Annotated in this window: 56 protein-coding genes and 4 tRNA genes (1 of these 60 running past the window's edge); 26 read left to right on the plus strand and 34 right to left on the minus strand. The window is 69.6% G+C overall.

The genetic code is table 11. The annotated features are described in order from the left end of the window. Both MHY49_RS02245 and MHY49_RS02250 read right to left on the minus strand, forming a co-directional pair. Positions 1–401: hypothetical protein (locus MHY49_RS02245; RefSeq protein WP_239202250.1), on the minus strand; the 401-nt coding region annotated here is incomplete at its 3' end. An 88-nt stretch (positions 402–489) separates the two neighbouring features. Further along, a complete protein-coding gene (locus MHY49_RS02250) occupies positions 490–1,362 on the minus strand; it encodes a 3-hydroxyacyl-CoA dehydrogenase family protein (RefSeq protein ID WP_239202252.1) in 873 nt (290 codons plus the stop codon). 91 nt (positions 1,363–1,453) lie between these two features. Here MHY49_RS02250 and MHY49_RS02255 point away from each other — a divergent pair, with 91 nt between their 5' ends. Both MHY49_RS02255 and MHY49_RS02260 read left to right on the plus strand, forming a co-directional pair. Further along, on the plus strand, positions 1,454–2,107 hold the full coding sequence (locus MHY49_RS02255) for a TetR/AcrR family transcriptional regulator (protein ID WP_239202254.1): 654 nt from the start codon (positions 1,454–1,456) through the stop codon (positions 2,105–2,107). Next, positions 2,104–3,054, plus strand: a complete 951-nt coding sequence (locus MHY49_RS02260; protein ID WP_239202256.1) for a glutaminyl-peptide cyclotransferase — start codon at positions 2,104–2,106, stop codon at positions 3,052–3,054. The genes MHY49_RS02255 and MHY49_RS02260 overlap by 4 nt, the downstream gene beginning before the upstream one ends. A 73-nt stretch (positions 3,055–3,127) precedes the next feature. On the opposite strand, the gene MHY49_RS02265 is transcribed toward MHY49_RS02260, so the two are convergent. The 3 genes from MHY49_RS02265 to MHY49_RS02275 all read right to left on the minus strand — a co-directional run bounded on the left by MHY49_RS02265 (position 3,128) and on the right by MHY49_RS02275 (position 4,101). Next, positions 3,128–3,200 (minus strand) — tRNA-OTHER (locus tag MHY49_RS02265). A 156-nt stretch (positions 3,201–3,356) separates the two neighbouring features. After that, the gene (locus MHY49_RS02270) at positions 3,357–3,710 is read right to left on the minus strand and encodes an arsenate reductase ArsC (protein WP_239202258.1); all 354 of its coding nucleotides are present in this window, start codon (positions 3,708–3,710) and stop codon (positions 3,357–3,359) included. 25 nt (positions 3,711–3,735) lie between these two features. Next, the gene (locus tag MHY49_RS02275) at positions 3,736–4,101 is read right to left on the minus strand and encodes a helix-turn-helix transcriptional regulator (RefSeq protein ID WP_239202260.1); all 366 of its coding nucleotides are present in this window, start codon (positions 4,099–4,101) and stop codon (positions 3,736–3,738) included. Between the two features lie 81 nt (positions 4,102–4,182). Here MHY49_RS02275 and arsB point away from each other — a divergent pair, with 81 nt between their 5' ends. Next, on the plus strand, positions 4,183–5,274 hold the full coding sequence (gene arsB, locus MHY49_RS02280; RefSeq protein ID WP_304502661.1) for an ACR3 family arsenite efflux transporter: 1,092 nt from the start codon (positions 4,183–4,185) through the stop codon (positions 5,272–5,274). A gap of 23 nt (positions 5,275–5,297) precedes the next feature. Beyond that, the gene (locus MHY49_RS02285; protein ID WP_239202262.1) at positions 5,298–5,726 is read left to right on the plus strand and encodes a low molecular weight phosphatase family protein; all 429 of its coding nucleotides are present in this window, start codon (positions 5,298–5,300) and stop codon (positions 5,724–5,726) included. Positions 5,727–6,004: 278 nt separating this feature from the next. Here the strand turns inward: MHY49_RS02285 and MHY49_RS02290 are convergent. Both MHY49_RS02290 and MHY49_RS02295 read right to left on the minus strand, forming a co-directional pair. Continuing rightward, a tRNA-Ser gene (locus MHY49_RS02290) sits at positions 6,005–6,077 on the minus strand. 131 nt (positions 6,078–6,208) lie between these two features. After that, positions 6,209–7,444: an AAA family ATPase gene (locus MHY49_RS02295; protein ID WP_239202264.1), complete on the minus strand. Its 1,236-nt coding sequence runs from the start codon at positions 7,442–7,444 to the stop codon at positions 6,209–6,211. Positions 7,445–7,640: 196 nt separating this feature from the next. Here MHY49_RS02295 and MHY49_RS02300 point away from each other — a divergent pair, with 196 nt between their 5' ends. Further along, the gene (locus MHY49_RS02300; RefSeq protein WP_239202266.1) at positions 7,641–8,057 is read left to right on the plus strand and encodes a hypothetical protein; all 417 of its coding nucleotides are present in this window, start codon (positions 7,641–7,643) and stop codon (positions 8,055–8,057) included. A 44-nt stretch (positions 8,058–8,101) separates the two neighbouring features. Here the strand turns inward: MHY49_RS02300 and MHY49_RS02305 are convergent, their stop codons facing one another. Next, positions 8,102–8,839 (minus strand): hypothetical protein, encoded by a 738-nt coding sequence (locus MHY49_RS02305; RefSeq protein ID WP_239202268.1) that lies wholly within the window; start codon positions 8,837–8,839, stop codon positions 8,102–8,104. 101 nt (positions 8,840–8,940) lie between these two features. Between MHY49_RS02305 and MHY49_RS02310 the strand changes: the two genes are divergently transcribed. From MHY49_RS02310 to MHY49_RS02335, 6 genes are all read left to right on the plus strand, one after another. Next, positions 8,941–9,360: a plasmid replication, integration and excision activator gene (locus tag MHY49_RS02310; RefSeq protein ID WP_193866740.1), complete on the plus strand. Its 420-nt coding sequence runs from the start codon at positions 8,941–8,943 to the stop codon at positions 9,358–9,360. 107 nt (positions 9,361–9,467) lie between these two features. Then, positions 9,468–10,907, plus strand: coding sequence for an FtsK/SpoIIIE domain-containing protein (locus tag MHY49_RS02315; protein ID WP_239202270.1), 1,440 nt, complete (start codon positions 9,468–9,470; stop codon positions 10,905–10,907). 53 nt (positions 10,908–10,960) lie between these two features. Continuing rightward, on the plus strand, positions 10,961–12,379 hold the full coding sequence (locus MHY49_RS02320; RefSeq protein WP_239202272.1) for a replication initiator: 1,419 nt from the start codon (positions 10,961–10,963) through the stop codon (positions 12,377–12,379). Continuing rightward, positions 12,354–12,539 carry a helix-turn-helix domain-containing protein gene (locus MHY49_RS02325; protein WP_239202274.1) on the plus strand — a complete coding sequence of 62 codons (186 nt, stop codon included), beginning with the start codon at positions 12,354–12,356 and terminating at the stop codon, positions 12,537–12,539. Before MHY49_RS02320 ends, MHY49_RS02325 begins: the two co-directional genes overlap by 26 nt. After that, positions 12,536–13,660: a tyrosine-type recombinase/integrase gene (locus MHY49_RS02330; RefSeq protein WP_239202276.1), complete on the plus strand. Its 1,125-nt coding sequence runs from the start codon at positions 12,536–12,538 to the stop codon at positions 13,658–13,660. Before MHY49_RS02325 ends, MHY49_RS02330 begins: the two co-directional genes overlap by 4 nt. A 203-nt stretch (positions 13,661–13,863) precedes the next feature. Next, positions 13,864–14,130 carry a hypothetical protein gene (locus tag MHY49_RS02335; RefSeq protein WP_239202278.1) on the plus strand — a complete coding sequence of 89 codons (267 nt, stop codon included), beginning with the start codon at positions 13,864–13,866 and terminating at the stop codon, positions 14,128–14,130. Positions 14,131–14,331: 201 nt separating this feature from the next. On the opposite strand, the gene MHY49_RS02340 is transcribed toward MHY49_RS02335, so the two are convergent. The 7 genes from MHY49_RS02340 to MHY49_RS02370 all read right to left on the minus strand — a co-directional run bounded on the left by MHY49_RS02340 (position 14,332) and on the right by MHY49_RS02370 (position 18,426). Then, on the minus strand, positions 14,332–14,856 hold the full coding sequence (locus MHY49_RS02340) for an ATP-binding protein (protein ID WP_239202279.1): 525 nt from the start codon (positions 14,854–14,856) through the stop codon (positions 14,332–14,334). A gap of 86 nt (positions 14,857–14,942) precedes the next feature. Beyond that, the gene (locus tag MHY49_RS02345; RefSeq protein WP_239202280.1) at positions 14,943–15,368 is read right to left on the minus strand and encodes an HIT family protein; all 426 of its coding nucleotides are present in this window, start codon (positions 15,366–15,368) and stop codon (positions 14,943–14,945) included. Between the two features lie 111 nt (positions 15,369–15,479). After that, positions 15,480–16,007, minus strand: a complete 528-nt coding sequence (locus MHY49_RS02350; RefSeq protein WP_239202281.1) for a GNAT family N-acetyltransferase — start codon at positions 16,005–16,007, stop codon at positions 15,480–15,482. 254 nt (positions 16,008–16,261) lie between these two features. After that, positions 16,262–16,334, minus strand: a tRNA-Lys gene (locus MHY49_RS02355). A gap of 121 nt (positions 16,335–16,455) precedes the next feature. Further along, complete coding sequence (locus MHY49_RS02360; protein WP_239202282.1) at positions 16,456–17,088, minus strand: hypothetical protein; 633 nt, start codon at positions 17,086–17,088, stop codon at positions 16,456–16,458. A 95-nt stretch (positions 17,089–17,183) separates the two neighbouring features. After that, entirely contained in the window at positions 17,184–17,789 is a 606-nt protein-coding gene (locus MHY49_RS02365) for a hypothetical protein (RefSeq protein WP_239202283.1), read from the minus strand. A 94-nt stretch (positions 17,790–17,883) separates the two neighbouring features. Beyond that, a complete protein-coding gene (locus tag MHY49_RS02370; protein WP_200502693.1) occupies positions 17,884–18,426 on the minus strand; it encodes a universal stress protein in 543 nt (180 codons plus the stop codon). A 215-nt stretch (positions 18,427–18,641) separates the two neighbouring features. On the opposite strand from MHY49_RS02370, the gene MHY49_RS02375 reads away from it, so the two are divergent. From MHY49_RS02375 to MHY49_RS02390, 4 genes are all read left to right on the plus strand, one after another. After that, positions 18,642–19,394 carry a YigZ family protein gene (locus MHY49_RS02375; RefSeq protein ID WP_239202284.1) on the plus strand — a complete coding sequence of 251 codons (753 nt, stop codon included), beginning with the start codon at positions 18,642–18,644 and terminating at the stop codon, positions 19,392–19,394. Between the two features lie 182 nt (positions 19,395–19,576). Next, positions 19,577–20,917 (plus strand): inorganic phosphate transporter, encoded by a 1,341-nt coding sequence (locus MHY49_RS02380; RefSeq protein WP_239202285.1) that lies wholly within the window; start codon positions 19,577–19,579, stop codon positions 20,915–20,917. Position 20,918: 1 nt separating this feature from the next. Beyond that, complete coding sequence (locus tag MHY49_RS02385; RefSeq protein ID WP_239202286.1) at positions 20,919–21,203, plus strand: hypothetical protein; 285 nt, start codon at positions 20,919–20,921, stop codon at positions 21,201–21,203. 32 nt (positions 21,204–21,235) lie between these two features. Next, positions 21,236–22,099: a DUF3349 domain-containing protein gene (locus MHY49_RS02390; protein ID WP_239202287.1), complete on the plus strand. Its 864-nt coding sequence runs from the start codon at positions 21,236–21,238 to the stop codon at positions 22,097–22,099. A 152-nt stretch (positions 22,100–22,251) separates the two neighbouring features. Here the strand turns inward: MHY49_RS02390 and MHY49_RS02395 are convergent, their stop codons facing one another. Then, positions 22,252–22,536, minus strand: a complete 285-nt coding sequence (locus MHY49_RS02395) for a GlsB/YeaQ/YmgE family stress response membrane protein (RefSeq protein WP_239202288.1) — start codon at positions 22,534–22,536, stop codon at positions 22,252–22,254. A 172-nt stretch (positions 22,537–22,708) separates the two neighbouring features. On the opposite strand from MHY49_RS02395, the gene MHY49_RS02400 reads away from it, so the two are divergent. Both MHY49_RS02400 and MHY49_RS02405 read left to right on the plus strand, forming a co-directional pair. Next, positions 22,709–26,614 (plus strand): Pls/PosA family non-ribosomal peptide synthetase, encoded by a 3,906-nt coding sequence (locus MHY49_RS02400; RefSeq protein WP_370645949.1) that lies wholly within the window; start codon positions 22,709–22,711, stop codon positions 26,612–26,614. 28 nt (positions 26,615–26,642) lie between these two features. Beyond that, the gene (locus tag MHY49_RS02405) at positions 26,643–27,974 is read left to right on the plus strand and encodes a M1 family metallopeptidase (RefSeq protein WP_239202291.1); all 1,332 of its coding nucleotides are present in this window, start codon (positions 26,643–26,645) and stop codon (positions 27,972–27,974) included. Positions 27,975–28,078: 104 nt separating this feature from the next. On the opposite strand, the gene MHY49_RS02410 is transcribed toward MHY49_RS02405, so the two are convergent. From MHY49_RS02410 to nrdF, 3 genes are all read right to left on the minus strand, one after another. Further along, positions 28,079–28,603, minus strand: coding sequence for a 4'-phosphopantetheinyl transferase superfamily protein (locus MHY49_RS02410; RefSeq protein ID WP_239202293.1), 525 nt, complete (start codon positions 28,601–28,603; stop codon positions 28,079–28,081). Positions 28,604–28,626: 23 nt separating this feature from the next. Then, complete coding sequence (locus MHY49_RS02415) at positions 28,627–28,950, minus strand: hypothetical protein (protein WP_239202295.1); 324 nt, start codon at positions 28,948–28,950, stop codon at positions 28,627–28,629. A gap of 137 nt (positions 28,951–29,087) precedes the next feature. Beyond that, the gene (gene nrdF, locus MHY49_RS02420) at positions 29,088–30,059 is read right to left on the minus strand and encodes a class 1b ribonucleoside-diphosphate reductase subunit beta (RefSeq protein ID WP_228359050.1); all 972 of its coding nucleotides are present in this window, start codon (positions 30,057–30,059) and stop codon (positions 29,088–29,090) included. A gap of 234 nt (positions 30,060–30,293) precedes the next feature. Here nrdF and MHY49_RS02425 point away from each other — a divergent pair, with 234 nt between their 5' ends. From MHY49_RS02425 to MHY49_RS02440, 4 genes are all read left to right on the plus strand, one after another. Further along, positions 30,294–31,649 (plus strand): sensor histidine kinase, encoded by a 1,356-nt coding sequence (locus tag MHY49_RS02425; RefSeq protein WP_239202297.1) that lies wholly within the window; start codon positions 30,294–30,296, stop codon positions 31,647–31,649. Next, positions 31,637–32,287: a response regulator transcription factor gene (locus MHY49_RS02430; RefSeq protein WP_239202299.1), complete on the plus strand. Its 651-nt coding sequence runs from the start codon at positions 31,637–31,639 to the stop codon at positions 32,285–32,287. Before MHY49_RS02425 ends, MHY49_RS02430 begins: the two co-directional genes overlap by 13 nt. 109 nt (positions 32,288–32,396) lie before the next feature. Next, positions 32,397–32,768, plus strand: a complete 372-nt coding sequence (locus MHY49_RS02435; protein ID WP_239202301.1) for a PadR family transcriptional regulator — start codon at positions 32,397–32,399, stop codon at positions 32,766–32,768. Then, positions 32,765–33,769 (plus strand): permease prefix domain 1-containing protein, encoded by a 1,005-nt coding sequence (locus MHY49_RS02440; protein WP_239202314.1) that lies wholly within the window; start codon positions 32,765–32,767, stop codon positions 33,767–33,769. Before MHY49_RS02435 ends, MHY49_RS02440 begins: the two co-directional genes overlap by 4 nt. 12 nt (positions 33,770–33,781) lie before the next feature. Here the strand turns inward: MHY49_RS02440 and MHY49_RS02445 are convergent, their stop codons facing one another. The 5 genes from MHY49_RS02445 to MHY49_RS02465 all read right to left on the minus strand — a co-directional run bounded on the left by MHY49_RS02445 (position 33,782) and on the right by MHY49_RS02465 (position 39,461). Beyond that, entirely contained in the window at positions 33,782–35,368 is a 1,587-nt protein-coding gene (locus MHY49_RS02445) for a cation acetate symporter (protein WP_239202316.1), read from the minus strand. After that, on the minus strand, positions 35,365–35,793 hold the full coding sequence (locus tag MHY49_RS02450; RefSeq protein WP_239202318.1) for a DUF485 domain-containing protein: 429 nt from the start codon (positions 35,791–35,793) through the stop codon (positions 35,365–35,367). The genes MHY49_RS02445 and MHY49_RS02450 overlap by 4 nt, the downstream gene beginning before the upstream one ends. Positions 35,794–35,914: 121 nt before the next feature. Next, complete coding sequence (locus tag MHY49_RS02455; RefSeq protein WP_239202320.1) at positions 35,915–37,318, minus strand: MFS transporter; 1,404 nt, start codon at positions 37,316–37,318, stop codon at positions 35,915–35,917. Between the two features lie 124 nt (positions 37,319–37,442). Then, positions 37,443–38,297: an IclR family transcriptional regulator gene (locus MHY49_RS19285; protein WP_239202322.1), complete on the minus strand. Its 855-nt coding sequence runs from the start codon at positions 38,295–38,297 to the stop codon at positions 37,443–37,445. Positions 38,298–38,378: 81 nt separating this feature from the next. After that, the gene (locus MHY49_RS02465) at positions 38,379–39,461 is read right to left on the minus strand and encodes a D-2-hydroxyacid dehydrogenase (protein ID WP_239202324.1); all 1,083 of its coding nucleotides are present in this window, start codon (positions 39,459–39,461) and stop codon (positions 38,379–38,381) included. Between the two features lie 99 nt (positions 39,462–39,560). Here MHY49_RS02465 and MHY49_RS02470 point away from each other — a divergent pair, with 99 nt between their 5' ends. Continuing rightward, positions 39,561–40,559 (plus strand): NAD(P)-dependent oxidoreductase, encoded by a 999-nt coding sequence (locus MHY49_RS02470; protein WP_255719184.1) that lies wholly within the window; start codon positions 39,561–39,563, stop codon positions 40,557–40,559. 128 nt (positions 40,560–40,687) lie between these two features. Here the strand turns inward: MHY49_RS02470 and nrdE are convergent, their stop codons facing one another. The 4 genes from nrdE to MHY49_RS02490 form a co-directional block, all read right to left on the minus strand. After that, positions 40,688–42,820: a class 1b ribonucleoside-diphosphate reductase subunit alpha gene (gene nrdE, locus MHY49_RS02475; protein ID WP_239202326.1), complete on the minus strand. Its 2,133-nt coding sequence runs from the start codon at positions 42,818–42,820 to the stop codon at positions 40,688–40,690. A gap of 5 nt (positions 42,821–42,825) precedes the next feature. After that, a complete protein-coding gene (gene nrdI, locus MHY49_RS02480) occupies positions 42,826–43,224 on the minus strand; it encodes a class Ib ribonucleoside-diphosphate reductase assembly flavoprotein NrdI (protein ID WP_228359060.1) in 399 nt (132 codons plus the stop codon). A gap of 29 nt (positions 43,225–43,253) precedes the next feature. Beyond that, positions 43,254–43,511, minus strand: a complete 258-nt coding sequence (nrdH, locus tag MHY49_RS02485; protein ID WP_239202328.1) for a glutaredoxin-like protein NrdH — start codon at positions 43,509–43,511, stop codon at positions 43,254–43,256. 760 nt (positions 43,512–44,271) lie between these two features. After that, positions 44,272–45,963 (minus strand): Gfo/Idh/MocA family oxidoreductase, encoded by a 1,692-nt coding sequence (locus MHY49_RS02490; protein WP_239202330.1) that lies wholly within the window; start codon positions 45,961–45,963, stop codon positions 44,272–44,274. Positions 45,964–46,209: 246 nt separating this feature from the next. On the opposite strand from MHY49_RS02490, the gene MHY49_RS02495 reads away from it, so the two are divergent. After that, positions 46,210–46,896: a lysophospholipid acyltransferase family protein gene (locus MHY49_RS02495; RefSeq protein ID WP_239202332.1), complete on the plus strand. Its 687-nt coding sequence runs from the start codon at positions 46,210–46,212 to the stop codon at positions 46,894–46,896. A 33-nt stretch (positions 46,897–46,929) separates the two neighbouring features. Then, on the plus strand, positions 46,930–47,313 hold the full coding sequence (locus MHY49_RS02500; protein WP_200502735.1) for a universal stress protein: 384 nt from the start codon (positions 46,930–46,932) through the stop codon (positions 47,311–47,313). A 143-nt stretch (positions 47,314–47,456) separates the two neighbouring features. Here the strand turns inward: MHY49_RS02500 and MHY49_RS02505 are convergent, their stop codons facing one another. From MHY49_RS02505 to MHY49_RS02515, 3 genes are all read right to left on the minus strand, one after another. Next, positions 47,457–48,968 (minus strand): catalase, encoded by a 1,512-nt coding sequence (locus MHY49_RS02505; RefSeq protein WP_239202334.1) that lies wholly within the window; start codon positions 48,966–48,968, stop codon positions 47,457–47,459. A 148-nt stretch (positions 48,969–49,116) separates the two neighbouring features. After that, positions 49,117–49,581 (minus strand): Fur family transcriptional regulator, encoded by a 465-nt coding sequence (locus tag MHY49_RS02510; protein WP_239202336.1) that lies wholly within the window; start codon positions 49,579–49,581, stop codon positions 49,117–49,119. Between the two features lie 163 nt (positions 49,582–49,744). Beyond that, a complete protein-coding gene (locus MHY49_RS02515; protein WP_239202338.1) occupies positions 49,745–50,011 on the minus strand; it encodes a hypothetical protein in 267 nt (88 codons plus the stop codon). A 141-nt stretch (positions 50,012–50,152) separates the two neighbouring features. On the opposite strand from MHY49_RS02515, the gene MHY49_RS02520 reads away from it, so the two are divergent. Continuing rightward, positions 50,153–51,391: a histidine kinase gene (locus MHY49_RS02520; RefSeq protein ID WP_239202340.1), complete on the plus strand. Its 1,239-nt coding sequence runs from the start codon at positions 50,153–50,155 to the stop codon at positions 51,389–51,391. A 49-nt stretch (positions 51,392–51,440) separates the two neighbouring features. Then, positions 51,441–52,253: a response regulator transcription factor gene (locus MHY49_RS02525; protein ID WP_239202341.1), complete on the plus strand. Its 813-nt coding sequence runs from the start codon at positions 51,441–51,443 to the stop codon at positions 52,251–52,253. Positions 52,254–52,352: 99 nt separating this feature from the next. On the opposite strand, the gene MHY49_RS02530 is transcribed toward MHY49_RS02525, so the two are convergent. From MHY49_RS02530 to MHY49_RS02540, 3 genes are all read right to left on the minus strand, one after another. Next, a tRNA-Thr gene (locus MHY49_RS02530) sits at positions 52,353–52,425 on the minus strand. A 109-nt stretch (positions 52,426–52,534) separates the two neighbouring features. After that, positions 52,535–54,208, minus strand: a complete 1,674-nt coding sequence (locus MHY49_RS02535; RefSeq protein WP_239202342.1) for an alpha/beta hydrolase — start codon at positions 54,206–54,208, stop codon at positions 52,535–52,537. A 94-nt stretch (positions 54,209–54,302) separates the two neighbouring features. Further along, positions 54,303–54,899, minus strand: partial view of a hypothetical protein gene (locus tag MHY49_RS02540; protein ID WP_239202343.1) — the 3' portion only. The gene runs 201 nt beyond the window's last position; only the last 597 of its 798 coding nucleotides appear in the window; the start codon falls outside the window, past its right edge; the stop codon is at positions 54,303–54,305.

Here is a 54,899-nt window from a genome sequence, read left to right on the forward strand (position 1 = left end):
CCCCCCCCCCCTTCTTCGTCCACCACGAAACAAGAGGTCATTTCGGCGAGGCCGCTCTCGTCACGGTCGTCGACCTCGCACTGCGAGATCACCTCCTCCATGGCGCGACGGTCCACCTGGCGCGCTCTGCCCGAAGGATCCGTGGGGGTGAACGACGATCCGTCGACGTACCCCAGAAGCGCCTTGCCTACCAGCTCAGGCCGCAGACTCCGAAGCGCCGATTCGATGCCCTCGACATCCGTGAGTTGCCCCGGGGTAAGCCCGCGCAGGAGTTCGACCGCTTCCGACTGTCCGGCGACCAGGAGCGCGCCTCCGATGTCGAGGATGACAACTGCAGTGGAATCTGGCCACTCCACGTAGGACACCCCGCCCGCACGCAGCGTCCCGGGCTGCGCTCCCATCCGCTCCTCCCAGACGTGCTCGACCGTCCGACGTGTGCTGGTGCGAAGGGAAGTGGGCATGATGCACCGTACCTACCTCCGGCCGCGGTCAGACCTCGTAGCGGAAGAATCCCTCGCCGCTCTTGCGTCCCAGCAGGCCGGCGTCGACCGCGGACTTCACCAGGTCGCGCGAGACGGTGGGCAGCCACGGACGCTCCCGCAGGTAGTGATCCTCGATGTCCAGCACGACGTCCAGGCCCACCTGGTCCATCATCTCGAAGGGTCCGGCCGCCATCCCGGTGTTCGCCCGCATGATGGCGTCGACGTCGGCAGGGGTGCTGACGCCCTCCGCCACCACGGCGAGCGACTCGCGCTTGATGGCGGCCCAGATGCGATTGAAGATGAACCCGGTGCTCTCGCGGGCGGCGATGAAGGGGAGCAGGCCGAAGGCCGGGAGCTCGCGGGCGAGCAGCTCCAGCGCGGCGGGATCGGTGTGGCCGTCGCTCATCAGTTCGACCGCCATGCTGCGCGGCGGCATCGCGAAGTGCATGTTCAGTACGCGCTCCGGGTGCTCGACCTCGGTGATGACCTCGCGGGAGGCGAAGGAGGAGGAGTTCGTCGCGAGCAGGGCGTCCGGGTCGGCGATCCGATCGAGCGTCGCGAACAGTGGGCGCTTGATCTCGAGCCGCTCCGGCACCGCCTCGACGACGAGCCACGCGCCGGGGACCGCGTCCTCGACATCGGAGAAGGCCAGGGCGTCGCCGGGCTCTTCGCCGTGCGGCGCGTCGAGAGCTGCCCGGAGCGAGGGGGCCGTGGACGTCACGTACTCGACGGCGGCGCGGCCCTGCTCGGGCGCGGGGTCGACCACGCGGACGGGGGCTCCTCCGCTCGCGAAGACGGCGGCGATCCGACGGCCCAGGGTGCCGCCCCCGACCACGGCGACGGCGCGCTCGGCGATACTGCTCGGCACTTCGAAACCCATGCGGTGTCCATCCTCCGGTGTTGCGTACATTCTGAATCCAATACAGTATGAATCCTCAGCTGCCCCGGAGGACCGCGAGAAGGAGGAGACCTTGAGCACGAGCGTCAGACGCCGGTCCCGCACCCGCGAGCGCCTGCTCGACGCGCTCGAGGAGCTGCTGCAGGAGACGGGGACCCTCTCCCCGAAGATCGACGAGATCTGCTCCCGCGCAGGCTTCACGCGCGGCGCCTTCTACTCGAACTTCTCGACGATTGAGGAGATCCTCTTCGCGGTCTACGAGCGCCGGACGGCACAGGTGCTCGCAGGACTCGCGACCACGCGGGAGCCCGGAGGGCATACCGACGAGGACGACGCACCCTCGGACCTCGCCGCGACGATGGAGACCTTCCTGCGCGCGGTCCCGGCGGATCCGCAGTGGTACGCCCTGCGCGCCGCTTTCGCGGCCCGCGCACCGCACGACTCCGGGGTCGCTGCCGCCCTGCACGAGCACGCCGAGGAACTGCGCCGGGGCCTCACCCCGATGGTGACGGTCCTGGCCGATTCCGCCGGGCTCGACCTGCCCGGCGACGGGTCCGACGCCACCCGCGCGGTCATCGCCGCTCACATCGGCGCGGTGCTGCAGGGGCCGTTCGTGACGGACCCCGAGCAGCTGCGCCGCGACACCGTCCTCGCCGTGCTCCGCGGACTCTCGCCTGCCGCGGGCACGACCACCGCACCCCCATCTATCGAGGAGGACCCCGCATGACCGACACCAGGACCGACAACACTTCGAATGCGGCGGGCCCGACGCTGCTCGCACTGAGCGCCGCCACGGGCGGCGTGCACCGCATCGACCCGACCACGGGCCGGGTGAGCACTCTTGTCAGCGGCCTCGAGGACGTGCCCGACGGCATCGCCGTGGACCCCGTCGCCGGCGAGATCGTGGTGACGCTCATGGGGCGGCCGGAACCGGCCCCGCGCGAGGGCGCCGAGCCACTGTTCACAGCGCACGACGGGTCGATCATCACGATCCCGCTCGAGGGCGGCGAGGTGAAGACGCTCGTGCCCCGTGGGTCGTTCACGACCGGAAAGCAGTTGGTCCGTGAGGCGACCACCGGTCGGCTCTTCTGGAGCGATCGCGAAGGGCGGGGCGTCTACCGCTGCGAGGCGGACGGCAGCGGCGTGACCCCTCTGGTGCTGACCTCGGGGACCACGCCGAGCGCCGCCGAGGACGAGTGCGTGGGGGTGGCGGTCGACGCCGAGGCCGGCCATCTCTACTGGAGCCAGAAGGGCCCTTCCAAGGGAGGTCACGGACGGATCCTTCGAGCGGCGCTCGAGATCCCGGAGGGCACGACTGCCGACTCCCGCGAGGACATCGAGGTACTGTGGGACGGCCTTCCGGAGCCGATCGACCTCGAGCTCGATCCCGAGGCCGGCACCCTGATCTGGACCGACCGCGGTGCAGAGCCCGAGGGCAATTCGCTGAATCGGGCACCGATCCCCGCGCCGGGCACCCGCGGCCAGGCGCCCCAGATCCTCGCCCGCGGATTCCATGAGGCCATCGGTGTCGCCGTCGCCCGCGACCGGGACCTCGCCTTCGTCTCGGACCTCGGCGGTCATGTGTACGAGGTGGACCTCTCCACCGGTGCTATGCGACGGATCGCCGAGCTAGCCGGAGGTGTGACCGGACTGGTGCTGCACGGCGGGGTGTGAGTCAGAGGGCGACGCAGAATGCGGCCCACGTGCCGCGTATCCGCCTCGCGAACGGACTGCCCCATCATCAGCGTGGGCCCGGAGGGGATCGAACCCTCGACCCGCGGATTAAAAGTCCGCCGGAGCATCGACCGCAGAGCATGTACAAGCAGGTCAGAGAGCTCGTACTGCTATCCGAAGCACGACGGGTACCATCGCGTTGCTGTCAGCGTTGCTGTCAAAAGGTGTTCGAGACGAGTCGGCATCTGCTCCTTGGGGATGGTGTCTCCAGAAGCCCTAGTCACACGTGCGCTCAGCTTTCCTCAACCTTGGACTGGAATGTCGAGTGGCTCGCGGGACAGCAAGCTGCCGATGAGCTCCTCGACGCGGGTACGGATCTCATCGCGCACCGGGCGGACTTCCGCGACGCCCTTGCCGGCTGGGTCCTCGAGTTTCCAGTCCTCGTACCGCTTGCCGGCGTAATAGGGGCAGTCGTCGCCGCATCCCATGGTGATGACCACGTCGGAGGCCTGGACGAATTCGGGGGTGAGGATCTTCGGCTTCTGGTGGGAGATCTCGATGCAGTTCCTGGCGAGCTCCCTCAGCCACCCGGCTGCCATCTGGGATCGACCGGCGTTGGGAACTGAGACGAACAAGACGCTGGGGCGAGCGGTCATGGGAGCCTCCCGACCGGGGTGTGGTTCAGGCGATGTCGAGGAACGCGCGGAGCTCGGCGAGGGCTGACGGGACGACGGAGTAGTGGGCCCAGCGGCCCTTCTGCTCGCGCGTGAGCAGGCCGGCGTCGACGAGCTTCTTCATGTGGTGGCTGACGGTGGGCTGACTGATGCCGAGCGGCTCGGTGAGATCGCACGCACATACCGACTCACACCCCTGGGCGGCGACATGGGAGAGGAGCCGGAGGCGTGTGGGGTCGGACAGCGCCTTGAACAGGGAGGCGATCCGTTCGGCGTCTGCGGTGTCGACCGGACCTGCGGACAGTGCGCAACACTCGTCGGAGTCAGTTCTCGCAGCGCGTCCGGTGGCTGTGGCGTCGGTCGTCGTGGTCATGCCCTCACCTTACATTGACAGTCATCGATGTGGAGCATAGCGTACTCATCGATATCCGTCGATGGAAGGTGTCGAAGCCCGATGAGCACGACCACCAAGGATGTGGAGCAGCCGCGCGTGATGAAGGAGATGTCCTTCCTCGATCGCTGGCTCCCGGTATGGATCCTGGCCGCCATGGCCGTGGGACTCCTGCTGGGGCGGTTCATCCCCGGCCTGAACACCGCGCTGGAGGCGGTGAAGATCGGGTCTGTGTCCCTCCCCATCGCAATCGGGCTGTTGGTGATGATGTACCCGGTCCTGGCGAAGGTCCGCTACGACGAGACCCGGCGCATCGGCGCGGACCGACGCCTGCTGGTGACCTCGCTGGTGCTGAACTGGCTCGTCGGACCGGCACTCATGTTCGGCCTCGCGTGGATCTTCCTTGCCGACCTGCCGGAGTACCGGACCGGCCTGATCATCGTCGGCCTCGCGCGCTGCATCGCGATGGTGCTCATCTGGAACGACCTCGCCTGCGGTGACCGCGAAGCTGCCGCCGTGCTGGTCGCGATCAACTCCGTCTTCCAGGTGATCGCCTTCGGTGCCCTGGGCTGGTTCTACCTCCAGGCGCTGCCGTCGTGGCTGGGGCTGCCGACCACGTCGGCCGAGTTCTCGATCGGCGCGATCGTCCTCAGCGTGCTGATCTTCCTCGGGATCCCCCTGGTCGCCGGCTTCCTGACCCGCGTCCTCGGGGAGCGAGCGAAGGGCCGGACCTGGTACGAGGAGCGGTTCCTCCCGAAGATCGGCCCGTGGGCGCTGTACGGGCTGCTGTTCACCATCGTGCTGCTGTTCGCTCTCCAGGGCGACGCGATCCTCTCCGCCCCGGGAGACGTGGCCCGCATCGCTCTGCCGCTGCTGGTCTACTTCGTGGTCATGTTCCTGGGGTCCTTCCTGCTCGGACGGGCGATCGGCCTCGACTACGCGAAGTCCACCACCGTCGCGTTCACCGCCTCGGGCAACAACTTCGAGCTCGCCATCGCCGTCGCCATCGGCACCTTCGGCGTCACCTCCGGCCAGGCACTCGCCGGTGTCGTCGGCCCCCTGATCGAGGTCCCGGTCCTCGTCGCCCTCGTCTACGTCGCTCTCGCGATGGGCCGCCGGCTCTTCCCCGGCGACGCGACCGTTCCCACCCGATGAACCAGCAGAGAGATCGAGTCACCATGACCGCGAAACGCCCCGCAGTCCTGTTCGTGTGCGTGAAGAACGGCGGCAAGTCACAGATGGCGGCCGCCCTCATGCGCCATCACGCCAGAGATGCCGTCGAGGTGCACTCCGCCGGCACCCGCCCCGGCACCGCCATCAATGCCCAGTCCGCGGAGGCAATCGCCGAGGTCGGCGCGGACATGTCCTCCGCCGTCCCGCAGCCGGTCACCTCCGAGCTGCTGCGCAGCGTCGACCACGTGATCGTCATCGGCGGCGAAGCCGTCCTCGAACCCGTCGAGGGAATGACCGCGCCGGTCACCACCTGGCACACCGATGAGCCCTCCCTGAGGGGCATCGAAGGGATGGAGCGCATGCGCCTGGTGCGGGACGACATCGACGCTCGCGTCCGTGCACTCCTGAACGACCTCACCGCTACCGCGAACTGACCGCGCCCGCAGCAAGGAGACCCCTCATGCTGACCACCGCAACGAGCGCGCATCCCGTCGTCGTCATCGGCGCTGGCCCCATCGGCATGTCGGCCGCCGCCCACCTCTCCGAGCGCGGCCTGCCGTTCCCGCGAGACTCTCATCGCGGATATCGCTCTCGTCCCGCGAACGCGGCCGGCAGGCGTGCTGCCCCGTCAAGCGAGCCGAAACCCCTACCACGTTGCTGTCAAACCACTCCCCAGGACACGATGGTGTCGCCGAAAATGAGCTCTGACCAGTGGGCCCGGAGGGGATCGAACCCTCGACCCGCGGATTAAAAGTCCGTCAGAGCACGGGTGCCCGAACTGGCCCGTCCAGGTCATAGCAGTCGTTCTCGCCGCGCGGGGACAGACGGACGCAGCCGCGTTGCTGTCAACGTTGCTGTCAGCCAAGTCAGGAGCCTGCTAGCTAGTCCTCTGGACGCACACAAGGCGGCGAGGCTCCTACAAGTCGACGCCCGCAGTGATGCGAAGATATGGCCGCATATGCGGGTCCTCAAACTGGTACAAATAGTGCTTGCGCGCACCAGTGCGCTTCAGGATCCTCCCGTGCTTCTCCGTGATAAGTTGCCCCAATGCGACATGCAGGAAGGCATAATCAGAACGATAATCAATGTTCTCCGCCCAAAGCCCCTGGACGTCAGTACTTGACCAATCGCGACGATCAGAGCGGGCTAGAAGATCCATTATCTGACTACGCGGCTTGACTTCTCCGCCCGATTCGCGAGCCTTCCTAGTACGCTCCGAATAGCTGCCAGTTACACCCTTTGCCGACCGAAGTAGAGCGATGCTGAGATCTTTTGGCGAGACCGACCTATCACTTGAGCGCAGTACCGCACGCGCGACGTTCAACCCGAGTAGATGCGCAAAATACGGAAAGCCATCACTATAGAACGCGAACTTTGCAAACAAGTCCTCACTAACGGTTATCCCCAACTTCCCGAAACCGCGCTCGAATATTTCCAGGATTTCGTCGTCAGGCATCCTCGGGACGCCGATTTCAGTGGTTCGACGCGAGTATGAGCGTGATTCCCCCAGAAGAGATTGAGCATCTTCGGCGATCCCGACCACGACGATCTTCAATCCCGAACCCTCCGCACGCGCGGCGCGATCAGAGAACTGTTCCATCGTCTGAACCACTAGCTCTCTAGTGCTGACAGACTTAACGTTCTGAAAATTGTCGAGAACAATCAAGTTCTTACCTGCCTTTGGCAGAAGATCCCAAAGTACGTCCATCGCACTCTTTTCAACTACTTCGTACTGAGTTTCCTTGCCTCCGGTCGCTCGGAACGAAGCCGTCAGTTTAGCCATCCATGGCACACTACCCTCACCGGAAACTGCGCCTTCAGCCGAACGTGACTTCTTGAACGAAATTTCTCGAACAGACACCACCTGTCGAACTGCAGAATCAACAATGTCTGAGAAGCTCATTGCTGAGGTGCACTCAACCAGGGCAATGCCGAGCCCTTCGTCTTCGGCCGCATACTGCAGAAGCGACGACTTACCCACTCCGGTATCGCCATAAAGTAGGATCTGGCCGCCCTTCTCGCGCAAAGCATCTTGCAAAGTATCTTGAAGGCCCGGCATCCCATCCAAGTCAGACTCGTTGCGGCGCGCGAACATCTCGCGAGTCACAATTGTCTTGGGCGTGAACACTGATTCAGGCTTTAGGCTGCTCATGGCTAGATCCTACTTCGTGGCTCGCGCCGGCCCGCGGGAGGTCGCCCGCAGCGAAGCGAGGACAACCTTCGCGGGCCGGCGCGAGCGGACGGCGTAGCCGTCCGCCTTGAAGGAGTAGGGAAAGTTCTCACGGCCTCGGCGTCGACACGCTGCGGAGTACGCTTCTCGTACCAGGCTGATCGGCAGTGAGGACGAGATGGGTGCATCGGAAGTGGGACCGCTCGGTACGCCCCGTGGCAGTGGCGCCCCTTCCAGCACCGTCGACGACGCCCGCGACGTTGAGTTGCGCGAGATCGTCCGGCGGCTCAACGGCTCACTCGGCGCAACGCTCGTCGCAGCGCTGGCCGGAGCTTCGGATGCCATGACTGCTCGAGAGTGGGCTAGACATGATGGTCCGGAGCCTGGGCTTGATGCTTCGAAACGCCTTCGCTTCGCGCACGATGCCTGGAGGATGGTCGCGGAGGCCGAGGGGGAAGCGGTCGCGCGCGCCTGGTTCACCGGAGCGAACCCCTGGCTAGACGACGACACCGCTATCAATGCCATTCGCGTCGGGCGGCTCGAAGCCGTTGCCAGTGCCGCATGTGCTCTGACACAGGATTCACACAACGGCTGATCCCGAGCTAGCGACGTAGGTCGAAGAACAAACCGACAGGTCGATCAACGATCGGCAGAAACGCGGTCGTACGCGGCAAGCTCCCGCCGGGCGTACTCGACGTATTCAGCTCCAAGGTCGGCGGCTGCGTTCATGACGACTTCCCCGCCAATCCTCCCTAGCGGCATGCGCTCGAACTCAAAGTCTCCATCCGAGCCAGTTGGGCCGTAGTGGGGAGGCACGCGTCCCTCGCGGAGTAGTACTTCACGCGCCCGCTCCGGGCTTAGAACCTTCGAGAGCAGATCCAGACTCCCGGCCAAGCAGGCAGCACGAAGTTCGAGTCGCATGGAAACTTCGTGGTCGACCTTCTCGGAGATTCCCTTGAGGTCCATATCGGCGACGACTGGGAAGACGCACTGGATAACATCGATGGAAGGGCTCTCTTGTATGAGCTCATTCACACCCAACACATGGGCAGATGTATACCGTCGACGCAAGTTGCTTGGCGTGATCTCCTGCGCGAATGCCAGCCTTTGCAAACTGGGGCGCGGGTTAGCGATGGCGTGCGCATATGCATTTACGACGGTCCGAGATGCCTTCAGGAGCTCTTCGGCGTAGGTGGAGAGAGCGACTACCTCAACTGCGAACGGCTCGTCACCTTCTACGCTGGCCAACTTTTCTCGGCGATGCCTCAGCGCCCCCTCGGAGCGCTGCTGAAGGTTGACAACCAGCTGCTTGACCGCGGCTGGGATCGCGAACTCGTCGCCTTCTGGGCTGGCCTGCCCCTGCATCGCCTCGCTCATGCCATGAGGCTAGCACTCGTGTTCACATCCGTCACTTGACATCAGTCACGTGACGTGTGTTCACTGGTCGTGCAGTTGATCCCAACCCAAGGAGGCCAACCATGGCTGTGCAGACTCGTTTCCCCGTCCAGATGGAGGACGTGTTCCCCCAGGGCGCGTACATGATCGGCGAGGTCACCGCCGCCGAGGACTTCGACAAGAAGAGGGCCGGTGAGGTCGACCCCCAGGTGCGTGACAAGGTCTCTGGCCAGCGCGTCTGGCAGGTCCGGGTTCTGGATCCGGACCCCGAGAGCCGGAAGGGGCAGGCCGAGGTGACAGTGAAGGTCTCCTCCGATCACCAGCCGGTGCCGCCCAAGGGGCCGGCCACTGGTCCCTTCCGCGCTGTCGCCTTCGAAGGGCTCACCCTCACGCCGTACGTCGACCAGAACGGGAACTTCCCGAAGATCGCGTACTCGCTGAGGGCCACGGGCTTCGCCGAGGCGAAGGCTTCTGCTCGCACCTCGAGCACCGAGGCGGCGTGATCATGGAGCGGAAGGCGATGGGTCTGCTCAACGTCGCAGCTATCGGGATCCTGCTCTGGCAGGTCATCCCGCTCGGCTGGCAGCTGGCGTTCGGAGGTGCGTGAGCCATGCACACCGCCTCCCTCGCCTTCCGCTTCGGCCTCGCCGAGCTGCGGTGGATTCTCACGGGCCTCTGGGGTCACGTGCGCTGGTTCCACCGGTTCTGGTTCGTCGTCGCGATGTTCACCTGGCTCTCGGCCGACCTGCTCGGGAGCTGGAAGCCCTTCGCCGTCGTTGGAGCCATCGCGCTGTACTTCGCACTCTGGGCCCGGTTCCAGCCCCACACGTACTACCGGGCTATCTCGCACCCTTTGACGCGCCGGTCCGTGTGGCTCGACCTGCTCGAGTCATGGCCGCTGCTCATGGAGGAGTGCGGGCTGACATCGTCCAGCATTGATCGTGAGGGGCAGAAGCGCCTTGTCTGCCCCACCATCGTGAGTAAGCGGTGGACTCGCAACGAGCTCGCCGTCGTGCCCGGACTGCTCACTGGCCAGACCGTTGAGGACTTCCAGAAGGTCGCGGACCGCCTCCGCACGACGGCAGGCGCCACGGACATTCGCGTGACGGGAGACCTCTCCCCCACTCTGATCTTCACGTTCGGCGATGCTCTCTCCGAGATCGTCTACCGCGGGCTCCCGGAAGCAGAAGATCCCTGGAATGGCCGCTCGGTGTGGATGGGCATCGACACCAGGGACGACGACTGGTGGCTCCGCATCGCGGGCACACACACCCTCGTGGCTGGTTCCTCGGGCTCCGGGAAGGCATCGCTTGTCTGGGGCGTCACCATCGGCCTCGCTCCCGCCATCGCTCGCGGCGAAGCCCAGGTCCACGGAATCGACCTCAAGGGCGGCGTCGAGCTGGGAATGGGCAAGGATCTGTTCACCCGCTACGCCGTGACGCCTGCTGAAGCCGTGGTGGTGCTCGAGGACGCCGTCGAGGCGATGAGTGCTCGCCTCGGACGGATGGCCGGTCATACCCGCCAGCACACCGCGAGTGCCGATGAACCGCTGGTCGTCGTGCTGATCGACGAGGTGGCCGCGCTGACGTCGTACATCGAGGACCGCGACCTCAAGAGCCGCGCTCGCACCGCGATGTCGCTGCTCTGCTCCCAGGGGCGCGCCGTCGGCTACACCGTGGTCGCCTGCCTCCAGGATCCCCGGAAGGAGACGATCCCCAACCGCGGACTGTTCACCCAGATGGTCGGGCTTCGTCTGCGGGATCGCGAGGAGACCTCGATGGTCCTTGGTGACGGTGCCGTCGCGTCCGGAGCCCTCTGTCACAAGATCCCGCTCGCCTCTCCGGGCATCGGCTATGTGGTCCCGGAAGACGGCTCGGAGCCGATCCGCGTGCGCGCTGCGTTCGTCGATGACGACCTGATTCGCGCAGCGGCTGAACGGTTCCCGGCCCCGTCGACGATCCCCGTCGTCATCCCGGAGCCCGCGGAGAAGCCTCGTAGCTCGCGCGCTCGCGCTCGGAGCAAGTCGGATTCGGAAGGAGCCGCATCGTGATCGACGCCGATCTCTACGCCCTCGACGTCGAGGACCCCACCGCACTGACACGGATGCTCTCCGACGGCTTCGAGGACTGGTCCAAGCAGGTCGCCTCGACGGGATTCTGCTCCCACCCGGTGCGCCTCTTCGGTCAGGCGCGCACCTTCGATCGCCGGTCCGGGCAGCACCTGAGCACATTCGACAGCCGCGACCTCCCTGACAGCGTTCTCTACGTCCGCTGCGGCAATCGCCGTGCCTCACGCTGCCCCTCGTGCTCCCATGAGTACCAGGGCGACATGTGGCACCTCCTCTCCGCAGGTGTCTCCGGTGGGGACAAGGGAGTCCCGGAGAGCGTCTCCGCTCATCCGCTGGTCTTCCTCACGCTGACCGCACCGTCGTTCGGCGCTGTGCACTCGTCGACTCGTCCCGGTGCCCAGCCTGGGCCGTGCACCGTCAACGCTGCACCGGGACTGTGCGAGCACGGTCGCCCTCGTCGCTGCACGGAACTCCACGCCTCCGATGATGCTCTGGTCGGTCAGCCGCTGTGCCGGGACTGCTACGACTACGAAGGGCAGACGGTCTGGCAGTGGCACTGCCCTGAACTGTGGCGGCGGTTCACGATCCGCCTGCGTCGTCTCGTGGCGACTCACCTGGGCATGAGTGAGAAGACCTCGAGGGATCTCCTTCGCGTGCAGTTCGCCAAGGTCGGCGAGTACCAGAAGCGCGGCGCGATCCACTTGCACGCACTTGTCCGGCTCGATGGGGCTCCGACGGACGAGGAGCCCTTCCCCTCCCCCGCAATCGACGTCCCCGCCTCCTGGCTTGCTGAGCGCTGTCTCGACGCCGCGCAGGACGTTGAGGTCGATGCCGCGCCGGTCGACGGCAATGACTCCGCTCGCACTCTCCGCTTCGGACGTCAGGTCGACGCTCGCCCCGTCCAGCGACGCACAGACGATGGCGGCGACGTCTCGCCCGAGATGGTGGCGGCCTACCTTGCCAAGTACGCCACCAAGGCGGCCGGTGATGTCGCAGCGGACGGCGCACCGAATCGCCACCTCAGACGCCTGCGGGAGACCTGCCTCGAGTTGTGTGGGCGGGCGCTCCTCGCCGACGGATTCGCGAGCCCCTACGTGCTGCTCGGGAAGTGGGCTGATGCCCTGGGCTTCCGCGGTCACTTCGCGAGCAAGTCCCGTCGCTTCTCGACCACCCTTGGCACGCTGCGCGATGCACGACGCAAGTACCACCGTGATCGCGAGCAGCTCGAGACGTCCGCGGGTTCCTCGGAGACCTCTGACTCGTTCGACGCCACCGAACACACCGTCGCGATCAACGAGTTCCGGTTCGCCGGACAGGGCTGGCTCACCCCCGGGGATGCCGAACTCGCCCGCTCTGCCGCCGACGCCGCACGCGAGTGGAAGGACTCTCACCGCGCTGCCCTTCGACTCCACGAGAAAGGAAAGAACCATGGAGAAGCTCTGCTTCACCGCTGACGAGGTCGCTGATCGACTCAGCGTCTCGAAGACCCGGGTGTACGACCTGATGCGCTCCGGCGAGCTGCCCAGCGTCAAGCTCGGTCGCTCCCGTCTGGTCAAGGCCGCCGACCTTCTCGCATACGTCGAGAGCCTCGAGCCGGCTCCTGTGGTCGCATGAGCCGCGCGAACGGTGAGGGCAGCATCTACCGGCGCAAGGACGGTCGGTGGGCTGGTGCGGCGTACGTCCTGACTCCGGACGGCACTCGTCGACGGAAGACGGCGTATGGGAAGACCCGCAAGGAGGTCAGTGCGAAGCTCGCCACGATGCAGGAGTCATCCCGCTCGGGTATCGCGGCGACTCCTGGGCGGCTCACGGTGAAGGCTTTCCTGGAAGCCTGGATGCGCGATGTCCAGGAACCGCGCCTGAGCCCGGCGACCTATCAGACGTACGAGGGCTACATTCGGAACCACATCCTGCCCGCGCTCGGCTCCAAGCCCCTGGGCCAGCTGACCGCGTCAGATCTGCGGGAGTTCCTCGGCGCGAAGACCCGGGAGGGCAAGAGCGCGGCCACGGTCAAGCAGATTCACGCGATCATCCGCTCGGCTCTCCAGCACGCGATGCGCGAGGACCTTGTCCCGAGGAACGTGGCGAAGTTGGTCGTGGTCTCCAACCCTGCACGGCGGGAGGTCGAACCGCTGACGCCGGAGGAGGCGAAGCAGCTCCTGAGAGCCGCAAAGGGGCACGACTGGGAGGCCTTGTGGACCCTCTACATCGGGCTGGGGCTACGACGGGGTGAGGCGCTCGGCCTCCGGTGGAGCGATGTCGACCTCGAGAACGGTCGCCTGCGGGTCGTGCAGTCCCTTCAGCGCTCTCGGGGCGAGCTGCGGCTGAAGAGTCCCAAGACGGACACCTCGCGTCGTCGGATCGTGGTTCCGTCCTTCTGCATCGATGCGCTGAGGCGTCACCACTCCTCCGAGCGAGTGAAGCTTGCTTCGCTCGGGCTGCCCATGGACTCGACGACGCTCGTGTTCACGTCCCAGGCCGGTACGCCGATTGAGCCGCGCAACGTGAACCGTGCCTTCGAGGCGCTCCTGAAGAAGGCGGAGCTGCGCAGGGTCAAGCTGCACGACCTCCGCCATACCTGCGCGTCCCTGCTCCTCGCGGAGGGTGTCGCTCCGCGCGTCGTCATGGAGCTTCTGGGGCACTCCGCCATCGCGGTCACGATGAACACCTATTCGCACGTCATCCCCGCGCTGCAGGACGAGTCCGCGCAGCGGATGGACGCACTCTTCAGGTAGCGTGACGGCGACCCCTACATCATGCGAACCGGACTGTCAACATCAAGGCGGAAACATTGAAGGCTCAACCGAACACAAGTCCAACCAAGATCCTCGGAAGCCCACTGCCCGGTGATGAGCCATGGACCGAGCTCCCGTTCCCGACGTACTGGGTCGATCACTTTCCGTCGACTTCCTCGGCCCAGCCACAGTTTCTGGCGGTCGTGTTCGACAAAGAGATGCGTGCGCTATGGATGGACGACGACGAGGAGCTTGACGTCGCTCTCTCGAAAGCACTTGCCGCAGCGAAGTCGGAGGGCGGCGACAGCGCGGTGGTGTACCGCTACGTGAATGCTCGCGGATCTGCGGGCGCCAATACAGCGTCGAAGTACTCGTACCTGATCGACGGCTACTACGAACTGGCGACGCCAGGTATCGCCACCTGGATCAGCGCCGCCGAAGTTGCCGGCGCGACCCCACTCGCAGATTAGGAGGGGCAGCGCGGGGTGGACTTGCCTATGCCGGGTGGTGCGCAGATTGAGAGCAGCGCACTTCGACGAAGGGGAGGCGCCATTATCGCATCGATCTTTCCGGAGTCGCACTACTTCGCAATCTGCCAGCCCACTGCGGGGTACGCCACAAACGGTCGGATGTGCGCCAATGAGCGCGGAGCCTTGGTGGCTTCCTGCGCCCTAGGGCATGCGATGGGAGCGGAGCCGCTGCACGAGCGCGGCCACTTGTGCTGGGTCGGCCGTGTCCTTGGCATCGACCACTAGTACTTCCTCATCGGTCGGAGGTTCGAAGCTCGCCCGGTGATCGTGGAGGACGGCATCGGTCACGTCCGGGCGGCCCCGAGACTGCCTGTTGGCGCGAACGCGTGCCTGCTGGAGTTCAGGGCTGATCTGGACCCACACGACCACGAACGGTGCGCCGGAGCGGTTGGCGATCTTCCGCCACTCATCCCTGATGAACCGCGGCGATCCGGTGTCGTCAACGACCACATGGTGTCCCGCGTCCAGAAGCTCACGTCCACGCTCGTGCGCGATTCGGTTGGTCTCGGCCCATTCCTCCAGCGGGATGCCCTGGCCGCCGCGCAGGCCGCGTTCCTCGTTGATGAGGTCGAGACTAACCAGGCTGGCAGGCAGAGCCTCAGCCAGTTGCGCCGCAAGGGTGCTCTTGCCCGCGAAGGAGAGTCCGCACATCAGCGCCATCGTCATCCTCGCAACCTACCGCCGCCCTCGCACGTTGTCGCCTGAATAGTGCGGCTGCGCAGACGCTTAGTCCGGGGTGGTCCGAGATGTTCTCACGGGGTCATCGCTGCGCGGACCGCGCTGAGCCACGCATCGTCGAGAGAGTGGCTCGAAACAGTCGAGGGCCACGTGTCGAGGCCATCGCCCTTCCAGCGCGGAACGACGTGCAGGTGGAGGTGGGGCACGGACTGGTCCGAGTCGGGCCCGCTGGCGTTGAGGATGTTCACGCCCCGCGCGCCAATGGACTCTTCCATGGCGCGGGCCACTTCCTGAGCAAGCAGCACGACCGCCTGTAGCGACTCCGCAGAGGCATCGTGGATGCCTAGGGCATGATCGTTCGGCACGACGACCGTGTGAGCAGGAGACAGCCGACCCTCAGCCAGAGGAAGAAACGCCGAAGCCCTTTCTCGCCTCGCCACCCAGGTCGCCTCGCCTTGATCCGCAAGGAGGCCGCAGAACACACACGATGTTGAAGTCATGTCCCAACCCTCTCAGGCTCCTCACCAGGACGGGGGGCGCGCGGGGAAGCCCTGCGCCATAAAAGGTAGGAAGCGACGCGGAACGTTCCGAGGAGCGAGGTGCCCGCAGCCTCAGTCTCCGGCAGTTCCCCCGAGTTCGTCCTCCAGCAAGACGCGCGAAAAGGTTCGCAACGGTCGCTTCAGGAGAGAGTGCTCGTACTCATCGCCCACGGCTATCCACCCTTCACTCTGGTAGAGCCCGAGTGCTGGTTGATTGTCGAGGAGGGCATGGAGCACCGCCTGCTTGTAGCCAGCCTCGGAGAGATGCCTAGCGATAGCTTGCAGCAGCGCGCGCCCCAGTCCGTGAGCCTGTCGGCTCGGATTAACCGCGAGCAGGCCGACCACCGCAGCGCCGGGGGGATCGGTCGGCATGCCACTCCCAGGGGCGGTTGCAAGGACGAATCCATCGACCTGTTCTCCGCTCGACGCAACGATCCATCCTATGTTTCTATCGAACTTCGGCCGGGCTCGATCCGCGATACCACTGATGGAACGACCGTCGCGCACAGCGCACGCATCGACCCACAAGGCGACGCACTGCTCGATGTCAGGTGGTGCTCCGGCTCGAAGAGTGAGTGCTGGATCAGCGTGGTGTTCCATAGGGTCAGTCTCTCCGATGCGACTGCCTGTAAACCGGAAGATGCAACCACTCGGCCGGATAGCGCTGAGGTTCCCCACGCGCGAGTGATGGGCGATGCGCGCGACAGTCCGGCACGCGTCATAAACGGGCCGTTGCGGCCCGGTTGCTGTCACGCCCGTCCAACACAGCACGCACAGCCGCGTTGCTGTCAGCGTTGCTGTCACCGCCCCCGCCGGGGCGGTTTACGGAGCCACGAACATAGTCCTGACCTGGGTGGGCCCGGAGGGGATCGAACCCTCGACCCGCGGATTAAAAGTCCGATGCTCTGCCAACTGAGCTACAGGCCCGTGCCCGCCTGGCGGGCCCGCCCATCCTATCCGCGCGCGCCCGCAGGACGCACGTCGGCCCTCCGTGCCACCTGGTCGAACAGGCAGAGCGAAGGGCCGACGGGCGACTCGTGCGGAGGGATCAGAAGGCGGGGTTCTGCGCCTTCTTGGCCTTGCTGCGGCCGACGAAGAACAGGATCACGCTGACCACGAGGAGGAGGAAGCCGAAGCCTCCAACCCCGATGCTGCCGACGATGCCGACGACGCCGCCCACGAAGCCCCCGCCCAGCGGCGGGGCGACCATCACCTGGCCGGAGCCGTCGCAGTCGATCTTGTACTGCTGGGTCTTCGTGGCGGTGAAGGATCCGAAGGACTTCCAGCTCTCGCCCTTGGCGCTCACGGTGCTGTTCGTGTCGACGGTGCCGGTCTTGGGAGGAGTGCCGTCCTCACCGATGACGCTGCACGAGGGCGCGGTGCCATCGGCCGGGGCGTAGGCCTGCATGTCCTTGCCGGCCTCGAGCTGAAGAGTCGTCGACCCCGAGAAGACAGTGCTCCCGTCGGCCACGTCGGACATGCCGCCGGCGACCTTCACGATCGAGACGACCAGGGCGATCACTCCGATGAGTAGGAACACCAGGCCGACGATCAGCATGATCAGCCCGGCCCGCTTCATCCCCTTCCCGGGGACCTTGCCGTTCGGGGCGGGGTAAGAAGCGGGAGCCCCGGGAGCGCCCTGCGGGCTGCCGGGGTACTGAGGCTGGGCGGGCATGCTCACGGGATTCTCCTTCATCGGAACGGTGCAGTTCACACGCTAGTCGAGCGCGAGGTCTCAGGCGAGGGCGAACGGCCCCCGGTCGTCCGCGCGTCGCGTCAGTCGGACGCGCTGGTCGGGCCCTGCGCGGCCGTGGCGCGGCTGCGGCCGACGAGGACGAGGACCAGGCCGACGATCAGCAGCAGGACGCCCAGCGGCGTGCCGATCGCGAGCACGGCGATGCCGCCGAGAGCGGTGAGCGCGCCGGAACGGGAGTCGCTCCCGGGCTCGGTGCCCACCTCGACCTCGTTCTCGGCCGGGGTGCAGGCGACCTCGTAGGAACCGTCCGTCGGGACGGTGAACGCCGAGGCGCTCTTCCAGCTGTCGTCATAGGAGTCGTCGAAGGTCGCGCCGTCAGGTGTGCCCGGCTCCGACGTCGAGCCGTCGGCCGCGGTCGCCGTGCAGGTGGAGTCCTCGGCGTCCGCGTGCACATACACCTGGTAGGTGGTGCCGGCCTCGAGGTCGAGGGTGGTCGCGCCGACGAAGATCGTCGAGTCGGTGTCCGCGGCGTCGTAGGACTTCGCGCCGAAGGCGGTGAGGGCGATGCCCGCGGCGAGCGCGAGCACCGTGATGATCGCGCCGACGATGAGCAGGATCTTCCCTGCCTTCCGCATCCCCCTCCCGGGTGCGGCGGGGACGGCGGACGGCGATGCGGTGCTGCTCACGGATTCCTCCTGGTGCTCGAGCGTGACCCGGCAACGTTAGCGCCGGGCCGCCCCGACCCCAGGATCTGTTCAGGAGGTGATCAGCGGAGGGACCTCAGGACTGCCCGTCGCCCATCCACGGCAGGTCGTCGTCGTGCCCGACCACGCACAGCGGGACCACCACGATGGGTCGCACCTGCTTGTGGGAGAGCTGGGTGGCGACGGATCCGTTGATGAACTCGCGCATGGAGTCCCGCAGGCCCGGCTTCCGGGTGCCCAGGACGAACATGAGGGCGTCGACGTCCTCGGCGACCTCGTGCAGCTCGACCGTCGGGGTGCCGCGGCGCGGCACGGCCGTCCAGCTCACGCCGGTCGAGCCCACGCCCTCCTCGATGACCTTCGTGAGGTCGTCGGGGAAGAAGGGCTCGTCGATCTCCGCGGCGAGGCCCGCCGCGTACAGGGAGCCCTGCGGGGTCTCGCCGAGGGCGAGCATCGTCGATTCGACGTACACGCAGGTGAGGGTCGCGTGGAAGGCTTTCGCGTACTGCGCGGCGGTCTGGATCACCGTCCGCGATCTCTCGTCGACCACCCCGACCACGATCTGTCGGGCTTCGCCGCTGCGGGGCGCGTCTCCGGACTGCTCGGGGGCTGCGTTCACGACGGACCACTTCCTTCCGGCGCCTGCGGGGCGACCCCGCAGGATCTGACGGTCGACACCGGCATCCTCGCCGGTGACCCCATTGTGCCCCTCACCGGGCGCGGATGGGGGAGGTCGAAGGTCCCGACCTGCAGGAGGAGCCGCGATTCGTCCCGGAACGTCCGGCACCGGCGCCGCCCGCGAGACCGGATCGACGGGATCCGTAGACTGCCGGGATGGAACGCGAGGAGACGCCGACGGAGGGCTCTCCCCCGCCCGACGGGCCGTCGCCCGCCGGAGCCGCGCCGTCCGCGATCCGCACCCTCGCTGAGGCGGTCGAGGGCGAGCTGATCGAGAAGAAATCCCGCTTCCTCGCCCTGCTGCACCCGGTCTCCTCGATCGACGAGGCCGACGCCCTGCTGCGCGCCGCCCGCTCCGCGCACCCCGGCGCCCGCCACCACTGCTCCGCGCTCGTGCTCTCCGAACAGGCCACGGGCGCTGGTCCCGTGCAGCGCTCGAACGACGACGGCGAGCCCTCGGGCACGGCCGGCATGCCGATCCTGCAGGCGCTCCTGCACGCGGACCTCACCGATACCCTCGCGATCGTGGTGCGCTGGTTCGGCGGCGTGAAGCTCGGGGCCGGCGGCCTGGTGCGCGCCTACACTGCGGCCGTCGAGACGGCCCTCGCCGACGCCCCGCTCCTCCAGCGCGTCCCGCGCAGCGAGGTCGCGCTCGAGGTGCCGTTCACCGACGTCGGCCTCGCGGAGAACGCCGTGCGCCACTGGGCCGACGTCCACGGCGAGGGCGTGGCCGACGTGCAGGCGACCGAGTACGGCGAGGACGGCGCCCACCTGCGCCTGCTCATCGATCCCGCGCTCGCGGACGATCTCGACCAGGACGTCGCCTCCTGGTCCCAGGGCCGCTTCAGCCCGCACGAGACCGGCCGCCGCACCGTCGACGTCCCCGTCCCTCCGTCGACGCCGCGGTGAACTCGGTGAACGGGAAGCGACGTCGAACCGGACATTCCGAGCACGCCGCCGCACCAGGTCACCCCCTCCTTCTGTGACTTCCCGTACAGGCACGCACGAACCCCCAGGAACCGGGTGAACGGAAGGTGAACGGGGCCGGGGAGAACTGGCACGCCGCTTTCTCCCGGGCGCACACTGGCCGCATGACAGGTGACATCGTCATCCTCGCCCTGCTCATCATCACGGCAGTGGCCTTCGACTTCACGAACGGCTTCCACGACACCGGCAATGCGATGGCCACGTCCATCGCCACGGGGGCGCTCAAGCCCAAGACCGCCGTGACGCTCTCGGCGATCCTCAACGTGGTCGGCGGATTCCTCTCCGTCGAGGTCGCGGTCACCGTGACCACCTCGGTGCTGAAGATCCAGGATTCCGACACCGGAGCGCTGATCACAGGCCTCGACGCGGAGACGGCGATGTTCATCATCTTCGCCGGACTCGTCGGCGGTATCCTGTGGAACCTCGCGACCTGGCTGTTCGGCATCCCCTCCAGCTCCTCCCACGCCCTGTTCGGCGGCCTCATCGGCGCCGGCCTCGCGGCCCTGGGCACCGTGGGCATCAACTGGGAGGGCCTGATGATCAAGGTCATCATCCCGGCCCTCCTCTCCCCCTTCATCGCCGGCGCCATCGCCGCGAGCGCCGCCTGGCTCGTCTTCCGCGTCACCGCGAACGTGCGCGAGGAGCGCCGCGAGAAGGGCTTCCGCTACGGCCAGATCGCCACCGCCTCGCTGGTCTCCCTCGCCCACGGCACGGGCGACGCGCAGAAGACCATGGGCGTCATCGCCCTGGGCCTCATCGCCCACGGCACCCTGTCCGACCAGGAGATCGTCGACAACGGCCTGCCGCCGTGGATCATCATCGTCTGCGCCGGCGCGATCGCCCTCGGCACCTACATGGGCGGCTGGCGCGTCATCCGCACCCTCGGCAAGGGTCTCGTCGAGCTCGACTCCCCGCAGGGCATGGCCGCGGAGGCCTCCTCCGCCGCCATCATCCTCACCTCCAGCCACCTGGGCATGGCCCTGTCGACCACGCACGTGGCGACCGGCTCGATCGTCGGATCCGGCGTCGGCCGTCCCGGTGCGCAGGTCCGCTGGGGCGTCGCCGGGCGCATGGCCGTCGGCTGGCTGCTGACCCTCCCGGCCGCCGCGGTGGTCGGTGCGATCACCTACTTCATCGGACACCTCGTGGGCGGGGTCGGCGGAGCCTTCCTGGTCTTCGCGATCCTGCTCGCCGTCGGCGGATACATCTACTACCGCTCGCAGCTGCAGAAGGTCGACGCCGCCAACGTCAACGACGATTGGGAGGAGGGCGCCGAGGCGGTGTCCCTCCCGGGCGAGAGCAGCCCGGCGCTCGAGACCGCGGGCGCACCCCGCGCCTCCTCCGCCTCGGGCGAGGCGACCACGAAGGCTCCGGCGGCGACGCCCTCCGGCGGCGCCGAGAGCGACAAGGAACCCGCCCCCACCTCGCGCAGGAAGGACTCCTGAGATGTCCGAAGAGTTCATCGAGATCATCACCGGCACGCTCAAGGTCCTCGGCGTCGGGCTCCTGCTCGGTGCGGGCCTCCCCCTCCTGTTCTCCCTGGGCATCAAGCTGCAGGACCGCGGCGAGGGCGGCGAGGAGCGCGACGGCACCGTGATCGCCGCCAATCCCGCGGCCCGCGTGGGCGCGTGGATCATCTTCGCGGCCGTCGCCCTGGTCATCCTCTACGGTCTGCTGTTCATCACCAAGGGCAGCATCGACCACTACCTGGGCATCCAGCTGCCCCTCTGAGGGGCGTCCGAGTTCGAGGGGCAGAGGACACGATGAACAACCCGTTGAGCATGATCCTGGACTGGCTGCGCGTGGGCTATCCCGACGGCGTGCCGCCCAAGGACTTCTACCCGCTGCTCGCCCTCCTCACGCACAACCTCAGCGAGGAGGAGCTCGAGAAGATCGTCGGCGAGCTCAAGCGCGACAACCCCGAGGGCGACGTGAGCCAGGAGGACGTGCGCGGAGCGATCGGCCGCGTCACCTCCGCTCCCGTCACCGAGGACCACGCCCGCGAGGTCGCCGAGCGCCTCGCGGACGCCGGCTGGCCCGTGGACGAGGAGTCCGCGGAGGTCGCCCGGGCCATCGCGGCCGACGGCGCCCTCGGAGCGAGCACAGAGGACGCCTCCGGGACGACGGGCGATGCGGAGACCGGCGCGCCGACCACGGCGCAGCCGTCGTCGACCGACGACGGGACCGAGACGCCGGCGGCCCCCGTCCCGGCCGAGGGCTCCGACGGGGAGGGCGCCCCGCACTCCCCCGCGGCGTCGTCCGCGGACCCGGCCCGCCCCGGGACGTCCGCAATGCCCGCAGGCGCCGGGACCCCCGCTGGCCCCGGCGCGCCGTCCTCGAACACGGTGCAGCGGATCATCGACTGGCTCTCGGCCGGATACCCCGCCGGGATCCCCGCGACCGACCGCCTCCCGCTGCTCGCGCTCCTGCGCCGCCAGCTCACGGACGACGAGGCCAAGGAGATCGCCTCGCATCTCGTGGACGAGGCCGGCCGTCGGATCGTCGACCCGACGGATGCGGGCGTCGCGATCACCCGCTACACCAACGACCTGCCCACCGAGCAGGAGATGCGCCGCGTCGCCGAGCACCTGGCCGTGAAGGGCTGGCCGCTGGGCGAGCGGAGCTGACCCCTTCCCTCCCTCGCGGGAGCCGAGCTCCCCGCAGATGCACGAGCGCCCGATGCCTGAAGGCATCGGGCGCTCGTCGTTCCGGCGCGGGGTCGGGATGTTCCGTCAGGTTCCGATACCGGGATCAGCTCCGATATCGGGACCGGACGGTGTCAGGCGCGGTTCTTGGTGACCAGCCCGTAGATGACCATCACGATGATCGCGCCGACCACGGACAGCAGGATCGTGCCGACGCTCCAGGGGTTGTTCATGATCCCGCTGATGCCGTCGCCGCCGAAGAGGCTGCCGATGAATCCGCCGACGATCGCGCCGATGACACCGAGGATGATGGTCATCCCGATGCCCATGGCCTGCTTGCCGGGCAGGATCGCGCGAGCGATGAGGCCGATGATGGCTCCGATGATGATCCAGGAGATGATGAGTCCGATGAGACCCATGGGGAAGCTCCTTTCGTTCGGTCCGCGGATGCGGACCATGTGAGCCCTACGATCTCACACCGCGGGCGCGCGGCCACCCGCCGCGTCCCGTCCCCGCGACGGTGATCTGCTGTTCACCTGCTGGTCATGACCAGTACGGATCACTCACGTCGCTTCCGCGATCCGCGTGTCCATGGCGGACAATCGTGCTGTGACACCCCCACTGCCCTCGCTCCTCGCGGGAGATCGCGCCCCCTCTCCCCGCACCCTCGTCGACGTCTTCCGCGCGACCGTCGCCGCCCACGGTGACGCCCTCGCGATCGACACGGGCCTCGAGCCCCTCACCTACTCCCAGCTGGACGCCGCCGCGACCGAGCTCGCGGGCCGCCTCGCCGCGATCGGCGTGGGCCCCGGCTCCCGCGTGGGCGTGCGCATCACCTCCGGCACCCCCGACCTGTACATCGCGATCATCGGCACGCTGCTCGCGGGCGCCGCCTACGTCCCCGTGGACGCCGAGGACCCCGACGAGCGCGCTCGCGTGGTCTTCGAGGATTCGGCCGTGGCCGCGGTGCTCGGCGACGACCTCGCGCTCACGCCGACGGGCGCTGCCGACGCGGCCGGCCCGCCCTCCGGAGCACCCGACGGCACCGTCGAGCCCGTGGCCCCCTCCCCCGAGGACGACGCCTGGATCATCTTCACCTCGGGATCGACCGGCAAGCCCAAGGGCGTGGCCGTCTCCCACCGCAGCGCCGCCGCCTTCGTCGACGCCGAGTCGCGACTGTTCCTGCAGGACGCACCGCTGGGCCCGGGCGACCGCGTGATGGCGGGCCTGTCCGTCGCCTTCGACGCGAGCTGCGAGGAGATGTGGCTGGCCTGGGGCCACGGGGCCTGCCTCGTCCCGGCGCCGCGCTCCCTGGTCCGCTCGGGGGTCGACGTCGGCCCCTGGCTGCTCGCGAACTCCGTCACCATCGTCTCGACCGTCCCCACCCTGGTCTCGCTGTGGCCGGACTCCTCGCTCGAGGCCGTGCGCCTGCTCATCATGGGCGGCGAGGCCTGCCCGCCCGAGCTCGCAGCGCGCCTCCAGGCCCCCGGCCGGGAGGTCTGGAACACCTACGGGCCGACGGAGGCCACGGTCGTCGCCTGCGCCGCGCAGCTCGACGGCACCGATCCGGTGCGCATCGGCCTCCCCCTGGACGGCTGGGACCTCGCCGTCGTCGACGAGCAGGGCGAGCCGGTCGAGGCGGGAGCCACCGGCGAGCTCATCATCGGCGGCGTGGGGCTCGCCCGATACCTGGACCCCGCGAAGGACGCCGAGAAGTACGCGCCCATGCCCACCCTCGGCTGGGACCGCGCCTACCGCTCCGGCGACCGCGTGGTCAACGACCCGGACGGGCTGCTGTTCGCGGGGCGCGCCGACGACCAGATCAAGCTCGGCGGCCGCCGCATCGAGCTCGGCGAGATCGACGACCAGCTGCTGCGCCTGCCCGGCGTGGTCTCCGCGGCGGCGGCCGTCCGCTCCACGAAGACCGGCAACAAGCTCCTGGTCGGGTACCTCACGGCCGACGCCTCCTTCGACGCGGACGCCGCCCGCGGCCTGCTGCGCGAGCGCATGCCCGCCGCGCTCGTGCCGCGCCTGGCCGTGGTCGAGGACATGCCCACGCGCACCTCCGGGAAGGTCGACCGCGACGCCCTGCCCTGGCCCCTGCCGTCGGCCCCGGGGTCCGCCCGCGACCTCGAGGGCACCGCCGCCTGGATCGCCGAGATCTGGTCCGACGTGCTGGGCGCCCGCGCCACCTCGGTGCGCGACGACTTCTTCGACCTCGGCGGCGGCTCGCTCACGGCCGCGCAGGTCGTCGGCCGGCTGCGGGAGATGCACCCGGAGGTCGCCGTCGCCGACGTCTACGCGCACTCCACGATCGCCTCCCTCGCGGCCGCACTGGACGCGATGGGCACCTCGAGCGCCCGCAACGAGGACGAGGCGCCTCCTCTGCGCCGCGGCTTCCAGGCCGCCCAGCTGGTCCTGCTGCTGCCGCTGCGGGCGATCGCGGCGCTGCGCTGGCTCACCTGGCTGATGATCGCCTCGACCCTCGCCTCCGGCCTGCTCGGCGTCGCCTGGGCGCCGGCCCTCCCGCTCGCCGTGCTCCTCCCGGCGGCGATCGTGCTGCTCGTGCCTCCCGTGCGGATGACCCTCGCCGCCCTGCTCGCGCGGCTGCTGCTCGCCGGGATCCGACGGCCCGGCGCCCACCGGCGCGGAGGCCTCGCGCACCTGCGCCTGTGGTGCGCCGAGCGCCTCCAGGAGGAGCTCGGGGCGCTCGGTCTGGCGGGCGCCCCCTGGGTCCCGTACTACGCGCGCCTGCTCGGGGCGCGGATCGGGCGCGACGCGGATCTGCACGCGCTGCCGCCGGTCACCGGCCTGCTGCACATCGGCGCCGGCGCCTCCGTCGAGCCGGAGGTCGACCTCGCGGGCACCTGGATCGACGGCGACACCCTGCACATCGGCGCGGTGCGCATCGGCAAGCGCGCCCGCATCGGTGCCCGCAGCACCCTGGGACCCGGCGCGCACGTGGGCAGGGACGCGGAGATCGCCCCGGGATCAGCCGTGCTCGGCGACGTCCCCGCGGGCGAGTTCTGGTCCGGCTCCCCCGGCCGCAGGAAGGCCCGCGCCCGCGGACCCTGGTCCAGCGAGCACCCGCACCGCGGACCGCTCTGGCAGGGCGTCTACGCGCTCGTCGCCCTGGTCATCGCGGCCCTTCCCGCCGTGGCCGTCGCCGCGGGCGGCGCCGTGGCGCTGCCCGCGATCGCCTCCGCGCCGACCCTCGGCGGGGCGGTCCTCGCGGCGCTGCCCTGGCTGCCGGTGTCCGCGCTCGTCGGCTACCTCCTGCTGATCCTGCTGGTGCTGGCCCTCACCCGGCTCTTCGCGCTCGGCATCCGTCCCGGCCACCATCCCGTGCGCTCCCTGCCGGGCGTGCAGATCTGGGGCACGCTGCGCCTCCTGGACGAGGCCCGCAGCTGGCTGTTCCCCCTCTACTCGGGTGCGCTCACCCCGCTCTGGCTGCGCGCCCTCGGCGCGCGCGTGGGCAAGGGCGTCGAGGCCTCGACCGTGCTGCTCATCCCGAGCCTCGTGCAGGTCAGCGACCACGCCTTCCTGGCCGACGACACCATGGTGGGCCCCTACGAGCTCGGCGGCGGGTGGATCCGCGTGGAGCGGGTGAAGGTCGGCAAGCGCGCCTTCGTGGGCAACTCCGGCATGCTCGCCCCGGGACGCAAGGTTCCCAAGAAGTCCCTGGTCGCCGTGCTGTCGGCCGCGCCCCGTCGGACCTCGGCGAAGGCCGGCGGCTCCTGGATGGGCAGCCCGCCGCGGCGCCTGCGCCGCGCCGGGAGCGAGGCCGACGAGTCCCGCACGTACGCGCCCTCCCGCAGGCTGCGAATCTTCCGCGGGATCGTCGAGACCTGCCGGATCCTGCCGATGCTGCTGGCCGTGGTGCTGTGGGCCGCGGTCGGCGCGACCCTGCTCGTGCTCGTGGACCGGCACGGGCTCGGCGCCGCCGTGCTGCTGGGCGGGCCGGTGCTGCTCGCCGGCTCGGTCGCCGCCGCGGTGGTGTCGGTCCTCGCGAAGTGGCTGATCGTCGGCCGCCACCGGGAGGGCGAGCACGGGCTGTGGACGTCGTTCGTGTGGCGCAATGAGCTTGCCGACACCTTCACCGAGGTGCTGGCCGCGCCGTGGTTCGCACGCGCCACGACCGGTACGCTCGCCCTGAACTGGTGGCTGCGCGCGCTCGGCGCCCGCATCGGCCGCGGCGTCTGGTGCGAGTCGTACTGGCTGCCCGAGACCGATCTCATCGAGCTCGGCGACGGCGCGACCGTGAACCGCGGCTGCGTGGTGCAGACCCACCTGTTCCACGACCGCGTGCTCAGCATGGACACGGTCGTGCTGGCCGAGGGCGCGACCCTCGGCCCCGGCAGCGTGATCCTCCCTGCGGCGCGGATCGACCGGCATGCGACCGTGGGCCCGGTGTCCCTGGTGATGCGCGGCGAGAGCGTGCCCGCAGGGACTCGCTGGCAGGGCAATCCGATCGGACCGTGGGAGGACGACGCATGAGGGGACGCAGCGTGAGGGGATTCGGCGCATGAGGGAGCACGGCGCGCACGCGCAGGGCGGCGACGGCGCGGACCCCTACGTCCCGGGGCACGGCGACCGCTCCTACGGCGTCGAGCACTACGACCTCGATCTCGTCTACAAGGTCGACACCAACCGGCTCGAGGGCGAGGCGACGCTGCACTGCCGCGCCCTCGCGGACGCGGACTCGATCCGTGTGGACCTGTACGGTCTGAGCGCCCAGAAGGTGCAGGTCGACGGCCGGGCCGTGAAGACCACCCACCGCTCCGGCACGCTCACCGTGCGCACGCCGATCGTCGCCGACCAGGAGTTCGTGCTGCGGGTGAAGTACTCCGGCAAGCCGCGACCGGTGCCCTCGCGGGTGCTCGGGGCGACGGGCTGGGAGGAGCTGACCGACGGCGTCATCGTCTCCGCGCAGCCCCACGGGGCGCCCTCGTGGTTCCCCTGCAACGACCGGCCCGACGACAAGGCGACGTACACGCTGCACCTCGGCGCCCCGCCGGACTACTGGGTCGCCGCCGCGGGCGAGCTCGAGGGCACGCGCCGCCGCAGCGCGGTCACCACGTGGACCTACCAGCAGCGCGTGCCCATGGCCACGTACCTGGCCACGGTGCAGATCGGCCGCTACTCCCCCGTCGACATCGCCCGCGCCGACGTGCCCGTGCGCACCCTCGTCCCGCTGGGCACGACCCCGGACGACCTCCTGGGCTCCTTCGCCCGCCAGGGCGAGATGCTCACCTTCTTCGCCGAGCTCTTCGGGCCCTACCCGTTCGCCTCGTACACGGCGGTGATCACCGAGGACGACCTCGAGATCCCGCTCGAGTCACAGGGCCTCTCGACCTTCGGCGCGAACCTCGTGGACACCGACTGGGAGTCGGTGCGCCTGATCGCCCACGAGCTCTCCCACCAGTGGTTCGGCAACGCCGTCACCCTCTCCGCGTGGAAGGACATCTGGCTGCACGAGGGCTTCGCCTGCTACTGCGAGTGGCTGTGGGCCGAGCGCTCCGGCGTCTCCACCGTGCAGGCCGAGGTCGAGAAGCACCACGCCCTGCTCGCCGAGCTCCCCCAGGACCTGCTGCTCGCCGATCCCGGGCCCGAGCTCATGTTCGACGACCGGGTCTACAAGCGCGGCGCCCTCACCGTGCACGCCCTGCGGATGCGCGTGGGCGACGGCGCGTTCTTCGCGCTCCTGCGCTCCTTCCTCGCCGAGCACGCCGGTGGGAACGTCACCACCGCGATGCTGCTCGAGCACGCGGAGCGCGAGAGCGGGCAGGAGCTCGGGGACCTCGCCGAGGCATGGCTCGAGTCGCTGCCGCTGCCGGAGTGCCCGCGACCGGCCTGATCCGGCGCGGAGAGGACAGGCCGACGGGGCGCGTCGGACGGCAGGCCGACGGTCGGGACCGTGGCCGGCGCCGCCGGCATCACCGGCACGGCCGCACCGCGGCATCACAGCCGCGCGCAGGCGATCACGTGCCCCGGCGGAGCCGGCAGGTCCTCGACGGCGAAGTCGGCGAGCGCGATCGTGGGCATCGCGCGGGCGAGCCCGACGCCGAGCGCCTTGAGGACCGCCTCCTTGCCCGCCCACAGGCGCGCCCGATCCTCCGGCGTGCGATCGAGCCCGCGCTCGCTCGGGTGCAGCACGAGGTCGGGCGACCACAGTCGGTCGACGGCGGCGACGGACTCGATGTCCACGCCCACCGGACCCTCGCGTCGCACGGCCGTGACCAGGTGCGCGCCGGAGCGGGAGATGCTCACGGGGATGTCGGACGCGGCGTCGATGCGGGCCCAGGGCCGGCCGTGCGCCGAGGAGCCGCATCGTCGGCAGTGCCGACCTGTGCGCACCGCCGCCTCCTCCGCGCCGCAGGTCTCGGCGATGCGCGCGCGCAGGACCGCATCGGCGTCATCCTCGGCGCGATGCAGGGTGACGAGCGGGGACTCGTGACGGTGCTGGTGGGCGGCGCGAGCGGTCATGGCCGCCCCAGGATACGGGCCGCTCAGATGTCGTCCTCGCCCGCGGGGCCGCCCTCGTTCTCCCAGTTCTCCAGGCGGGTGACGGTGCGCGGGTTGAACTTCTGGCGCACGCCGTAGCCCACGCCGGCGTGCTCGTCCACGGGCAGCAGCTCGACGCCGAACTCCGCGAAGGCGCGGTGCAGCAGGCCGCTCTCCTCCGCCGTGGCGAGGATCCGCCCCTGCTCGATGGCGCGCAGCCTCTGGAGGTCGATGTCGGTGTGCTCGGCGAGATCGGCGAGCGAGACCTGGGCGAGAGCCCGAGCCGCACGGGCCAGATCCGCAGTGATCAGGGCCTCTTGCGTGTTCATGGCACCACTGTGGACCTCCCGCGCGCAAAGCACCAGTGCCCCGCATGCGAAAGGCCCGGACCCGCAGAAGGCTGCAGGTCCGGGCCTCGCGTGCGCGCCGTCGGCGGGGATCCCCGGCGACGTGCGCGGTCAGTGGATCAGAAGTCCCAGTCGTCGTCCTCGGTGTCGACGGCCTTGCCCATGACGTAGCTCGAGCCGGAGCCCGAGAAGAAGTCGTGGTTCTCGTCGGCGTTCGGGGAGAGGGACGCGAGGATCGCGGGGTTGACCTCGGTCTGGTCCTGCGGGAACAGCGGGTCGTAGCCGAGGTTCATGAGCGCCTTGTTCGCGTTGTAGCGCAGGAACATCTTGACGTCCTCGGTCCAGCCGACCGGGTCGTACAGATCCTCGGTGTACTCCTCCTCGTTGTCGTAGAGGTCCATGAGGAGGGAGAACGTGTAGTCCTTGAGCTCCTCCTGGCGCTGGGAGGACGCCTTCTCCATCGCCTTCTGGAACTTGTAGCCGATGTAGTAGCCGTGCACGGCCTCGTCGCGGATGATCAGGCGGATCACGTCGGCCGTGTTGGTCAGCTCGCCGTGGCTGGACCAGTACATGGGCAGGTAGAAGCCGGAGTAGAAGAGGAAGGACTCGAGCAGCGTCGAGGCGACCTTCCGCTTCTCCGCGTCGTCGCCCTGGTAGTAGCCCATGACGATCCGGGCCTTCTTCTGCAGCGCCTCGTTGTGCTCGCTCCAGCGGAAGGCCTCGTCGATCTGCTTGGTGTGCGAGAGCGTCGAGAAGATCTGCGAGTACGACTTCGCGTGCACGGACTCCATGAACGCGATGTTCGTGTACACCGCCTCCTCGTGCGGGGTCACCGCGTCGGGGATGAGCGAGACCGCGCCGACGGTGCCCTGCACCGTGTCCAGCAGCGTCAGGCCGGTGAAGACGCGCATCGTGAGGGTCTGCTCGCCCTCGCTGAGGCGCCCCCAGGACTGGATGTCGTTGCTGATCGGAACCTTCTCGGGGAGCCAGAAGTTCCCGGTCAGACGGTCCCAGACCTCGAGGTCCTTGGGGTCGGGGATGCGGTTCCAGTTGATGGCCTGGACCGACGTCTTCAGGTGATCGGAGTTCACCGCTGCCTCACGTTCGCTCTGGGGATGCTTGGGGTCGTCGCTCCCCAGTCTAGGTGCCGTGAGCGGCCTCCCGGGCGGACCTCCAGGCCGCCCAGCGCGTCTGTGGCGGAGTCGACCGTCGGGGCTCCGACGCGGTCGCATCGGCCCCCATCGGGGACTCGTCGGGCCAGCCCGACAGCGCATCGACCGGGTGACAGGATGGGGCTCCGGCCTCCCGACGACAAGACTCGAGCCATGACCTCCTCCTCGACGCATGCTCCCTCCCCGACCTCCGGATCGACGATGCCCGTCGACGGCGCGCCCGAGGCCGCCGAGCACCGCAGCTTCCTCGCCCGCTGGGCGGGGACGATCGTGCGCGCCTTCCTCTACGCGGTTCCCGCCTTTGTGCTGGGCATCGTCGGATTCGTCCTGACCATCACCCTGCTCGCGGTGGGCGTGGGCACGGTCGTGGTCTGGGTGGGCCTGCCGATCCTGATCGCCGCGCTCATGGTCGCCCGGGGCTTCGCGGGCGCCGAGCGGGGCATGCAGCGGGTCCTGCTGCAGCGCCCCCTGCCGCGGCCCATGCGCCGACGCGCGGCGCCCGACGCCGGCTGGGTTCGCCGCATGCTCACCCCGCTCGCGGATCCTCAGTCCTGGCTGGACTGCCTGTGGACCCTCGTGCACCTGCTGCTGAGCGCCGTCACGTTCCCCGTCATGGTCGCGTGGTTCGCAGGAGCCCTGGGCACGGTGCTGGCGCCGCTCGCCTCGATCATCCTGCGCCTGGTCCTGCCCGCGGACGAGATGAACGGCCTCGGCGAGCTGATCGGCTTCCACGGCGCCCTGGCCACGGGCATCGACCTCGGCCTGCAGTTCGCGGGCGGCCTGTTCTTCCTGCTCACCGCCTACCCCGTCGCCCGGGGCGTGACGGCGGTGCACCACGCGGTGGGCTACGGCTTGCTGAGCTCCCGCTTCGAGGAGCAGCAGCGCCTGGCCCGCACCGAGGAGTCGCGCGACGCCGGGCGCGCCGCGGAGTCCGAGTCCCTGCGCCGGCTCGAACGGGACCTGCACGACGGGCCCCAGCAGGGGATCGTGCGGGCGACGATGGACCTGGCCCGCGCCGAGCGCCTCGCCCCGTCGGACCCCGAGCGATCCCGCAGCATCCTCGCGGAGACCCGCGAGATGCTGGGCACGACCCTCGAGGACCTGCGTCGGCTCTCCCGCGGGATCGCCCCGCCGATCCTCGTGGACAGGGGCCTCGCGGCGGCCCTCGCCGAGCGCGCCGCCCTGTGCCCCGTGCCCGCCACGGTCGACTGCCCGCAGATCGACCTCCCCGAGCACGTGAAGATCGGCATCTACTACGTGGTCTCCGAGGCCCTCGCGAACGCCGCCAAGCACTCCGGGGCGAGCGCCGTGCAGGTGCGCGTGAGCCGCGAGGCGGGCAGCGCGCGCACCGTGATCGTCGACGACGGCAGCGGAGGCGCGAGCATCTCCGCCGGCCACGGCCTCGCCGGACTCGCGGGCCGCGTCGCCTCGCTCGAGGGGACGCTGCAGGTCGACTCCCCCGCCGGACAGGGCACCCGGATCGAGGCGGTGATCCCGTGCGCCTCGTGATCGCCGACGACTCCGCGCTGCTGCGCGAGGGACTGCGCCTGCTGCTCGAGGACGCCGGGCACGACGTCGTGGACTCCGCGGCCGACGGCACGGAGCTCGTGGCCCGCGCCCTCGAGCACCGGCCCGACCTCGTCATCGCGGACATCCGCATGCCCCCGAGCCACAGCGACGAGGGCCTGCGCGCCGCCCACGAGATCCGCCGCACCTGGCCCGAGGCCCCGATCATGCTGCTCAGCCAGTACGTCGTCGTCGCCTACGCGGCCGAGCTGATCGGCGCCGGCACCCCGGCGACCGGCTACCTGCTCAAGGACCGGGTGAGCGACATCGGCCGCTTCCTCGAGTCCGTCGAGCGGGTGGCGGGTGGCGGCGTCGTCATGGACCCCGACGTCATCGCGCAGGTCCTCGCCTCCCAGCGCCGCTCCCCTCTCGACGAGCTCACCCCGCGCGAGCGCGAGGTCCTCGAGCTCATGGGCGAGGGCCTCACCAACGCCGGGATCGCGGAACGCCTGGTGGTCACCGAGGGCGCCGTGGAGAAGCACACCCAGCGCCTGTTCGCGAAGCTCGGGCTGAGCCCCGACGCGAGCGTCCATCGGCGGGTGATGGCGGTGCTCACCCTGCTGGGTCCTCGCGGGGGCTGACCTCTCCCACCGGCATCCTCCGGCGCCCCTTCCCTTACTACGTCTGCCGTAGTACGTTGGGCGGTGCACGGCGCCGCGGGCGCTATGCCCGCACCCGAAGGAGGGCCGGATGATCGGTGCCGATGCGATCCGCGGTCATATCGACCTGATCGTGCTCGCCATCCTCGAGGACGCCCCCTCCTACGCCTACGAGATCTCCCGGACCATCAGCGATCGTTCCGAGGGCGAGTACGTGGTCAAGCAGACCACTCTCTACACGGCCGTCAAGCGCCTCGAGTCCCAGGGGCTCCTGGACGCCGCCGAGGGCCTCTCCCCCACGGGGAAGCCGCGCACCTACTACTCCCTCACCGACGAGGGACGCGCTCAGTTGGACGCCAAGCGCGCCGAGTGGCTCAGCACCCGTGCCCTCGTCGACCGCCTCGCCCTCCCTCCATCCGCCGTCGGCGATTCGCTCGCCACCGCCCCGCAGGAGCTGCCATGAGCGTCATCGACTCCTATCTCGACACCCTCTTCTCCCCCTACCCGGACTCCCCCCGGCTGCGCGAGGCCCGCACCGAGCTGCGCGCCATGATGGAGGATCAGCAACAGGACCTGATCGCCGGCGGGCTCAGCGAGTCCCAGGCGGTGGGCCGGGTGATCGCCGAGTTCGGCACCCTCGAGGAGGTCGCGCCCGTGCTCGGCATCGACGCCGAGCTGCGGGGAGACCAGGGCCGTGCACCCGCCGCGCCGCGACTGTCCCTCGCACGGGCCCAGGAGTACGTCGAGACGTTCCGCTCGACGCAGTCGCTCGCGGCCGCCTCGGTCCCGCTGTTCGTGCTCTGCCCCGTCCCGCTGCTGCTGGGGATCGCGCTCACCAACGGCGCAGACGGGCCGGCGCGCTGGGCGGTCGGCGCGGGGCTCACGCTTCTCTTGGCGCTCGTCGCGGCCGGGATCGTGATGCAGGTGCGCCGCCGCACCCTGATGGCGGAGGTCGAGGACATCGAGGCGGGCCGCCTGGCCCCTTCGCCGGAGGTCCTCGCCCTGGCGAAGGACCTGCGTCAGGAGCATCGCGGGGCCTCGGCGCGCGCCTTCGCGATCGCAGTCTCGCTGTGGATCCTGTGCGCCGTCCCGATCCTCGTGACCTCCTTCGCGGCAACCTCTGCGCACTCGATGCTGCCCCTGTACGGCGTGTGCCTGACCCTGATGATGGTCGCGACAGGACTCTGGGTCCTCATCGGCCGAGGATGGGCCGACGGTGTCGCCGACACCCTCGAGCAGGTCCCCGACGACTCCCCGGAGACCAGCGTCCATCCCGCGATCCGCGCGATCTCCGCCGGGTACTGGCCGCTGGTCACAGCGATCTTCCTGGCATGGGGCTTCCTCGGGGAGGCCTGGGACCGCGCCTGGATGGTGTGGCCCGTCGCCGCCGTGCTGTTCGGCGCGCTGTGGGCGGTCGACGGCGCCCTCACGCCACCTGAGGAGGCACGGCGCCGACGGGCGTGACTCCGCCCGGCCTCAGTGCTCGGACCCCTTCTCGGCCCCGGCGCCGGTGAACGCGCGGACCTCCATCTCGGCGGCCTTCACGTCGTGGTCGGGCGCGGGCTTGGTGACGAGGGTGCCGACGATCCCGAGCAGGAAGCCCAGCGGGATCGAGACGATGCCGGGGTTGGAGAGCGGGAACAGGTCGAAGTCGGCGCCGGGGAACATCGCCTTCTCGTTGCCGGAGACGGCCGGGGAGAGCACGATCAGGATGAGGCAGGCCGCGAGCCCGCCGATCATCGAGAACAGCGCGCCGCCGGTGTTGAACCGTCGCCAGAACAGGGAGAAGAGGATGGTGGGCAGGTTGGCGCTCGCGGCGACCGCGAAGGCGAGCGCCACCAGGAAGGCGACGTTCTGCCCGAGGGCCACCACGCCGCCCACGATCGCGAGGATCCCGATCGCGACGACCGTCCAGCGGGCGATCTTCACCTCGTCGTCCGCGGGGACCTCGCCGCCGCGGATCACGGAGGCGTAGATGTCGTGCGCGAAGCTCGTGGCCGCCGTGATCGCGAGGCCCGCGACCACCGCGAGGATCGTCGCGAAGGCGATCGCGGAGACCACGGCCATCAGCACCGGTCCGCCGAGGGCGAGCGCGAGCAGCGGGGCCGCCGCGTTCTCCCCGCCGGGCGTCGCGGGATCCCCGAGCACCTCGGGGCCGACGAGGGCCGCGGCGCCGTAGCCGAGGATCAGGGTGAGCACGTAGAAGATGCCGATGATCCAGATCGCCCAGACCACCGAGCGGCGCGCCTCCTTGCCGCTGGGCACCGTGTAGAAGCGCATGAGCACGTGCGGGAGGCCCGCGGTGCCCAGGACCAGCGCGAGCCCGAGCGACAGGAAGTCCACGGGGTTGGGGTACTTCAGGCCGGGCGTGAGGATCGCGTCCCCGTCGGGCGACATGGCGATCGCCTGATCGAGCACGGCGGAGAAGTTGAAGCCATAGCGCCCCATGACCATGATCGCGAGGATCGCGACGCCGACCACGAGCAGCACCGCCTTGATGATCTGCACCCAGGTGGTGCCCTTCATGCCGCCGACGATCACGTAGACGATCATCAGCACGCCGACGACCACCACGGTCAGCGCCGTGGGCAGCTTGCCCTCGAGGCCGAGGAGCAGCGCGACGAGCCCGCCCGCGCCGGCCATCTGGGCGATGAGGTAGAAGAAGCAGACGGCGAGCGTGGTCAGCGAGGCCGCCAGGCGCACGGGGCGCTGGTTCAGGCGGAAGGAGAGGACGTCGGCCATCGTGAACTTGCCGGTGTTGCGCAGCAGCTCGGCGACCAGCAGGAGCGCGACCAGCCAGGCGACGAGGAAGCCGATCGAGTAGAGGAAGCCGTCGTAGCCGGCCATGGCGATCGCGCCGCAGATGCCCAGGAAGCTCGCGGCGCTGAGATAGTCGCCGGAGATCGCGATGCCGTTCTGCGGCCCGGAGAACGAGCGGTTGCCGGCGTAGAACTCGGCGGCGCTCGCCTTCTGGCGGGAGACGCGGAAGACGATGAACAGCGTGAACGCGACGAACAGCGCGAACACGATCATGTTGATGACGGGGTTGATCTCGTGGCTCATCGCAGCTCGCCCTCCTCCCCGTCGGCGGAGCGGGCGGAGTCCTCGAGGATCTCCCCGCTCTCCATCTCGGCGCGGATCGCCTCCGCGTGGGGGTCGTAGCGCCGATCGGCCCACCAGCGGTAGAGCATGGTGATCACGAAGGTGGTGATCACCTGGCCGAAACCGAACAGCAGGCCGACGGTGATGTTCCCGAAGACCGTGATCGCGAAGAACTCGTGGGTCCAGCCCGCGAGGATCACGTACAGCAGGTACCAGACCAGGAACAGCACCGTGATGGGCACGATGAAAGTGAGGAACGAACGGCGCAGCTGCTGGAAGTCCTCGGACTGCTGGACGGCGAGGCTGCGGGCGCCGACGGAGGAGGAATCCCCGAGCGGGGCGGGACCCGAGGATCTGGGATCGGGCAGGGATGCGGACTCTGACATGCCGGGCTCCTTTGCTCGGACGTGCACAGGGGGATCGCGGGGGGAGACCGCGATGCGCCCAATGTATCGTGCATCACACGCCCGACGCCGGAGGGGCCGCAGGTGTCGCCCGCCGCGGCGGTCAGCTCGCCGCGGCGGTGATCCGGTGGTCGTGCTCCTCATCGGAGAGGCGCAGGGCGTCGGCCTCCTTCAGCAGGTCCCGGCCGCGCGTCTCGGGCACGAGGAAGGTCGCGCCGGTGGTGATGGCGGCGAGGGTCGCCATGTAGACGGCGAGCACGATCCAGTTGCTGTCGGTCCAGGCGAGCAGCGCCGCGCCGAGGACGCCGGCCAGTCCTCCCGCGAGGACGGCGGAGATCTCGCGGGCCATCGCCACGCCCAGGTAGCGGTGCCGGGCCCCGAACATCTCGGGGAGCAGGGAGCACTGCGGGCCGAGCATCGAGTTCACGGCCACGCCGATGCCGATCGCGATCACGACGATCGCCACGCCCTCGGTCCCCACGGACAGCAGGTACCAGGCGGGGAACGTGTACAGCAGCATGAACACGGCGCCGAAGCGGTAGACGGGCACGCGCCCGAAGCGATCGGAGAGGTGGCCGGTGAAGGGCACCGAGAAGATCCCGATGAGGCTGCCGAGTGTCACGCCCCAGGCGACGGTGCCCTTGTCCAGTCCGATCGACGCGGAGGTCACGAATGCCAGGGCGAGCGACTGGAACATGTAGCTGCCGCCGTTCTCGGCCATGCGCAGACCGATGCCGACGACGACGCCCGGCCGCCCGGTCGTGAAGATCTCGCGGATCGGGTGATCGGCGATCTGCTCGTGCTCCTCCAGCTGGACGAAGGTGGGGGTCTCGCGCAGCCTCGCCCGGATGAACAGGGCGATGAGGATCAGCACGAAGGAGGCGAGGAACGGCAGCCGCCAGCCGTATGCGAGGAAGGCGTCCTCGGGCATCAGCAGGGTGAGCAGGGAGAAGACGAGCCCGGCGAGCAGCGTGCCCGCCTGGATGCCGATGAACGGCAGGGCGGAGAAGAAGCCGCGCCGACGCACGGGGGCGTACTCGGCCATGAGCACGGTCGCGCCGGCCTGCTCGGCGCCGGCGCCGAAGCCCTGCAGCAGGCGCAGGATCACCAGCAGGATCGGGGCGACGTAGCCCGCGGAGTGGAAGGTGGGGAGCACGCCGATCAGGGTCGAGGCGCCGCCCATCAGCAGCACCGTGATCACGAGGATGGTCTTGCGGCCCACCTTGTCGCCGAGCGCGCCGAAGAAGAGGCCGCCGAAGGGGCGGGCCACGAAGCCGACCCCGTAGATCCCGAAGGCGGCGACGGTGTTCATCGCGGCGTTGCCCTCGGGGAAGAACAGGGTGTTGAACACCAGGGCCGTCATCAGTCCGTACATCGCGAAGTCGAAGTACTCCATCGCGCTGCCGATGGACGAGGAGAGCGTGGCACGGCGCAGGTTCGCGGCGTACTCGGCCTCGGGCATGTCCTGGGCGCCCTCGGGGCGGGCGGAGCGTGGCGTCGAGCTCATGGCATCTCCTTCGATGCGGGCGAGGCGGCCCGAGCGGGCCGGACCGGGCGCGGCCGATGGGGCCGACCGATGGCCCTACTGTACTCATTCGCGAACGCAGTGCAACCCGTTGAACGCCCGGATCTCAGGGGCGGCGCGAGAGGGGGTTGGTGAGCGCGTCGGCCAGCGTCAGCAGCGCGGCGCCGAGCTCCTCGACCACGGCGTCGCCGGCCTCGGAGGCGGCGAGCGCGACGCCCACGGCCATGCGCGGGTCCCCGGGCTGCCAGGGCTCGAGCGGGACGGCGACGCCGTGGATGCCGGGGAAGGACTCGCCGCGGTCGATCGCGAATCCGCGCTCGCGGCCCGCGCCGATCTTCGCGCGCACGGCCTCGGGGCTGGTCACCGATTCCTCGGTGGTGGGCGCGAAGTCGGCGGCACCGAGCACCGCGTCCACCTCGGCGTCGTCCATGGCGAGGAGCATGGCGTTGCCGACCGCGCAGTGGATGAGCGGCAGGCGGGAGCCGAGCGGCGTGCCCAGGCGCTGGCGACGCCCCTCGTGCCGGGCGAGGTAGAGGGCGTCGGGCGCGTCCAGCATCGCGATCTGGACGACGTGCCCGCGCAGCACCGGATCGCCCTCCACGGCGGCGAAGAACTCGCGGACCTGGTTGAACTGGGAGGCGAAGGCGCCGCCCAGCTCCGCGGTGCGGATGCCGAGCCGGTACCCGCTCTCGACCCGGTCGATCATGCCCTCGTTCTCGAGCGCCTGGCAGATGTTCGACGCCGAGGACTTCGCCATGCCGACCTCGCGCGCGAGCTCGGAGAGGGTGAGCGGCCCGCGCGCCCGCTCCAGCGCCCCGAGGATCCGCAGGGATCGGGTGACGGCGGGCGAGGGATCGCGGGGCTCGGCCGACGCGCGCTCGGGCGCGGGCTCGGCCGACGTGCGCTCGGGCTCGGCCGACGGGCTCGCAGGACGGGTGGTCTTCGTGCTCTGGGGCGCCACGGCGCTCCCCTTCCCTGCGCGGTCGGCGCGGCGGGCGCCGCGCGGGGCACTCGCCCCCGTCGGCCCGTCGCGCCACCGCACTCAGTAGAACTCGACGGTGTCCACAGTGTTGCGCAGCGGGCGTCCGTCGAGGTGGCGGGCGAGGTTGTCCACGAACAGCCGCACGATCCTCTCCTCCTCGCGGGTGTCGAGGGCGGCGGTGTGCGGGCTGACCAGGACATGGGGATGATCCCACAGGGGGCTCGCCGCGGGCAGCGGCTCGGTCGCGAAGACGTCGAGCGCGGCGAAGCCGATGCGGCCGTCCTCGAGCGCGCGCAGCAGGGCGGGCTCGTCGACGACGGTGCCGCGCCCGACGTTCACGAGGATCGTCCCCGGGCGCGCCTTCGCGAGCACGTCCTCACCCACGAGCCCCTCGGTCGCGTCGGTGCCGGGGAGGGTGAGCACGACGGCGTCGGCGCGGGCGACGGCGTCGGCGAGGTCGTCGATCGGCACGAGCTCGTCGACCCCCTCGACCGCCTCGCCGCTGCGGGTCGTGCCGAGCACGTGGGCGCCGAGCGCGCTGAAGCGCGCCGCGCAGGCCTTCCCGATGCCGCCGAGACCGACGACGAGCACGGTCATCTCGTCGAGGTGCCGCATCTCCCAGCGCTCGCTCCACTCGTGCTCGCGCTGCTGGGCGAGCAGGCGCGGGAGGGACTTCGCGCCGGCGAGCACCCCGAGCACGGCGAACTCGGCGAGCGGCGCGCCGTGGACGCCGGCGGTGGTCGTGAAGGCGATGCGCTCGAGGTCCTCAGAGGCGAGTCCGGCGGCGCGCACCTGGGAGCCGCCGCCCGCGGCCATCGTCTGCACCCAGCGCAGATGCGGGTTCGCGTGGACGGTGCGGGCGAGGGCCGCGGGATCCACGTCGGGCAGCGAGAAGAGCACGTCGGCGGAATCCACCATCTGCTCGAAGGCGGCCTGCTGCGCGGGCGTGCGCACGTGCTCCGGGTCGCCCGACCAGTCGGCGGGTCCGCGACGCGGGCGGTAGAGCGCGTGGTCGCGGATCACCTCGGCGCGCGGCTCGCTGCGCTCGATGAGCGCGCACAGGTCCTCGGGGAGGTCGACGGCGACCACGACGCGCGTGCGTCCGTCGGGCGTCTCGCGGTCGGCGGGAGGGGTCTGGCTCATGGGAGCTCCTTCGCTCGGGTGGGAGGCAGGACCACCCTAACGCGTGTTCAATATGTTGGACACCGTTCCCTGTGTTGCGCGACGGGTTAGAGTCGGGCCATGAGCACTGACGACGACGTCCGCCCCGATCCCGCTCGCCCCGTCGCGCCCGCTCACGGCGCGGAGAACGCGAAACACTCGAAGAACGCGGAGGACTCGGCCGTCGAGCCCTCGACGGCTCGCGGACCCGGCTCCCCGCGCGTGGGCGTGCTCGGACTGGGATCCATGGGACTGCCGATGGCCGAGCACCTGCTGCGCGCCCACGGCTCCCTCACCGTCCACTCCCGCACGCCGAAGCCGCAGCTCACCGAGCAGGGAGCACGGTGGGCCCAGACCCCGCGCGAGCTCGCCGAGGCGGTCGACGCGATCCTCGTGATGCTCCCCGATCTGCCGGATCTCGAGCCGCTGCTGGGCGGAGAGGACGGCCTGCTCGCCTCCGCCGGCGAACTGCTGCTCATGATCGGCTCGACCTGCTCCTCCGTGCAGGTGCGCGAGCTCGGCGAGCGCCTGGCCGCGGAGAGCGGCGGCCGCGTGCGCGTGGTCGACTGCCCGGTCTCCGGGGGCGAGGACGGCGCGCAGGCGGGCACGCTCGCCATCATGCTGGGCGGCACCGAGGACGACGCCGCCGAGGCCGCCCGCTTGCTCGCGCCGTGCGGGAACCCGGTGCGCCTGGGACCGCTCGGGGCGGGAGAGGTCGCGAAGTCCTGCAACCAGATGATCGTCAGCGCCACCGCGCTCGCCCTCGGCGAGGTGACTGTGCTCGCCGAGCGCAGCGGCCTCGACCTGGGCACCCTCTTCGAGCTGCTGCAGGGCGGCTACGCGGGCTCGAACCTCATGGCCTCGCGGCGCGAGAAGTTCGTGACCGGGGACGACTCCCCTTCCGGCGTCGCGAAGTACATGGTCAAGGATCTGCGCTTCGCCGGCGAGATCGCCGAGGCGACGGGCACCCACGGCGCGCTCCTCCCCGCCCTGCGTGCGGCGTTCGACGAGCTCGTCGAGGCGGGCCTGGGCGACCGCGACCTCGCGACCACGCGGCGCTTCACCGAGCAGCGGGGCTGATCGCGCCGGAGCCCACTGCCAGACCCCGCACGCACGGACGGGCGGGCCTCCCGCAGGAGACCCGCCCGTCCTGGCCCGTCGGCCGTCCGGAGACGGCGCCTGGGGCTCCGATCAGAGCTCGCGGAGCGTCAGAGCATGCAGCTGACGCAGCCCTCGACCTCGGTGCCCTCGATCGCCATCTGCCGCAGGCGGATGTAGTAGAGGGTCTTGATGCCCTTGCGCCATGCGTAGATCTGCGCCTTGTTGACGTCGCGCGTGGTGGCGGTGTCGGGGAAGAAGAGCGTGAGGCTCAGGCCCTGGTCCACGTGCTTGGTGGCCTCGGCGTAGGTGTCCACGATCTTCTCGTAGCCGATCTCGTACGCGTCCTGGTAGTACTCCAGGTTGTCGTTCGTCATGAACGGCGCCGGGTAGTAGACGCGGCCGATCTTCCCCTCCTTGCGGATCTCGATCTTGGAGACGATCGGGTGGATCGACGAGGTCGAGTGGTTGATGTAGGAGATCGACCCGGTCGGCGGGACCGCCTGCAGGTACGCGTTGTACATGCCGTGGGCCTTCACGTCCTCGCGCAGCTGCTTCCAGTCGTCCTGGCTGGGCAGGTGCACGTTCGAGTTCGCGAACAGCTCGCGGACCTTCGCGGTGCGCGGCTCCCACACCTCATCGGTGTACTTGTCGAAGTACTCGCCGGTCCCGTACTTCGAGTTCTCGAAGTCGTAGAACGTCTCGCCGAGCTCCTTGGCGAGCCCCATGGAGGCCTTGATGGCCTGGTAGGTGACCGCGTAGAAGTACATGTTCGTGAAGTCCAGGCCCTCGTCGGACCCGTAGTAGATGCCCTCGCGCGCCAGGTAGCCGTGGAGGTTCATCTGCCCCAGGCCGATAGCGTGGGACTTGCGGTTGCCCTCGGCGATCGTGGGCACGGACTCGATGTCCGAGGTGTCCGAGACCGCGGTCAGCGCGCGGATCGCGGTGCTGATCGTGCGCTCGAAGTCCGGGGAGTCCATCGCCTTGGCGATGTTCAGCGACCCCAGGTTGCAGGAGATGTCGCGACCCATCTCGTCGTAGGTGAGGTCGTTGTTCATGTGCGACGGGGTCGCGACCTGGAGGATCTCCGAGCACAGGTTCGAGTGGGTGACCTTGCCGGCGATCGGGTTCGCCTTGTTCACCGTGTCCTCGAACATGATGTACGGGTAGCCGGACTCGAACTGGATCTCCGCGAGGGTCTGGAAGAAGTCGCGGGCCTTGATCTTCTTCTTCGCGATCCGCGGGTTGTCGACCATGTCGCGGTAGTTCTCGGAGATCGACACGTCCGCGTACGGCTTGCCGTACTCGCGCTCCACGTCGTACGGGGAGAACAGGTACATCGGCTCGTTGTTCTTCGCGAGCTCGAAGGTGATGTCGGGGATCACGACGCCCAGCGAGAGGGTCTTGATGCGGATCTTCTCGTCCGCGTTCTCGCGCTTGGTGTCAAGGAACCGCATGATGTCCGGGTGGTGCGCGTGGAGGTACACCGCGCCCGCGCCCTGACGCGCACCGAGCTGGTTCGCGTAGGAGAAGGAGTCCTCGAGCAGCTTCATCACGGGGATGACGCCGCTGGACTGGTTCTCGATGTGCTTGATCGGCGCACCGTACTCGCGCAGGTTCGAGAGCAGCAGGGCGACGCCGCCGCCGCGCTTGGACAGCTGCAGCGCGGAGTTGATGCCGCGGCCGATGGACTCCATGTTGTCCTCGATGCGCAGCAGGAAGCACGAGACGAGCTCGCCGCGCTGGGCCTTGCCGGCGTTGAGGAACGTGGGGGTCGCGGGCTGGAAGCGGCCGTCGAGCACCTCGTCGACGATCCGGCGGGCCAGCTCCTCGTCACCGCGGGCGAGGGTCAGGGCCACCATGACCACCCGGTCCTCGAAGCGCTCGAGGTACCGCTTGCCGTCGAAGGTCTTCAGCGTGTACGAGGTGTAGTACTTGAAGGCGCCCAGGAACGTCGGGAAGCGGAACTTCTTCGCGAAGGCCTGCTCCGACAGCTCCTCGACGAAGTCGAAGGAGTACTGGTCCAGCACCTCGGACTCGTAGTACTCGTTCTCGACGAGGTAGTCGATCTTCTCCCGCAGGGAGTGGAAGAACACCGTGTTGGGGTTCACGTGCTGCAGGAAATACTCACGGGCGGCGAGACGATCCTTGTCGAACTGGATCTTCCCGTCGGCCCCGTAGAGGTTCAGCATCGCGTTCAGCGCGTGATAGTCGAGGGACTTGTGATGCTCCACCGAAGGCATCTCGGTCAGTGTCGCCAAAACTCTTCCAATCCGTCGTGGACCTGCTGCACGTCTCGCGGCGTGCCCAGCAGCTCGAACCTGTACATGTGCGGGACCCGGCACTTCGCCGAGATGATCTCGCCGGCCAGCCCGTAGGCCTCGCCGAAATTCGTGTTCCCCGCGGTGATGACGCCCCGGATGAGGTTCCGGTTGCGTTCGTCGTTGAGGAACTTGATGACCTGCTTCGGGACTGCTCCGCGTCCGTTGCCGCCGCCATAGGTCGGCACCATCAGCACGTACTCCTCGTCCATGACGAGGGGATCCTCCGTGCGATGGAGAGGGATCCTGCTGGCCGGCATGTCCAGCTTCTGCACGAAGCGATGGGTGTTGCCGGACACGGAGGAGAAGTAGACGAGGGTTCCCATCCTCCTCACCTCCGCATGATCGGGAGCGCTCAGATGGCTGCGGCGCGGGCGCCCTCGGCGCCGGCGGCCGCCACGGCCTTGATCTTGTCGGGGCGGAAGCCCGACCAGTGGTCCGCACCGGCGACCACGACGGGCGCCTGCACGTAGCCCATCGACTTCACGTGGGCGAGCGCCTCGGCGTCCTCGGTGATGTCGACGACGTCGTAGGCGACGCCCGACTTGGTGAGGGCGCGCTTGGTCGCGTCGCACTGGACGCACATGGGCTTCGAGTACACGGTGATGGCCATCGGGCGATGCCTTTCTCGGTGGGGATCGTGTCGCCGGCGCCCGCGCTGCGGGATCCGGTGCGTGAAGGAGTGTGTGGGGCGGGGATCGAAGGGTGTTCGACGAGGTCGTCGAGGGATTCGAGCGGCCTGCCGAGCGGTGTCCTGCGGGATCCGCGCCGACCTCTCCAACACTACACCTAGTGGTGCCCCGACGTCTGCACCACAAGATGTACTGAACTACAAGACTGTTATCCACAATCCGATGGTGACGGACTGTGGACGGACGTGGGTCAGCTGGGGACGAACGCGCATCGTCTGCGCGGATGCTGTGGACAGCGCTGTGGAACGCCCGGACGCGCCGCGCCGGACGGTGGACGACGACTCCCCCGGAGCCCCGGCGAACAGTGGTGCGCGCCCCGAAAATCCGTGTCGGATCGGCGTGTCGTCGGCGTGTCGTGCCGTGCCGGGGCGAGAGCTCCCCACGAGCGCTCGTCATCCACAGTCGGACGCCCGCTCGGCGTGTCGTCAGAACGTCGCCGGCGGAGCACTCCGGCCCCGCGCGACCGAGCGCTCACGGGACGGATCGACGCCCGGTCCCGCCGAGGGTCGACGAGCGCGCCGGGGCATGGTCCGGGCAGTGCCCGGACTGACAGCGAGCGGTGCCGGACGACGAGCCGCCCCGTTCCGAGTGCGCGCACGGCTCAAGGGCGCGCGGCTCGACATGAGGGGCGCGACCCGCCCCCGGAACACGCGCGCTTCGTTCAGGTGCGCGGAGCTCCGATCAGGAGCGCGGGGGCTCCTCGCCCTCCGTCGCCGCGTCCTTCGCGGCATCATCGGCCGCTGCCGCCCAGGCATCGCCGTCCGCCGGCTCGGCGCGATCGGTGTCGACGGCGGACTGGTGCGGGTCGTCGTCCCGGGACTCTGCGGCCCCGGCACTCGTCGCCTCCGGCTGCGCGGACCGCGCCGCCTCGAGCTGATCGGCGGCCGAGGAGAGGTCCTCGGTCGGCGCCGCGGGCGGGATCTCGCCGGTGCCGGGCACCGGGGTCAGCGGACCGATCCGCACGGAGGTGCCCTCGGCCGACGGCGCGGCGGAGTCCTCGTCCGATGCGGTCGACCCGGCTGCGGCATCGGCGGATGCAGCAGGAGCGATGCCCGCCGCAGCGGGGGCGGTCGACGCCGACCCTGCCGTCTCGTCCGAGTCCTCGGACTCGCCCGAGCCCGTGGTGTCGTCGGCGTCCTCCGCCGCACCGGTGTCCTCGGTCGCGCCGGCGTCCTCCGCCTGCTCCGAGACCTCCGCCCGGTCCGAGGCCTCCTCCTGCTCCGAGGCCTCCTCCTCGGGATCCGCCTCGAGGGATCGGCCGTCGGCCTCGACGAGGGTCTTCAGGACCTCGCGCAGGATCTCGACCTGGGCGAGGGCCTCGGCGGCGCCGGCATGGGGCTCCTTGCCCTTGTCGACGAACTCGTGGAAGGCCTCCCACATGGACTCGGCCGCGCCGAGGTCGGAGGAGCGGGAGGTGACGACCACACGGCCGTGCTCCTTCTCGCGCAGGGAGCTGCGGGAGCGGGAGTCCACGAACGACGGCGGCTCGAGCGCGAGGTCGATCCGCTTGCGCGCCGAGAGCACCTCGTAGGTCTCCGAGTACTCGGGGGCGAAGGGGAGGTAGTGCCAGACCAGGCGCACGGGAGCGCCGTCCTCGAGCTCCCCCAGCAGCTCGAGCGAGCCGGGGATGACGCCCTTGGGCCAGTGGCGCACGGCCGTCAGCTCGGTGAGCGGACCGTAAATGCGCTCGGTGATGGCGAGCTGGTGGGCGATGCCCGTGAGCAGCCCCTTCACGTAGAGGTCGCGATCACGCTGGGTCGCGCCCTCCCCCGCGCCGGCGACGACCGCCTCCTGCAGGGTCTTGCGACGCTCCTGGCGCTTCTCCGACGGCAGATCGTAGGCGGACGCGGTCACGTGCGCACGACCGAACAGAGGACCGGAGGCGGGCATCAGCACCTCGTGGTCGATCATGCGCACGTCGCGCGCGCGGATGTTGTCGACGACCTCGTCGAGCACCTCGTCGTACTGCTGCGGATAGGCCATCATCACCAGGCGTCGGCCCACGAGCCGCTCGAAGTCGCTGATCCTGGCGACCTCCTGCGCCGAGTACCCCAGCGGGGGCTCGACGAGCACGGGGATCCCGCGGCGCAGCAGCAGGAGGAGATCCTCGACGTGCAGGCCGTCGGTCGCGAGGACCGCCGCATCGAGGGCGACGTCCTTCGCGCGCACGGCGGCGACGAGATCGGCGACGGTCTCGAAGCGATGCTCCTCCTCGATGCCCCAGACGTCGGCCGATTCGCGCCGACGCCGCGGCGAGTGGTCCACGAGAGCGGTCACCGCGAAGCGGTCCCAGCGGCGGCGCAGCACGGGCAGATGCACGGCCTGCGCCATCGTTCCGGCACCGATGACGGCGATGTTCAGGATCCTCGGCATGCGGGCGGTTCTCCTCGCGGGATGAGCGGGACGGGCAGGTCAGGGGTGGAGCGGGCCGGCCGGGAACCGGAGCGTGCACGGGCGCGCGCGGGCATGCGCGAGGTGCTCGGGCTCCGCGTCCACGGCCGTCGGCACGTGCCGCTGTTCTACCACAGCGCGCTGATCCGGACCCTCGCGCGTCTCGCACGGCGAGGGCGCGGACACAGGGTGTGGGAGGCACGACCGCGCGCCGCTATCGTGGTGCCCGTGCCGTTCCTCTACACGCTCACCCGCCCGGTCCTGGGGCCCATGTTCAGCGCCTACTGGCGCCCCCGCATCACCGGGCTCGAGAACATCCCGCGCACCGGTGCGTTCCTGCTGGCGTCCAACCATCTGGCCAACGTGGACAGCTTCATCATCCCCGTGGTGTCCCCGCGCATGGTCCGGTTCGTCTCCAAGGACGTGTTCTGGAAGAACGGCGGCCTCAAGGGCCGCATCCAGAAGTGGTTCATGAACTCCGTGGGCACCGTGCCGCTGGACCGCGAGGCCCTGAGCTCCGGCCGGGGCGCGCTCGACGCCGCCCTGGACGTGCTGAAGGCCGGCGAGGGCTTCGGCATCTACCCCGAGGGCTCCCGCAGCCGCGACGGGCTGCTGCACAAGGGCCAGCCGGGCGCGGCCTGGCTCGCCCTCGAGTCCGGCGCCCCCGTCATCCCGCTGGGCCTGGCAGGCACGCAGAACCTGTTCCTGAAGGGACGGAAGATGCCCACCCGGTACCGTCCCGACATGCGCTTCGGGGCGCCGATCGATCTCTCGGACCTGCCGACGGACCTGAGCGCGGGCGCCCGCCGGCGCCTGGCCACCGATCGGATCATGACCGAGATCCAGCGGCTCTCCGGCCAGGAGTGGGCCCCTGGCGCGCAGCCCCGCGGCGCGGGGACCGGCGCGAGCGCATAGGATCGTTCTCCCCGCCCGACACAGGAGGTCAACGTGGCAGTGGTGGTCGGCTTCATCCCCACCCCGGTGGGATTCGACGCGCTGGACACGGCGCGCACCGCGGCCGAGGAGCGCGGCGGCCCGCTGATCGTGCTCAACGTGGTCAGGCAGGGCGACGAGCAGGATCCCCGCCACGCCAGCGAGGGCGATCTCGACGCGGCGGCAGACCGCCTGCGCGGCTCGGCCGTGCGGGTCGACATCCGCCAGGAGAGCAGCGAGGACGACATCGCCGACGTCCTGCTGGACACCGTCGAGCGGGAGAAGGCCGAGCTGCTGGTGATCGGTCTGCGTCGCGAGCGCGACGTCGCCCGGCATCTCCTGGGCGTGACCCCGCAGAAGCTGCTGCTCTCCGCCCCCTGCGACGTGCTCGTCGTCTGAGGGCGCTCCCCTCTCCCCGACCGCGTCCCACCCCGAGTCCGGCACCGGACACAGCGAGGCCCGGACACGGCGAGGCCCGGACCCGAATCGCTCGGGTCCGGGCCTCGCCCGTGCGGCGGCGTGCGCTCACGCCGCCGGTGGGATCACTCGGAGCGCGGATCCGCGCCGGGGACCTGGTCGCCGGCGTTCTCGCGCACGGCCTTCTCGATCCGCTCGCCGACCTCCTGGTCGATGTTCTTCCAGTACTGGAAGGCGTTCGAGAGGACCGGCTCGATCACGGTGGCGAGGCCGCCGGAGACCGTCTCGATGAGACGCTCGCGCTCGCCCTCGTCCATGACCTCGCGGACCAGGGTGTGGGCCTGTCCGAAGTCGTCGTCATCGGAGCGCAGGGTGTAGGCCTGGCGCACCAGGGTGCCGTCGGACTCCCAGCCGTTGTCGACCGGACCCTGGGCGTCCTGGTAGGAGCGCCCGAACGAGTTCGGGGCGTACACCGGGGCGTTGCCGCTGTGGAAGAACTCCATCGAGCCCTCCTTGTCGTAGGAGTTGGTCTCCACGACAGGACGGTTCACGGGCAGCTGGTTGAAGTTGGTGCCCAGGCGGTTGCGCTGCGCGTCCGGGTAGGAGAACACGCGGCCCAGCAGCATCTTGTCGGGCGAGACGCCGGTGCCGGGCACGAGGTTCGAGGGGCTGAACGCGGCCTGCTCGACCTGTGCGAAGTGGTTGACCGGGTTCTGGTTCAGCGTGAAGCGGCCGACGGGGATGCGCGGGTAGTCCTTCTTCGACCAGGTCTTTGTGAGGTCGAAGGGGTTGAAGCGGTAGGTCTTCGCGTCCTCGTAGGGCATGACCTGCACCTCGAGCTTCCAGGACGGGAAGTCGCCGTTCGAGATCGACTCGAAGAGGTCGCGACGGTGGTAGTCGCCGTCCAGGCCGGCGAGCTCGTCGGCCTCGTCGTTCGTGAGGAACTCCAGGCCCTGCTCGGTGAGGAAGTGGTACTTGACCCAGAACTTCTCGCCGGCCTCGTTGACCCACAGGTAGGTGTGGGAGGAGTAGCCGTTCATGTGGCGCCAGGTCTTGGGCAGGCCGCGGTCGCCCATGAGGTAGGAGACCTGGTGGGCGCTCTCCGGGGAGAGGGTCCAGAAGTCCCACTGCATCGTGTTGTCGCGCAGACCGGAGTCCGGGGTGCGCTTCTGGGAGTGGATGAAGTCGGGGAACTTCATGGGATCGCGGACGAAGAACACCGGGGTGTTGTTCCCGACGATGTCGAAGTTGCCCTCCTGCGTGTAGAACTTCAGCGCGAAGCCGCGCACGTCACGCCAGGTGTCGGGAGAGCCGAGCTCGCCGGCGACGGTCGAGAACCGCGCGAGCATCGGGGTCTTGGCGCCCTTCTGGAAGAGGCCGGCCTTCGTGTACTGCGAGACGTCCTCGGTGATCTCGAGCTCGCCGAAGGCGCCGGAGCCCTTGGCGTGCGGGCTGCGCTCCGGGATGCGCTCGCGGTCGAAGCGGGCGAGCTTCTCGACGAGGGCGACGTCGTGGAGCATCAGGGGACCGTCGGGGCCGACGGAGAGGGAGTTCGCATCGCTCTCGCGCGGGGCGCCGTTCTCGGTGGTCGAGGGGATGGTCGGCGTGGTGTCGCCGGTGGGGTCGAACGTGGTCACGATCTCTCCTTCTCGGGGCGAGCCCCGGCAGCGTTCGCCGGGACGTTGGGGTCCCGCACCGCTCGGGCGAGAGCGGTGCGGGGGTTCGCAGTTCTTCGCAGTGTTCGACGGATGTCGCTGGGATCGACGGAACTCGGGTCAGCAGATCTCAGCCGGCCCCGGCGCCGCTCGGGACCGTGGTCCCGGGAGACGCCGATGCCGTGCGGCATGCGGAGCACACGCCGCGGAACAGCACCTCCGCGACCTCGATCTCGAAGCCGTGGTCGTGGGAGGGCGTCAGGCACGGGGCCTCTCCGATCGTGCAGGGCACGTCCTCGAGGCGACCGCACACCCGGCACACCATGTGGTGGTGGTTGTCGTGCCGGTGGATCTCGTAGCGGGCGGCGCTGCGGGCGCCGGTGGCGACGCGTCGCAGCAGACCCGCATCGGTGAGCGCGTGCAGCACGTCGTAGACGGCCTGCCGCGACACCGTGCCGAGGCGCTCGCGCACCGCGGCGGCGATGTCATCCGCCTCGGCATGCTGACACTCGGCGACGACCGCGAGCGTCGCCAGCCGCGGAGCGGTGACGCGCAGACCCGCGGAGCGCAGGTCTTCAGCCATATCGGTCGTCATGACTCCAGGCTACTACGTTTTCTGGACCAGATCCAGAAGATGACTGCGTCAAACCTGTGTTACGCACGACCGTCGATTATTTTCTGACACACCGCGACCCGACCGCCATCTGCGGTCGGGTCGCGGCAGGTGATTCCCTCGTGTCAATCAGACACCGGCACGATCACCGCGGCTGCTTGCAGAGCCACGGGAACGTCGGCGCCACCCAGCAGAGGAAGGCGGGCTGGACCAACGGCGAGTTGGCGGAGACTCCCCCTTCGACAGCACGCTCCTGCGGGCTGGCGGTCGTGCTCTCGGCACCTGCATTGATGACGGCGGGACTCTCGGCGGCGAGCGCGGCGCTCGGCAGGGCGAAGGTGCCGGCGCAGAGAGCAGCCGCAGCGAGAAGGGTGGTCGCGGGGCGGGTGTACGAACGAAGCGAACGAGACATGACAGGACTCCTCGGGTGTATCTCCAGGTGAACGGGCAGTGAATGGCCCGACGACCAGGTGCGGACCCGCGCTCCACACACCGCAGTCGGATCTGGAGTCAGGAAGGGCCGCGGTCGTGCTCGCACACTACGCTGGGCACGATGGCTTCCCACGCGCACGACGCGACCGACGATGTCGTCACGGCGAGCCCCCGCGGCCGGCGCGACGACACTGCTCGTCGCGCCCACGCAGGTCCCATGTCTTCATCCGGAAGCCTCCTCGGCTCCCCTCGGCTCACCCTCAGCGCTGCGATTGCTCTCGCGTTCTTCCTCGCCGTGATCATCATCCCCACGACTTTCCCGTCAGGCGCGGCCTCCGTCCTCATGGGAATCGGGCTGAGCATCGGGGGCGGCCTGTCCATCACACGGCCCGTCGCCGGTGGGGTCCTCATCGGACTCGTCCTGACCGTTGCCATCCTGGATCCGCTGTCCTCACCCGGGCTCGGTGTACTGGTGCCGCCGATAGCACTCGCCGCCTGCGCGGGCGAGGGACGGCTGCTCCCGGGCATCGTCATCGGACTCTGGCACACGACGGTGATCACCGTGGCTGCCGAGCGCACCATGAACACGACCGCGGACCTGGTCACGAACGCCCTCGTCTGGATCTTCATGCTCACGGTCGCGTACCTCCTGGGCGCCCTGTGGCGCTCGATGATCCTGCGACTCGCCACCGAGCGCGCTCGCCATGCCTTCGACCTCGCCGAGCAGCGACGCGCCATCGCCCGCGACCTGCACGACACCGGCGTCCGGGCGATCACCGAGGTCATCCTGCTCGCGGAGACGGCCCAGCACGCCGACGGCGTCTCCGCCGCCGATGCGGAGGCCTTCGCGAGGATCTCGCGCACCGCTCGCCTCTCGACCGATGAGCTGCGCAGCCTCATGGACGCCCTGCGCACGGACGTTCCGGTCGACGGTTCCACGGATCCGACCGCCTACGGCGTCACGGTCCACGCGGCGAGCTGGGACGATGCGCTCCAGGCCGCGCGCGACCGCCTGCAGGCCGCTGACTTCACCGTGAATCTCAGCTCGGAGTCCGATGCACCGGTGCCGCCCTCGGCCACCCCTGTGCTCTCGCGCTGCCTGTGGGAGGTCGTGGCCAACGTGATCCGCCACGCCGACGACGAGTACCCCGTCGCGATCATGTCCGCGGCCATGTCGGATGGTGTGGAACTGCTGGTCCGCAATACGATCGACCACGACCCCGTCGTCCGTGTGGACGGCGGCGACGGTCTTCGGGGCCTCGGAGAGCAGCTCGAGGCCGTCGGCGGATCCCTCGAGACCCAGCGCGACGGGGACACCTTCCTCACTCGCATCCAGCTCCCCACCGACACCGGCCGATGACGGCCCGACCGGCCTTCGCGCCACATCGCCCCGAGAGGACGACGCCCCTATGATCACCGTGCTGATCTGCGACGACGACCCCATCGTCCGCACCGCTCTCGAGGGCTACCTCGCCCGGGAGGACGACGTGCACGTGGAGCGGTCGGTCGACAGCGCGGAGGCGGCTCTCGAGGTCCTGGACGCGGCGGCGCCCGACGTGGTGCTCATGGATCTGGTGCTGCCCGGCATGGACGGCATCGCCGCGACGCGGCGGATCAGCGCCCGTCCCGGAGCGCCCGCCGTCATGGTGCTCACAACCTTCGGCACCGAGGAGCAGGTCGCAGCGGCGATCAGCGCGGGCGCCGTGGGCTTCCTGCTGAAGTCGACCACCGCTGCGGCCCTCGCCGCGGCCGTGCGCGCGGCGGCGGTGCGCGCGGGCACCGTGATCACCCCGGAGCTCGCCGCGCACCTCGCCCAGACCGCGTCGAAGGAGAGCGGCGAGGGCTCCATCGCCCCTCAGGCCAGCGCTGAGCGCTCCCCCTCCCCCACGACGCACTCGGACAGAGGCACCTCGCCGGACGCCGCCGGCGGCTCGATGCCGCTCCCCGTGACGTCGCCGACGTCGGCCGACGCCGACGGGATCCAGGAGGCCGACGCCGCCGCGGCGCGCTTCGCCCTCACCGACCGCGAGCGTGACGTCCTCGAGCTCGTCTGCGAGGCGGAGTCCAACGCCCGCATCGCCGAGCGCCTGAGCCTCTCGGAGTCCACGGTGAAGTCGCACGTCGGCTCCCTGATGACGAAGCTCGACTGCTCCTCGCGCCTGCAGGTCGCCGTGCGCGCCTTCGAGCTCGGGCTGGTCTCGGCGCCGCATCGGCGGGGCTGACTCCCCCGCCTCGGCGGGAACGGCTCGCCACCTCAGGCCTCGGATGCAGAGAACGGCCCCACCCGATCCGGGTGGGGCCGTTCGTCATGCTCCGTGCGGAGCCGCCAAGGAGAATCGAACTCCTGACCTATTCATTACGAGTGAATCGCTCTGCCGACTGAGCTATGGCGGCCTGTCCGCCGCACGCGGTGGACCCGGCTACTCTACGAGACCGGCGCACACCGGCGCAAAGCGGAGCCGTGAGCGACGCGCCACACTGTCGGCGCATCGTTCGCCGTCCGTCAGCAGGTCAGGCCCTTCTGCGGCGAGGTGCCGTCCACGAGGTAGGCGTCCACGGCGTCCTCGACGCAGCCGCCGCTGCGGCCGTAGGCGGTGTGGCCGTCGCCGTCGAAGGTGATGAGCGTCGAGTTGTCGAGCTGGGAGTCGAGGCTCTTCGCCCACGCGTACGGGGTCGCCGGGTCGCGGGTCGTGCCGATCACGACGATCTGGTCGCTCCCCTTCGCGTGGACCTCGGCGGGCGCGCGCAGCGGCTTGACGGGCCAGGTGTCGCACATGGCCTGGGAATAGTCGGTCATCCCGGCGGCCGGGTACTCCTTCAGCAGCCGGGCGCTCTCCTGCTTCTGCCAGTCCAGGGAGGCCACCCCGGGGTGGTCCAGGCAGTTCACCGCGTTGATCGCGTACAGGTCGTTGCCCTTGTAGCTGCCGTCGTCCTGACGGCCGGCGGAGAGGTCGGCGAGCGCGAGCAGGGTCGAGCCGTCGCCGTCGGAGGCGTCGCTGAGCGCCTGCACGCCCAGGCTCCAGTACTCGTCGCTGTACATCATCATCTGCACACCGGCGGTCGCGAGCGCCCCGGTGAGCGGCCGGTCGGGGTCCTTGGTGCTGATCGGGTCGTCGGAGATGGAGTCGAGGAGGGCGGTGAGCTCCTTGGTGGCCTCCTCGGGCGTGGAGCCCGTGAGCGGGCAGTCGTCGCGCGCGATGCAGAACTTCGCGAACTGCTCGGTGGCCTGCTGGAAGCCCTTCGCCTGGCCCTCGACGATCTGGTCGCCGGTGAGGCTCGGATCCATGACGCCGTCGAGCACGAAGCGGCCCACGCGGTCCGGGTAGAGGTCGGCGTAGGTCGCCCCGAGGTAGGTGCCGTAGGAGAAGCCCAGGTAGTTCAGGGAGTCGTCGCCGACCGCCGATCGCAGCACGTCCATGTCCCGCGCGGCGGAGTAGGTGTCGAGGTAGGGCAGCAGGTCGCCGGAGTCCTTCTCGCAGGCGTCGGAGATCTTCTGCATCCAGTCCAGGGACTTCTGCAGGCCCTCCGGCGTGCCGCCGTCGTAGGTGTCCGCCCGGTACTCGTCGGTCTGGGAGTCGTCGAGGCATTCGATGCCCTCGGAGCGGGACACGCCCCGGGGGTCGAAGCTGATGAGGTCGTAGTTCTCGCGGACCTTCTGGCTGAACAGGTAGTCCGCGCTCTGGGCGAGGAAGTCGACGCCCGAGCCGCCGGGGCCGCCGGGGTTCGTCAGCAGCGACCCCTTCGCCTCGCCGGTCGCCGGCAGGCGCACGAGCGCGATCTCGACATCGCCCGCGCTGGGATCGTCCCAGGCCTTGGGGACCTTCACGGTCGAGCACTGCAGGCCCTGCACGGCGGCCTCGTCGAGCACGTCCTGCCCGCAGCCCTCCCAGACGGCGTCCTGGTCGTAGAAGTCGGCGTATGCGGAGTCCTCCGCGGGGTCAGACGGCAGGTCCTGCGCGTGGGACGTGCCGAGCTCGGCGAGCGCAGGACTCGCATCGCCCGAGCCGCCGCTCCCCGAGCCGCCGTCGCTCGATGAGCCCGCGTCCGAGGCGCCCGAGCGCCCGTCGGCCCCGTCCGCTCCCCCGTCCAGCAGGCTGCATCCGGAGACCAGGAGGGCCGTCGCGGCGGCGCCGGCGAGGACGCGCAGGGCGCCTCGGCGCGATCGGGTGCGCTGCATGGGGAAGCTCCTGGGGTGGGGGTGCGGGGTGCCCGCCCATCCTAGGGGCGGGCACCCGCGGAAGCCCGTTCAGACGGGCCCGTCGGCCGCCGGGTCAGCCGATCTCCCGGCGGGCCCAGCGCACGCCGCCGGCGACGAGTGGGATGAGGATCAGCAGCACGATCGCGCCGATCGCGGAGACGGTCACGTCGCCGCGGGCGAGAGTGTCCGCCGAGCTCGTGAGGTCGACGAAGCGCATGACGTCCGCGACGGTCTCCGAGCCGAGGACGGCCACCATGGAGGTCGCGACGGTGACCACGAAGGGCAGCACCACCGAGATCACCATCGCGAGCGCGGTGCCCTGCAGCAGGGCCGCGCATCCGGCGGCGAACAGGGTTCCCAGCAGGAGCTCGAGGCCGGTGCTGCGCAGCATGCTGCCGACGTTCTCGAACGTGGACCCGTCGCCCGAGATGGCGCCCACGAGGGAGCTGAGGCCCAGGGCGGCGCCGAGGCCGACGGCGGTGACGACGAGCGCGATGATCAGCGCGGCGACGATCTTGGACAGCAGCACGCCGGTGCGGCGCGGGCGCAGCAGGAAGGTCTGCTGGATCGCGCCGGGCCACTCCCCCACGACCGTGAGGACCGTGAGCACGGGCAGGACGATGCCGAGGACGAGGCCGACGGCGATGATCGAGCCGTAGGCGATCACCGG

It is taken from the genome of Brachybacterium sp. ACRRE (genome assembly GCF_022346485.1).
Taxonomy (GTDB): domain Bacteria; phylum Actinomycetota; class Actinomycetes; order Actinomycetales; family Dermabacteraceae; genus Brachybacterium; species Brachybacterium halotolerans.

Bases quoted from the DNA above. Each gene is read 5' to 3' on its own strand.
- MHY49_RS02250 (WP_239202252.1), bottom strand. From the start codon at position 1,362: ATGGGTTTCGAAGTGCCGAGCAGTATCGCCGAGCGCGCCGTCGCCGTG.
- MHY49_RS02260 (WP_239202256.1), top strand. From the start codon at position 2,104: ATGACCGACACCAGGACCGACAACACTTCGAATGCGGCGGGCCCGACG.
- MHY49_RS02270 (WP_239202258.1), bottom strand. From the start codon at position 3,710: ATGACCGCTCGCCCCAGCGTCTTGTTCGTCTCAGTTCCCAACGCCGGT.
- MHY49_RS02275 (WP_239202260.1), bottom strand. From the start codon at position 4,101: ATGACCACGACGACCGACGCCACAGCCACCGGACGCGCTGCGAGAACT.
- arsB (WP_304502661.1), top strand. From the start codon at position 4,183: ATGAGCACGACCACCAAGGATGTGGAGCAGCCGCGCGTGATGAAGGAG.
- MHY49_RS02285 (WP_239202262.1), top strand. From the start codon at position 5,298: ATGACCGCGAAACGCCCCGCAGTCCTGTTCGTGTGCGTGAAGAACGGC.
- MHY49_RS02295 (WP_239202264.1), bottom strand. From the start codon at position 7,444: ATGAGCAGCCTAAAGCCTGAATCAGTGTTCACGCCCAAGACAATTGTG.
- MHY49_RS02300 (WP_239202266.1), top strand. From the start codon at position 7,641: ATGGGTGCATCGGAAGTGGGACCGCTCGGTACGCCCCGTGGCAGTGGC.
- MHY49_RS02305 (WP_239202268.1), bottom strand. From the start codon at position 8,839: ATGAGCGAGGCGATGCAGGGGCAGGCCAGCCCAGAAGGCGACGAGTTC.
- MHY49_RS02310 (WP_193866740.1), top strand. From the start codon at position 8,941: ATGGCTGTGCAGACTCGTTTCCCCGTCCAGATGGAGGACGTGTTCCCC.
- MHY49_RS02315 (WP_239202270.1), top strand. From the start codon at position 9,468: ATGCACACCGCCTCCCTCGCCTTCCGCTTCGGCCTCGCCGAGCTGCGG.
- MHY49_RS02320 (WP_239202272.1), top strand. From the start codon at position 10,961: ATGCTCTCCGACGGCTTCGAGGACTGGTCCAAGCAGGTCGCCTCGACG.
- MHY49_RS02325 (WP_239202274.1), top strand. From the start codon at position 12,354: ATGGAGAAGCTCTGCTTCACCGCTGACGAGGTCGCTGATCGACTCAGC.
- MHY49_RS02330 (WP_239202276.1), top strand. From the start codon at position 12,536: ATGAGCCGCGCGAACGGTGAGGGCAGCATCTACCGGCGCAAGGACGGT.
- MHY49_RS02340 (WP_239202279.1), bottom strand. From the start codon at position 14,856: ATGACGATGGCGCTGATGTGCGGACTCTCCTTCGCGGGCAAGAGCACC.
- MHY49_RS02345 (WP_239202280.1), bottom strand. From the start codon at position 15,368: ATGACTTCAACATCGTGTGTGTTCTGCGGCCTCCTTGCGGATCAAGGC.
- MHY49_RS02350 (WP_239202281.1), bottom strand. From the start codon at position 16,007: ATGGAACACCACGCTGATCCAGCACTCACTCTTCGAGCCGGAGCACCA.
- MHY49_RS02375 (WP_239202284.1), top strand. From the start codon at position 18,642: ATGGAACGCGAGGAGACGCCGACGGAGGGCTCTCCCCCGCCCGACGGG.
- MHY49_RS02380 (WP_239202285.1), top strand. From the start codon at position 19,577: ATGACAGGTGACATCGTCATCCTCGCCCTGCTCATCATCACGGCAGTG.
- MHY49_RS02385 (WP_239202286.1), top strand. From the start codon at position 20,919: ATGTCCGAAGAGTTCATCGAGATCATCACCGGCACGCTCAAGGTCCTC.
- MHY49_RS02390 (WP_239202287.1), top strand. From the start codon at position 21,236: ATGAACAACCCGTTGAGCATGATCCTGGACTGGCTGCGCGTGGGCTAT.
- MHY49_RS02395 (WP_239202288.1), bottom strand. From the start codon at position 22,536: ATGGGTCTCATCGGACTCATCATCTCCTGGATCATCATCGGAGCCATC.
- MHY49_RS02400 (WP_370645949.1), top strand. From the start codon at position 22,709: ATGGCGGACAATCGTGCTGTGACACCCCCACTGCCCTCGCTCCTCGCG.
- MHY49_RS02405 (WP_239202291.1), top strand. From the start codon at position 26,643: ATGAGGGAGCACGGCGCGCACGCGCAGGGCGGCGACGGCGCGGACCCC.
- MHY49_RS02410 (WP_239202293.1), bottom strand. From the start codon at position 28,603: ATGACCGCTCGCGCCGCCCACCAGCACCGTCACGAGTCCCCGCTCGTC.
- MHY49_RS02415 (WP_239202295.1), bottom strand. From the start codon at position 28,950: ATGAACACGCAAGAGGCCCTGATCACTGCGGATCTGGCCCGTGCGGCT.
- MHY49_RS02425 (WP_239202297.1), top strand. From the start codon at position 30,294: ATGACCTCCTCCTCGACGCATGCTCCCTCCCCGACCTCCGGATCGACG.
- MHY49_RS02435 (WP_239202301.1), top strand. From the start codon at position 32,397: ATGATCGGTGCCGATGCGATCCGCGGTCATATCGACCTGATCGTGCTC.
- MHY49_RS02440 (WP_239202314.1), top strand. From the start codon at position 32,765: ATGAGCGTCATCGACTCCTATCTCGACACCCTCTTCTCCCCCTACCCG.
- MHY49_RS02445 (WP_239202316.1), bottom strand. From the start codon at position 35,368: ATGAGCCACGAGATCAACCCCGTCATCAACATGATCGTGTTCGCGCTG.
- MHY49_RS02450 (WP_239202318.1), bottom strand. From the start codon at position 35,793: ATGTCAGAGTCCGCATCCCTGCCCGATCCCAGATCCTCGGGTCCCGCC.
- MHY49_RS02455 (WP_239202320.1), bottom strand. From the start codon at position 37,318: ATGAGCTCGACGCCACGCTCCGCCCGCCCCGAGGGCGCCCAGGACATG.
- MHY49_RS02465 (WP_239202324.1), bottom strand. From the start codon at position 39,461: ATGAGCCAGACCCCTCCCGCCGACCGCGAGACGCCCGACGGACGCACG.
- MHY49_RS02470 (WP_255719184.1), top strand. From the start codon at position 39,561: ATGAGCACTGACGACGACGTCCGCCCCGATCCCGCTCGCCCCGTCGCG.
- nrdE (WP_239202326.1), bottom strand. From the start codon at position 42,820: ATGCCTTCGGTGGAGCATCACAAGTCCCTCGACTATCACGCGCTGAAC.
- nrdI (WP_228359060.1), bottom strand. From the start codon at position 43,224: ATGGGAACCCTCGTCTACTTCTCCTCCGTGTCCGGCAACACCCATCGC.
- nrdH (WP_239202328.1), bottom strand. From the start codon at position 43,511: ATGGCCATCACCGTGTACTCGAAGCCCATGTGCGTCCAGTGCGACGCG.
- MHY49_RS02490 (WP_239202330.1), bottom strand. From the start codon at position 45,963: ATGCCGAGGATCCTGAACATCGCCGTCATCGGTGCCGGAACGATGGCG.
- MHY49_RS02510 (WP_239202336.1), bottom strand. From the start codon at position 49,581: ATGACGACCGATATGGCTGAAGACCTGCGCTCCGCGGGTCTGCGCGTC.
- MHY49_RS02515 (WP_239202338.1), bottom strand. From the start codon at position 50,011: ATGTCTCGTTCGCTTCGTTCGTACACCCGCCCCGCGACCACCCTTCTC.
- MHY49_RS02520 (WP_239202340.1), top strand. From the start codon at position 50,153: ATGGCTTCCCACGCGCACGACGCGACCGACGATGTCGTCACGGCGAGC.
- MHY49_RS02525 (WP_239202341.1), top strand. From the start codon at position 51,441: ATGATCACCGTGCTGATCTGCGACGACGACCCCATCGTCCGCACCGCT.
- MHY49_RS02535 (WP_239202342.1), bottom strand. From the start codon at position 54,208: ATGCAGCGCACCCGATCGCGCCGAGGCGCCCTGCGCGTCCTCGCCGGC.